Genomic DNA, 57671 nt, shown 5'->3' on the forward strand with positions numbered 1-57671 from the left:
GATAAGACTTCCCATCCAGAAATGGAGTAAGACCCCTTAGAGACTATGAGGTTGATAGGTTGGAGCTGTAAGTGTAGTAATACATGTAGGTGACCAATACTAACGGTTCGAGGGTTTGACCTAAAAATAAAAAATAATGAATAATAAAAAGTAAAGAGGATATAATAAATGAGGTACTAAAAAGTAATCAGTTGATTACTGTTAGCTTATTATTATGTTTGATACTTGATTATTAATGTATTATTAAGTGATAACGGTTAAATAGTAAAAATAGTTTGATTATGTTTAGTTTTGTGAGTACAAACAACACAAAACGTTGTTTAATAGCAAAAAACGCTATTTATAGAGTATTCATATTCCTTGATAGCTCAGCGGCAGAGCATTCGGCTGTTAACCGAAGGGTCGTAGGTTCGAACCCTACTCGGGGAGTTTCCCTAAAAGGAAGTAATTTATACAAATCATATACATTCCTCGATAGCTCAGCGGCAGAGCATTCGGCTGTTAACCGAAGGGTCGTAGGTTCGAACCCTACTCGGGGAGTTTCCTGAAAAGGAATTGCACATAGAAACCTTAATATATAAGTTTAATATAGACTACATAATAAGTGAATCTGTGTTTTCAGTTTTAATATAGGGGTATAGTTCAGTTGGTAGAACGTCGGTCTCCAAAACCGGATGTCGTGGGTTCAAGTCCTACTGCCCCTGTTTTAAGTTTTTTACAAGGCCCAGTGGTACAGTTGGTTAGCACGCCGCCCTGTCACGGCGGAGGTCGAGGGTTCGAGTCCCTTCTGGGTCGTTTAGCTTGACTGTTTGGTTTATGGTATAATAGGCCAAGCGGTTAGCTGTAATAATTTTAATGCATGGTCGCTTAGCTCAGCTGGGAGAGCATCTGCCTTACAAGCAGAGGGTCATAGGTTCGAGCCCTATAGCGACCATTTAATATGGCGGAATAGCTCAGTTGGCTAGAGCACACGGTTCATACCCGTGGTGTCGGGGGTTCAAATCCCTTTTCCGCTACTTTAACATAAAGAACCAGATGCAAAATGCATCTGGTTCTTTATGTTAAAGCTAATAGGCAGATAGACTAGGGGTAAATGAGAAAAATAGCTTTTAAGAGGGAATGTATTCACATTCAAAAAATACAAGCGCCTTATTTGATGCTAAGTCTACCATAATCCAGCGTTCAACATAATATTTGCGGTAAGTATAGAGCAAATATTCCTCTCTGCTGATTTCTATATCATTATGATAGTAGATTGTATGTAGGAGTTCAGATGAGTCAGTAATATATTCATAAACAAATTCGAACTGACAATTATTTCTAGAAATATACGGTGCTAGTTCACTATAGTAAGAAAGATTGTGATAAATAAATTCACCAAACATATTATGAGGTGAGTCTCTAAAAAGTATCCAGTCTCGCTTTTCGATAAGCGCTAAGTAGGCGATAACTTTCATAGGTATTTGAGTTCTATATTCTTTTTCAATCACTAAATTGCCTGTGGCATCGGATCTTAGCATGATTACTTGATAAGACATATTTAACGACCTCCTTAAGTAATGTATATATCTATATATATTACTTAAAATAATTTATAGACTAAAAAAATGGACAAGAGTCTAAAAGGTAACAATAATAATAAAAAATATCTTGACATGAGTCATTACATTTGATATACTACTCATGCATTCCTCGATAGCTCAGCGGCAGAGCATTCGGCTGTTAACCGAAGGGTCGTAGGTTCGAACCCTACTCGGGGAGTTTCCTGAAAAGTAAACAATGACATATTCTATATACTTAGAAGGATCATTAGGTAATAACTATAGGGGTATAGTTCAGTTGGTAGAACGTCGGTCTCCAAAACCGGATGTCGTGGGTTCAAGTCCTACTGCCCCTGTTTTAAGTTTTTTACAAGGCCCAGTGGTACAGTTGGTTAGCACGCCGCCCTGTCACGGCGGAGGTCGAGGGTTCGAGTCCCTTCTGGGTCGTTTAGCTTGACTGTTTGGTTTATGGTATAATAGGCCAAGCGGTTAGCTGTAATAATTTTAATGCATGGTCGCTTAGCTCAGCTGGGAGAGCATCTGCCTTACAAGCAGAGGGTCATAGGTTCGAGCCCTATAGCGACCATTTAATATGGCGGAATAGCTCAGTTGGCTAGAGCACACGGTTCATACCCGTGGTGTCGGGGGTTCAAATCCCTTTTCCGCTATTACAAAAAAGCAGATGCGCTATGCATCTGTTTTTTTTTGTACGATACTTTTGCTTACGCAAAAACTATGTATATGAGTTAATTAAAACAGAAGAATATTTTATAAATTAGTATTAATTAACTAAAATATTATAATTAGCAATTGAAAATATAAAACATATGTGAGTATAATAGAAAGTATTAAGTGCTAAAATGTAAATAAGTACATACATTTAGTCCGAGGAGGAAGACGATTATGGTTAAAAAGTACATAAAATTTTTAGCGATAGTAGCTGTATTAGGAGTAATAAGTCTATTTGTTTATAATATATTATTTGATTTATGGAAAGATACAATTGCTCATGAAAAAGTGGTGAATAAAACTAAGACAAGCTCTAAAACAGATAACTTTTATAATATAGAGGTTCCGGAGAGTTTTGATTGGAAAAAATATAGCGGGACAACTTTAAATTTTATTGTAGAAAACAATATCAATGCTGATATACTCACGAAGCATGCAGCAAGCTTTACTGATTTAACCGGCATTAATATTAATATTGTTGCACTTGATTTTGACAGCATGATACAAAAAATTAATCTTGACTTTATATCTAAGACTGGAAAATTTACACTCATTTATGTAGATCCTTATCAAACATTAAATAGATTTAGTAACGACCTATGTAATCTTAATAAATACAATAATAGTTCTCTATTACCAAATATTCAAGGTGGATTAGATGACTTTTTTGAAGAGCAAGTTATGATAGAATCATACTTTATCAATCAAAATAGACTTTGCAGTATACCCTTTGATACAACAACAATGATTTTTTTCTATAGAAAAGATATCTTTAATAAATATAGAGATCAATTTATGAAAGAGAATGGGTTTGATTGGACACCAGGAACGCCTGAATTTACTTGGGAACGCTTTGTACAGGTCTCAGAATGGATTTCTAATAATGTGCCTAAAAGTGAAGTGAAATATGGAAGCGGGTATATGGGACAAAAACATAATTCACTTTATTGTCTCTTTTCCACTATCCTCGCATCTTACGGGGGAGATTATTTTGAAGATGAAAATATTAGTACAATTGGTACCCACAAGCCTAATAATATAGTCATTAACAGCAAAGCATTTATAGAAGCATTAAAGACCTATAAAAAGATTAACAGTGTATCATCTCCTGAAAGTCGAGATTGGAATTGGTATGATACGGCAGAGGCTTTTAAAAATGGAGAGGTAGCTATGATGCTTAATTGGGATGAAAATATTTCTGCTATAGAGAATGCAGCAATTTCTAAAGTTGCGGGTAATGTAGGTTATAGTATCCTGCCCTATGGCAGCGCTAGAAGTGCAAATATTTATGGAGGTTCAGGTATTGGCATTAATAACTATGCGACTGATGTAGAAAAAGAAGCGGCATGGCTATTTATTGTATGGGCGACATCGCCCCAAGTTCAATCCCTTATTCTGGAAGAATCTGGCGGTGGCAGCCTACCGCCTAGAAAATCAATTTCCAGCGAAGAAAATATAGGGATACCCAATGTCTATACTAGTAGCAAAGGAATAAGTAAAACTGCAATCAAACAATCTCACGTTGTATTAGAAGCGTGGAAAAAAGAAAATGTATACTATAGGCCTAAGGTAGAAAATTTCTATCATATAGAAAGAATAATAATAGATGAGGTCTATAATATGATGCGGTATGATTTAGAACCGGAGCTTACAGCTCAAAAAATTTATACTAGAATCAATAATTTAACATGAAAGACAGAGTAGATATCATGGACAAAGTAAAATTAGTTAATAGTTTTCGTTTTAAAATAGTTATTATTATATTAGTATGTATTCTTATTCCTATTACCTTTCTTTATACAAGTTATTATTATAAAGTTAAAGAAATCATCACTAAAAAATATAGTGATTCAGCGGTACAGTCTGTTTATGAAGGTGCAGAAAATATAGATTTTATTTTAAAAGATCTTAGAGAATTTTCTAATATAGTATTTATTAATAATGAAATAAATGAGGCACTTAACAACTCAAGCAATGTAAGTCAAGTAGAATTTTTAAATATTATCAGAGGATTATTTACGTCGAGACAGGATATAGAAGCGATATCTTTATTAGTGGATGATAAGCTCTATTCTGTAGGCGCTATTAAGTTGGATAAAGATCCAGAAGTATTTGATATGCTTGAGACGACAAAGGGAGAATGTGTGTGGGTTAATACAAGCATAGAAAGAACTCAAATCTTATCCAGTCAATTTACAAAGTACTTCTTTTCTTTAGGAAGAACAATTGTTGATCTTAATACACTAGAGTCATTAGGTGTCCTTAAAATAGACATCAATGAATCAATATTAGAAAAATCCTATAAAAGTTTAATGGCAGAGGAAGGCAGTGAAGTATTTATTTGCTCTAACTTAGGAGATGTAATAAGTCATCCAAACAAGGAAATGATAGGTCTTAATATTAAGCATAAATTATATATGCAAAGTATTTTAACTTCCAATGAGAAACAAGGCTATATCTCTTATCAGGAAGATGGCGTGGAGAAAGTAGCTATCTATTCTACTTGTGATGTATCTGACTGGAAACTTGTTAAGGCTATACCTACAGCGTACTTGTATAAAGAGATTATGCAAATTCAAGGCTATATTATTATATTAGGGATCCTGTACTTTATAACAACAATAACTCTAGGCCTTTTTTTAGCTGCTATGATCACAAGCCCCATAGAGAGACTTATGAAACTTATGAAAAAGGTAGAGAAGGGGAATCTTGACATCCATGCAGAAATAACGAGTAAGGATGAAATAGGACAGCTGAGTAAGAGTTTTAACAATATGATTGATAATATGAATCTGATGATGAATAAAAACATAGAAGAAGAACGTCAGAAGAAAGAAATGGAGATTGAAGTGTTAAGAGCACAAATTAATCCTCACTTCTTATACAATACGCTTAATACTATTAAGTGGATGGCTAAAATACAAGGCAGCACCAGTATCAGTAATGCTGTCAATGCTTTAACTAAACTGCTTCGGGTAAGTATCAGTATAGGTAAAGAGAAGATATTGCTAAATGATGAGATTAGCTATGTACAAAATTACTTAGTGATTCAGCGTCTAAGATTTAGTGAAAAGTTTAATATCGAATATATGATAGAAGAATCGTGCTTTAAGTGTCTTGTTCCGAAGTTGATTTTACAGCCTATTGTGGAAAACTCACTCATTTATGGTACAGATGAAGATAGCTTAGAGACACTGAGCATTATTATAAGGGCCTACGAAGAAGAAAATGTGCTTCATATCAGTGTAGAGGATAATGGACCAGGTATCTGCAAAGATGTTTTAGATAATATACTTACCCATAGGCAAGGCATAGATAAGTTTAGTACAGTGGGCCTTAATAATATTAATCAACGTATCAAACTGCACTATGGCGATGAATATGGCATAGAGATTCAATCGAAAGTTGATGAAGGGACACGGGTATTAATCAGACTGCCGATTCATAAGGAATAACTTACAGGCGTCAATCGAATAGGGGGAAGGTCAGTGTATAAAGTATTAATTATAGATGATGAAGTATTAGTGAGAGTAGGCTTAAAATCAACCATTAATTGGGAATCCATAGGTTTTTCAATAGTGGGAGAAGCCTCAAATGGCGAGAAGGGATATGAGCAGTATAAGCTTCATAAACCAGATGTGATTATTACAGATATAAAAATGCCTCATAAAGACGGTATGTGGCTTATTAAAAAAATACGTGAAACCAATAAACAGGTAAAGATCCTCATCTTAACCTGTTATGATGAATTTGAATATGTAAGAGAAGCACTGAAATTAGGAGCAGATGACTATATTCTTAAATCAGAAATTGAAGATGAAGAGCTGATTGATTCTATGAGTAAGTTTAAAGCACAGCTAAAGTTAATCCCGGATAAAGATAAGGAGCTTAGAGTCTTAAAAGAGCAGTTTGAAAGTAATGCTGTTGTATTAAAAGCGAAGCTTTTGGAAGATTTGGTAAATAAAAACAAACTTAATGAAATAGCACTGCAAAATGAATATTTAAAAATCCAGTTTCCTACCCATAGCTGCCACTTTTCTTTTGTAACACTTATAAGAGAAGATGAAAAGAAGAAAAATGAAGCATTGCAGCAAAATAATGACAGCATGAATGATGCTATTATTAATCTAATCTATGATATATGTCAAAATGAAAAAATGAATATACTGGCCAATAGAGAGGGCGAAAGATTTCAATTTCTTTTAGCAAGAGAGAATTTGCATCAAAACAATGTAGAGCAGACTATTATTTATGTTCAAGAAAAAGTTATGCAGTATTTTAATATAACTTTAAGCGGTGTATACAGTGCCATATTTAATAATCTCACATATTTAGGGGAAGTGGTGGTAGCTTGTAAAATAAAAGAAGAGGAATTTTTTTATACAAGTGGGCCGAAACTGCTTTTTACTAAGGTGCAAGAAGCTCAGATAGAGGATAATAAAAGAAATATGCCAAATAGCAGCATATTTAATTTAGATACAGATTTTAAAAAACTTATTATTAAATACATTGATGAAGAAAACATTGAAAAGTGTAAAGAGCACTTAGAAGAGTTGGCACAGTTATTTGGAAAATATCATTTAAATTCATTGGAGGTTAAACTATTTTATTCTAATCTTGTAAATACTTTATTTGAAAAGTATGGTCAGTGTTTTAGAGAGACAAACTATATTAAAGACTATCATTACTACTATAATCTTATTATTAACTTAAATAAAATGAAGGAACTTGCGTCATTGCTGGACTTATTTATTACTGATGCGGTAAGAAGTATAAAAGAATACCGTGTAAGTAATTCTAAATATGTTATGAAAAGGGCTATGGAATATATAGATGCGCATTATTATAATAAGATATCCTTAGAAGATATAGCAAACTATATTAATTTGTCTAAACACTATGTTTCATATTTATTTAAAAAAGAAACAGGCATTAATATTTCAGCCTATATTAATGATATTAGGATTGAAAAAGCCAAACAAATGATTGTGCAAAGAGAGTATAAGATAAAAGAGATCTTCGAAAAAGTTGGATTTTCAGATCAACAATATTTTTCAAAGGCTTTCAAAAAGGCTACGGGAATGACTGTTACTCAGTATAAAGAATCAATAGAACATCAAAAATAGAAAAATACACTACAAAAAGCACTAATGCGAAAGAAGCGTTAGTGCTTTTTGTATATTAGAATTTATTGAAAAGGCATTCTGGTGAGAAAAATGCTTAGATATAGTAATATTTTTAAAATAAATTGTAACATATTACAAATAATTATTAAGGCGTACTAAGAGAGAAATAAAGTACAAAACAATAGAAACAAAATACATTACTTAATTTTATATAAAAAGATAGAATGAATTCAGAAGTTGTAAGTCTAATAGCTTTATTACATAGAAGGGAGGGAGCGTATGGATTTGGCAATACCCAAACTTGAACTTAAGAATATAGAAAAATCATTTCCAGGGGTAAAAGCGCTTGGTAATGTTAACTTTTCGGTCAAGAAAGGTACAGTTCATGTGCTTTGTGGTGAAAATGGTGCAGGCAAGTCTACTTTAATGAAAATTATTAACGGTATTTATCAGCCTGATCAAGGACAAATGCTCATAGACGGTAAGGAGGTAAAGGTAAATAACCCTATAGAAGCAAGGAAAAATGGTATCTCTATGATTTTCCAAGAGCTTAATTACATACCAGAGATTACCATAGAACAAAGTATGTTCTTAGGAAATGAACCAACTAATAAGTTTGGCAAGATAGATTGGAAAAAAATAAGAAACGAAACACTTAGACTGCTGCAGCAAGAAAAACTTAATTATAAACCTACGACTCAGTTAAAAGATTTAACTATTTCAGATATTCAAATGTTAGAAATACTTAAAGCAGTCTCTTATGGATCAGACATTATTATTATGGATGAGCCGACATCTGCCATTACACGTAATGAGGTTGAAATATTATTTGGCAAAATTGCTGAACTAAAAGCAAAGGGTGTAAGTATTATTTATATTTCTCATAAGATGGAAGAGATATTTAGAATAGCAGATGAAATAACAGTTTTAAGAGATGGGATTATGATAGATACAAAGCCAACGCATGAGCTTACCATTGATAAAGTTATTGCGCTTATGGTAGGCCGAGAAATGAGTAATATCTATCCCAAAGAAGCCATACCTATTGGTGAGACAATATTAGAAGTTAAGCATCTAACAAATAGCCCGATATTCAGTGATGTAAGCTTTAATATTAAAAAAGGCGAAATAGTTGGATTTGCAGGACTGATGGGAGCTGGAAGAAGTGAGGTTGCAAGAGCAATTTTTGGACTTGATTATTTTGAAAGCGGACAGGTCATTATTAAAGGGAAAGAAGTAAAAATTAACAAAGTAATAGACAGTATTAATCACGGTATGGTTATGTTATCAGAAGATAGAAAACGTTATGGTATTATCGGCGTTCGGGGAGTCAGAGAAAATGTTGCCTTATCAAAACTTGAGAAATTTATTTATAAGGGAAGATTACATACTAAGGATGAGAACACCACAGTTTCCGAGATCTGTAAACGCATGAATGTTAAGACGCCATCGCTAGAAACATCTATTGATTCATTAAGCGGCGGTAATCAGCAAAAAGTAATGTTAGCCAGATGGATGCTTTGTGATCCGGAAATTCTTATACTGGATGAACCTACAAGAGGTATAGACGTAGGGGCGAAATATGAAATATATAAACTGATGAGCGAACTTGTAAAAGAAGAAAGAAGCATTATTATGATTTCATCAGAACTGCCTGAGCTTATAGGTATGTGTGATCGTATTTATGTGATGGCAGGCGGGAAGATAACGGGTGAACTTGAAATGAGAGAGTTTACTCAAGAAAACATTATGAAGTTAGCTACAAAGGGGTGATGAGAGGATGAATAGTAAAGAATTAAATAAGTGGTGGTCTAAAGCAACGAGTAAGTACAGCATTTATATTATTTTAGTTGCCATGTTTATAGTATGTTCAGTAATAAGCCCGGTATTTTTATCCACAAAAAACATTACGAATATCTCCAGGCAGATTTCTATTACAACGATCATAGCATTTGGAGAAACACTGCTTATTATATGTGGACTTATTGATTTATCAGCAGGATCAGTACTTGCACTATCGGGGGTGCTGTCAGTTGCAGCATACAAACTTACAGGATCAATGCAAATTGCTATGTTAGTGGGGATCAGTGTCGGGATATTCTGTAATGCCATTAATGGGATGCTGGTTACAAAATTTAAGACACCGCCGTTTATTGCGACACTCGCTATGCAGACAGCAGCAAGAGGAGCAGCACTTCTATATACCAATGGTCAAAACATTTACCAAATAGGTGAGTATAAGGCACTTGGTCAGAATTCAATAGGAATTATTCCAATACCGGTTATTTTTATGATTGGAACGACAGCTATGACGTGGTACATATTAAATCACACAAGATTTGGAAGACATTTATATGCAGTAGGAGGCAGTGAAGAAGCAGCGCGTGCTTCCGGGGTTAATAATAATAGAACAAAAATGATAGCTTATCTTATCAATGGTTTATTTGTAGGTATTGCTGGGGTACTCTTTATGTCAAGGGTTAACGCCGGACTGCCTAATGGAGGTATTGGTGCTGAGTTTGAAGCGATGACTTCAGCGATCATAGGAGGTACTAGTTTTTCAGGTGGTATTGGTACAGCCATGGGAACTTTAGCGGGGGCATTTATTATGGGATTTGTAAATAATATTATGAACCTTCTAGGCGTTCAATCTTATATGCAGCAGATTGTAAAAGGGATTATCATTGCACTGGCAGTAGTTTATGATATTCGTTCTAAAACCAAAAGAGACAAGAAAAAACAAGGCAATATCAATGAAAAAGTAATGGATAAGGATGGTAAGCGTAAGACGTGAGGTACTTTATAATGCGAATTTATATAAATTCTATATAAATTTTAAAACAAAACTAAGGGGGAATTTTTTATGAAGAGTATGAAAAAATTAATGGCTGTTATGATGAGTTCAATGCTTGCGTTATCACTTTCTGTAGGATGTGCTGCTACATCTGAAACTAGCGGTACAACTGAAGCACCAAAGGCAGCTGCGTCAAATGATGCAAAACCAGCAGAAGAAGCTCAAAAAACATACAGAATTGCTTATATTGCAAGAGCACAAAGTGACTCTTTTGCAGCGTGGCTAGCGAATGCTGTAAAAGACGAAGTTGCAGCAAATTATAAAGATGTTACTGTAGATATATTTGATGGAGAAAGTAAGAATGAAGTTATTGCAAGTCATATAGAAAATGCAGTAACTAACCAATATGATGCTATTCTCTTACAACCATATGATTCAGAAGCACAAGTAGCTCCTGCTATGGAAGCTATGAATGCAGGTGTTCAGCTTGTAACTGTTAATAATCGTATTAATGATAATGACAGAGCAGGCGCAATAGATGCTGATCCAGTTGAACAAGCGGCAAAAAATGCAGAACTGGCATTAGCTCAGATCCCACAAAATGGTAAAGTTGTTGTACTTATGGGACCAGCGGGAAACATGCATTCGGATATGAGAAGAATAGGCTGGCAGAAAGCATTTTTTGACAAACGCCCAGATGTTAAAATTTTAGACGAACAAATTGCAAACTGGAATAAAGATGAAGCAATGCGTTTTATGGAAGACTGGATTCAAACTTATGGAGAAATAGATGCGATTGTTTCTATGAATGATAATATGGCAGTAGGTGCGCTTGAGGCAGCAAAAGCCGCTGGTATGAATGATATTTTATCTTATGGTGTTGATGGTACTGCAGAAGCTTGTCTTGCGATTGCAGCTGGCGAAATGACATCTACTACACTTCAAAGTGCCTATACGCTTGCAGAAGAAGCGGTAAAATTAACTTATAAACTTATGACAGGAACAGGAGATCGTGAAACAATTCTTGTAGATTGTCCGCTTATTACAAAAGAAAATGCACAAGAATATATCGAGCTTCACAAAAAAGCAGGTAACCTTAATTAATAAGATAATTATAAGTAATAAAAAACATAGTTTACTAAAAGCAAAGGAGACCTAAATAATGCGTAATCAAGCTGTATATATGACAGGTACTTATAATATGGAAACCAGGGATATTAATATCCCTGTTCCAAAAGCAAAAGAAGTTTTAATTAAACTCGAGTATGTTGGGATATGTGGTTCAGATGTTCATTATTATGAGCATGGCAGAATTGGCGACTTCGTAGTTAATGGTGATTTTATACTAGGACACGAATGTGCTGGAGAAGTTGTGCAAATAGGAGAAGAAGTCACCACATTAAAAGTAGGGGATAGAGTCGCTCTTGAACCAGGTATTACTTGCGGACAATGTGAATTTTGCAAAAGTGGTAAATATAATTTGTGTCCAGATGTAGAGTTTTTAGCAACACCACCTTATCATGGATCACTTATGAACTATATTGCCTATCCAGAAAATATGGCTTTCAAATTGCCTGAGAATGTAAGTACATTAGAAGGGGCACTTGTAGAACCATTGGCAGTGGGTATGCACGCTGCAGCTCAGGGAAATGTTAAAGTAGGAGACACAGTGGTTGTATTAGGGGCTGGGTGCATAGGTATAGTGACCCTGCTTGCATGCAAAGCCTATGGGGCTACAAATATTATCGTAACTGATATTATCGATAAAAGACTTGAAGTTGCTAAAAAGCTAGGTGCAACAGCTGTAATTAATCCTAAAAATGAAAATTTAAGAGAAAAACTGGCGGAGCTCACAAATGGGCAAGGTGCTGATGTTGTTATTGAAACAGCTGGTGCCGAAGTCACCATTAAAGAAAGTGCTTATTTAGTAAAAAGAGGAGGTGCCATCGTTCTTGTTGGTTTAGCACCTAAAGATATTATTGAGTTTGACTTCATGCAGATTATGGCAAAAGAAGCAGAAATTAAATCGGTGTTCCGTTACCGTAATATTTATCCCGCAGCGATTGGTGCCATTGCAGATGGTAAGATTGATGTAAAAGGTATAGTCACTCATGAATTTGATTTTTCAGATGCTAAAAAAGCTTTTGATGATGTGATTCAAAATAAAAATGATGTGGTTAAAGCTGTTATCAAGTTATAAATACAGGAGGTCTAAAGCATGGCATATTTACTTGGAATTGACATAGGCACATCCGGTACAAAAACAGTTTTATTTGACAATGCGGGAAATGCAGTTGCTTCTTCAACTAAAGAGTACCCCTTGTATCAACCACAAATAGGATGGGCAGAACAAGATCCTTTAGACTGGTGGCACGCTGTATGTGAGACGATTAAGGAAGTTATTTATAAAAAAAACATTATGCCGCAGGATATTAAAGGTATAGGGCTCTCAGGACAAATGCATGGGCTTGTTATGCTAGATAAAGAAGGGAATGTCATTCGAAAATCTATTATTTGGTGTGATCAGCGTACGGAAAAAGAATGTACTGAGATTACACAGAGAGTCGGAGCTGAGAGATTAATGCAGATTACTGCGAATCCAGCACTGACAGGTTTTACAGCTTCAAAAATATTATGGGTAAGAAATAATGAGCCAGACAACTACGAAAAGTGCAGAAAGATTTTACTGCCAAAAGATTACATCAGATATATGTTAACGGGAGAATTTGCAACAGAAGTATCTGATGCATCGGGGATGCAGCTGTTAGATATCAGCGAGAGAAAATGGTCATCAGAGGTTTTAGAGAAGCTTGAAATTCCAAGAGAATATTTAGCAGATGTCTATGAGTCTGTAGTGGTAACTGGTAAAGTAAATAAAAAAGCTGCCCAAGCAACAGGGTTGATGATTGATACCCCTGTAGTAGGCGGAGCAGGAGATCAGGCTGCAGGCGGCATCGGAAACGGTATAATAAAAGAAGGACTTGTATCTACAATGATAGGGACATCAGGCGTAGTATTTGCACATCTAGACAGACCAATGATAGATAGTGCTGGAAGAGTACATACTTTTTGCCACGCTGTGCCAGGCGCTTGGCATGTTATGGGTGTTACACAAGGGGCTGGGTTGTCTTTAAAGTGGTTTAGAGACAACTTCTGCATAGGCGAAATGGGTGTAGCAAAGTTTATGAATATTGACCCTTATGTACTGATGACTAAACAAGCAGAGTGTTCGCCAGCTGGATCAAGGGGAATTATCTACTTACCTTATTTAATGGGAGAACGATCACCCCATTTAAATCCTAAAGCTAAAGGGGTATTCTTTGGCATCACTGCATCACATACAAAAAATGATATGTTAAGAGCTGTACTTGAAGGTGTGTCATATTCACTTGCTGACTGTATGGACATTATTAAAGGGATGGGCATTACTCCAAATCAAGTTATGGCTTCTGGCGGAGGCGGAAAAAGTAAGCTCTGGAGACAAATTCAAGCAGATATGTTTAATAGTACTATTTGTACAAACAAATCATCAGAAGGCGGAGCACTGGGTGTAGCACTGCTGGCTGGTGTAGGGGCCGGAATTTATAAAAATATTAATGAGGCATGTGAAATAGCTATAAATGTAGAAGCGGAGCAAAATCCTATTGAAATGAATGTACAAACATATAGTAAGTACCATAAACTATATCAAAAGTTATATATTGATTTAAAGGATAGTTTTGAGCTTTTTGAACAATAACACCTATTTACTTACTCCCACTATTAAAAATAAAAAACAGGTTATATTTTGCAAGCAAGCTTGCTATAATATATAATCTGTTTTTTTTATTTTTAATAGTGTTTCTCAGAGTGATTTCACATTAAATAACATTGTGAATAAGCTAAACTTTAAAATGTGCAATCTATATAATAAGATACTAAGCTTACATACAAAGTTCTTTAAGATGCGGGGAATAGATTTTAGGAAAAAAGTATGATAATATTAAGAAAAAGCAGAGGTTATAGATACAGCTAATGAGTGGACAAGTATCTAAGCTAAGCACTAGTAGATAAAGTGTCATTAAAGGAGCAGATAAATAGATGTTAAGAATAGGTATGGGATATGATGTTCATAAACTGGTAGAAGGTAGAAAACTTATTTTAGGTGGGGTAGAGATTCCCTATGAAAAAGGACTTTTAGGACATTCAGATGCAGATGTAGTTGTCCATGCCATTATGGACGCGCTGCTTGGTGCTATAGCAGAAGGCGATATAGGCAAACATTTTCCAGATACGGATTCTAAATATAAAAACATATCAAGTATTAAACTACTTAAATACGTAGGAGGTCTTCTAAAAGAGAAACAGGGTGTTATTCATAATATTGATGCTACTATTATTGCACAGCAGCCTAAAATGGCCCCTCATATTGAGAAGATGCGCGAAAATATAGCAAATGCGCTACAGTTACAGCTTAATCAGATTAATATTAAAGCAACTACAGAGGAAGGTTTAGGTTTTACCGGGGAAAAACTTGGGATTTCTAGTCAAGCCATTACTCTAATACAATGGTAGTATACACTAATTAGAAGATTAGTTTTATAAAATAAGAAATAGCTAAAGGGGGTATAAAATGGTTAAAGCTCATGAATCCATTAATATACAATTACTCAAGTTTTTATCTAAACAATATCCAACATCAGACACAGCAATTACTGAAATTATTAACTTGCAGGCCATACTTAACCTTCCAAAGGCTACAGAACACTTCGTGTCGGATATTCATGGGGAATATGAAGCGTTTTCTCATGTATTAAGAAATGCCTCTGGTGTACTAAAACCTAAAATAGATGCCTTGTTTATGAGTGAGCTTTCAGAAAGAGACAGAAGAAGCCTAGCGATGCTCATTTATTATCCGGAGAAGAAGTTAGAACAAGTTATCAAAAAAGAAGAAGATATGAATGATTGGTATCGTATTAACCTTTTTAGAATTATTAAACTATGTAAAGTTATCTCATCTAAATACACCCGTTCTAAAGTAAGAAAGGCACTTCCTACAGAGTTTGCTTATGTCATGGAAGAACTTCTAAGTGAGCAGATTGATGCCCATAACAAAGAACAGTACTATAACGAGATTATAGAAAGAATAGTGAGCCTCAATAAAGCGAATGAATTTATGTGTGCTTTTTGTTATCTTATTCAGCGCCTAGCAGTAGATAGGCTGCACGTGCTTGGTGATATCTTTGATCGGGGACCAAGAGCCGATATTGTTATGGATATTATGCAAAAATATCATTCAATCGATATTCAGTGGGGAAATCATGATATTTTATGGATGGGCGCAGCAGCAGGGAGTGCAGCATGTATTGCCAATGTGATAAGAATAGCTTGCAGCTACTCAAATTTACAGACATTAGAAGAGGGATATGGCATTAACTTACTGCCACTGGCGACTTTTGCTATGAATTGTTATAAAAGCACAGACTGTAGCCTTTTTATTCCTAAAGTAGATGAGGAAATAGATATTAAAAAAGATGATACAGAACTCATTGCACTTATGCATAAAGCTATAACAATTATTCAGTTTAAGCTTGAGCACACCCTAAACCAGCGCTGTTTTGATCCTACAATGAAAGAACGAGATTTGCTTCATCAAATAGATATTCAAAGTAAGAGCATTACACTAGAAGGAAAAACATACGAGTTAGAAGATGTAGATTTTATAACAGTAGATCCAAAAGATCCGTATAAACTTACAAAAGAAGAAGAACAAGTAGTAGACAGGCTTGTATACTCATTTATACATAGTGCTAAATTACAAGAACATATCAAATTTATGTTTTCAAAAGGCAGTATGTATAAGGTGTATAATAATAATCTTCTTTATCATGGCTGTCTATTAATGAGCGAAGACGGGAATTTTCAAACGATTAATCTAGAAGGCAGAGCCTATTATGGTAAGAGTTATCTTGATAAACTCGAAGAAATTGTAAGAGATGGTTATTTTAATCATAATGATCCTGTTACACGCCAAAAAGGTCAAGATATGATGTGGTATCTATGGTGCGGCAGATATTCCCCTTTATTTGGAAAAAGCAAGATGGCTACCTTTGAAAAATATTTTATTCAAGATAAAGCTTGCAGTATAGAACATAGAAATCCTTACTATAGTCAACTAGAGACAGTAGAGCTTGCCAAAAAAATTCTTAAAGAATTTGAAATTACCCATGAACAGTCCCATATTATTAATGGACATGTACCTGTTCAGGTTAAACTCGGAGAGACGCCTATTAAGGCTAATGGTAAAATCATTGTTATTGACGGTGGGTTTACAAAAGCTTATCAGAAGGTCACAGGAATAGCTGGTTATACACTTATTTATAATTCTTATGGGCTGCAGTTAGCTTCTCATCAGCCTTTTGAAGGGATACAAAAAGCTATTACTTCGGAGAAGGACATTGTTACTACAATGAATGTTATAGAAGTTGTTTATAGTAGAAAAAGAGTAAAAGATACGGATATCGGAAAAGATATCATGAGCCAGATACAGGCACTTCTTACACTAGTTGAATACTATCGTCTTGGATTATTAAAAGAAAAAGAAATATAGGAGTAAACGATGGAAAAAAAGTATTACTGTCCGACCTGTAAAGAAGAAGTAGAAGTTATAGAAGCATGTGGTGCAAGCAGCTATTTTTGTAATAAGTGCAAGAAACTGATTTCAAGTAAGGCTGCTTTAGAAGAAAAAGATTTAGAAGGTAAAGAATAAGCAATAAAAAAGCGTAGCTTAGATTACCTAGCTACACTTTTTTATTGCTTATTTTCATGATCTATATCCATTTCAAAATCTTCGAGCTGTATATTTAATGCATTAATAGATATTTGAACTTCCATCACCAAAAAGCCTAATGAGATAAGCAGTAACAAAAGGCTTAGGCCAAAAACAATATTAGCAAAAAACAAATAATTAGCATAAATGAGGAACATACTCATTACACAAAAGAAAAAGCTTAGAGCACCGAATATCTGCATATTTCTAATAATTTTCAATCTTATTCTTAAATTTCTTATCTGTTCTTTTAAAACGATATCAGGCTCTTGTTTATATTTAGTATAGAGATCCCGTACTAACTGCGCTAGTACAATAAATCTATTAGTATATGCCAGCATCAAAAGGGATATTGCAGGAAAAAGTAATGCAGGGGTTGTTAAAGACAGTTCCATATAATCAGCTCCTTTTCATTTGCTTAGAATTCATTGATACGCATAGCAAACTGTTTGGGGGTTTCACCATAGTAATTTTTAAAAAGTTTTATAAAGTAAGAAACATTTTCAAATCCGAGATCATAGCAGACTTCGGTAACATTTTTATATTTAAGGGCTTCTTTTGAAGTTTTCAACTTAAGAAGATTTTGATATTCTTTGGGGGTCATATTCATTCTTTTTTTAAAGCAAGCTATAAGATTTGAAGTAGACATATTAAGATGTTCTGCAATTTCCTTGATCGTTATATTTTGATAAATATTTTCTTTGAGAAATTTTATAGTATAATTCACAGGATCTAAATGATTACTTGAAGGATTTAATGAGATATAATAATCTTTCATAAGATTATAAATCAGTTCTTGCGAACATAGATCTACAAGAAACGTCTTATTAGGATCGTTGCCCATACAATAGTTATTAATTCTTTCAATAGGGGCTTTAATTTTTTCACTAAAGGATTCTTTAATAATGGTATTTTTAGGCATCATAAAATCATCCTGAAATTGAAGCTGAATACGACTTTTAGTATCTTCAATAAGTTTGTCACTCATTTCATAAACAATCGCGATAGTATCTTCTTTAATTTCAAGTTCAACACTGGAGTCCGGCGGCAGAAGAATAAACTCAGATTGGTTATAATCAAACTCTTCACCATTATTAATCTTAACATGTTTGGTACCGCTTACAATAGTGCATAATCTATTATACTGATAAGATCTATACATTTCCTTATAGTCTTTTGACAGGTCATAGTAGAGTACCTTGAGATACTCTGTTTCATAGTTATGATGTTTTTCAAAATGCCGATCGAAGTTTTGAATCATAATGAAACATCCTTTCTTTAAAAGGCTAATTTGGTGATATAGTAATTATATACTATCATAGGATTTGTACTATATCAACGTTGTAGCGTTTTTAACAAACAATATATTATATTTAGGCGTATTATTTTAAATTTTGAGTTAGTTTTAAGTCTTAGAATTTAGTATAATTAAATTAATGTTATCCGAACTTATTTATCTAAGGAAAAGTCTATGATGGTAAGTCAGGGTTCCGCGGGAAACTGCGCAGCCTCCCTTGTTGGAAAGGATAAAGACGCATTATTCGTTCTGTCCTTTGTGGCAGATTTTTTTGTTTAATTATAATATTTTTAAAATCTTAATTATTTAAATATGTGAAATCTATATTAAAAATAAAATGGAGGCGTTATATGTATTCAGTTGGAATTATTACAGCCAGTGATAAAGGTTCAAAAGGAGAGCGAGAAGATTTAAGCGGCAAGTTAATACAGAAGGTTATGGAGGAGAAAGGGTACCTGGTAGAAAAACTCGTTATACTGCCAGATGATGAAGAGCTGTTAGCGCAGGAAATGATTGATATGGCAGATAAGCTGCAACTTAATTTAATTTTGACAACTGGGGGGACAGGATTTAGTCAAAGAGATGTTACGCCAGAAGCAACTTTAAAAGTTATTAGGAGACAAGCGCCGGGGATCTCAGAAGCCATAAGATACAATAGTCTCCAAATTACACCTAAAGCTATGTTATCAAGAGGTGTTTCAGGTATTAGAGGCAAAACGCTCATTATTAATTTACCCGGAAGTCCTAAAGCGGTTAAAGAATCTTTAGGTTTTATTGTTGATACTTTGCATCATGGTATACAAATATTGATTGGAGATACGTCTGAGTGTGGTCAAAAATAAGTTCTGAAATAAAGATAATAATTAAAAGTAGGAAGGAGGGATGCAGAGTGAAAAAGAAAAGATTTATATTTTTAATAGGGGTTATTACCATTTTTGCAGTGAGTTTGGGGATTGTGTTAAGACAATTTAGTACAGAGAAAAAGTCTTCGATATTAATAGGTTCCACAACGAGCCTGCAGGATAGTGGATTATTAGATGAATTATTACCTATATTTTATGAAGAGACAGGGATAGAGGCTAAAGTTATTGCAGTAGGCACAGGTCAGGCCATAAAGCTTGGACAAGATGGAGAGGTGGATTTACTCTTAGTCCACGATAAGCTGTCAGAAATAACCTTTGTAGAAGAAGGTCATGGTACAAAAAGATGGGATGTTATGTATAATGAATTTATTTTAGTAGGGCCCGCCGAAGATCCTCTTGGGTTAAAAGAGAAAGGCGTTTTAGAAGCATTTACCCAGATGGCAGCTGAAGAGGCGCTATTTGTTTCAAGAGGAGACCAATCCGGGACACATAAAAAGGAGCTTAGCATCTGGAAGGAGCTAGGCATGGAACCTACATACAGTAATTATGTATCAGCAGGAAAAGGCATGGGAGATGTTTTGAAAATGGCGGATGAACTAAGGGGTTATACGCTATCAGACATGGCAACTTATTTAAAGCTTTCTAAAGATTTGGAACTTGATATTATGGTTGAGAATGATGAATACCTTATGAATATGTATGGTGTAATTGCTATTAATCCTAATAAAAACACTAAAATTAACAGCAAAGGGGCTCAAAGCTTTATTAAATGGCTTTTATCACCTGAGATTCAGAAAAAAATTGAGGAGTATGGGGTAGAGACTTATGGAAGATCCCTTTTTATCCCCTGTGATGAAAGTTACTGATGGGTGAAATTAAAAATGGTTTTATAAGAGCCTTTCAGCTGATTGTTTCATTTGACCCTGAGCTTTATGAAATTATTATAAGATCACTATTTGTTTCGCTATCGGCGGTTATTATCTCCGCTTTATTTTGTATTCCGTTTGCTATTTGGCTGGGACTAAAAAGGTTTAAAGGCAAGCAAATTGTTTCAAGGCTGTTATATGCCTCGATGAGTACGCCTTCTGTGGTCATTGGTCTTATAATATTACTACTCCTTTCTCGCAAGGGGCCTTTAGGCTTTGCGGGGCTTTTATATACTACGATGGCCATGATTATTGCTCAGACGGTACTTGTTTCACCTCTTGTTTTGGGACTTACCTATCATACGGTTAAGTTAAGAGGACGTCAAATACAACATGAAGGATTACTCCTTGGCGCTAATTCATTTCAAATTATAGTATTGATTATCCGTGAACTGAAGATGGATTTTTTAGTACATTTAATCGCTGGTTTTTCAAGGGCCATTTCAGAAGTTGGTGCCGTGATGATTGTAGGGGGGAATATTAGAGGTGTAACAAGGGTGATGACAACGACAATAGCCCTAATGAACTCTATGGGAGAATATGATATGGCCATTGCCCTTGGAGTTGTACTTCTTCTTATTTCCTTAATTGTTAACAGTATTGTTTATAAGGAGACGGAGCCATGGAAATAGTGATTAAGCATCTTCTAAAAAAATATAATCAAAAGACAGTACTGGATATCCCTCATTTACATGTTAGAAAAGGACAGATTACAGGTCTTTTAGGAGATAATGGTTGTGGTAAAAGCACACTTCTCAAGATTATTGGCGGGCTTGACTTTGATTATGAGGGAGAAGTGCTCTATGATAGCTTGCATTTTAAAAAAGAAAACAGACAGATAATCGGAATGGTAAGCCAAAATCCTTATCTTTTTAAGCGCAGTGTTTATGAAAATATTGAGTATCCTCTTAAAGTGAGAGGTATTGAAAAAGATAAAAGAAAAGAGATAGTTAATCAATTCTTGCAAAATATGTATATAGAGGGGATTAGCTCTCAAAGAGCAGACACCTTATCAGGTGGAGAAGCTCAAAAAGTGGCTTTAGCCCGGGTACTTGCAGCAGCGCCTAAAATACTTTTACTAGACGAAACAACTTCCAATATTCATGAGGAAGCTGTACTTATTATTGAGAAGGAGCTTAAAGCTTATCATCAATCAACTGGCTGTACAATTATATTTGTTACCCATAATCAGGCCCAGGCTAAGCGTTTTTGCGGTGCGTGTATTCACCTTGATCTGCCTAGAAAGTAGACTATGAAAAATTATTAGATGAATATGAGGTGAGGGGATGGAATTTTTTAATGTGTTAACTGCAAAAGAAGTTCATGACATAATTAAAGAACTGGCAAGAGACTATTTTATACAGTCTGAAACGATAGACTTAATTTCGGCAGCAGGACGCATAGCAAGCGAAGAAATTTTGGCACCTGTAAATTTGCCGGAATTTAATCGTTCAACAGTAGATGGTTATGCTGTAATCAGTCAAGAAGTCATGGGAGCATCAGAATCCATGCCAAGCTTTTTAGACTGTGTGAGTGAAGTTGCTATGGGGGAAACAACTGATTTTGTTCTTCAGAAAGGGCAAGCTGTTTATGTTCCGACCGGAGGCATGGTTCCGGAGGGGGCAGATGGAGTTGTTATGATCGAATATGTTGAAAAGCTGGATGAAAAAACTATCCTTATTCATAGGCCTATTGCTCCTCTTGGAAACATGACATTGATAGGAGATGACCTTAAAGCGGGAGAATTAATTATTTCTAAAGGCAAAAAATTAACCCCTTATGATATTGGTCTTCTTGCTGGACAAGGTATTCATAAGATTGAGGTTTATCAAAAACTCCGTTTTGCCGTTATATCAACAGGAGATGAAATTATTGATCTAGAGGAGCCCAAAAAGCTTGGACAAATAAGAGACATCAATGGCTATGCCTTAAGTAGTCTTATTACGCAGCTTGGTGGAGAAGTGATCAATAAGTCAATTGTTAGAGATAACTTTGAAAAATTGAAGGAAACACTTGGAGAAGTCTTAAATCAGGCAGACATTGTACTTCTTTCAGGGGGAAGTTCTGTAGGGACAAGAGACTATACAAAAGCAATCATTGAATCCTTTGCAGAGGGAGAAGTTTTGGTTCATGGAATCTCTATAAAGCCAGGCAAGCCTACTATTTTGGGACACATTGGTAAAAAAGTCGTTTTTGGACTTCCGGGACATCCAGCTTCCGCTCTCATTATTTTTAATCAGTTTGTAAAAGCTTATATGCAGCAATTGCTAAAAAGGCCAGAGACTGATTTTGGCATTATGGCAACTTTAGCAGCCAATGTACATGCTTCACCAGGAAAGGAAACCTATCAAATGGTTCAGCTTGTTCAAAGTGATGAAGGCTGGAATGCACATCCTTTTTATGCAAAGTCCGGCATGATGAGTCTGCTTGCTAAGGCTTCGGGATATTTGCGTATACCAGGCAGCATAGAAGGGCTCATGAAAGGCGAAAAAGTGAAGGTGTATCTGCTACAGGAGGTGGAACTGTAAGATGGAGAAATATAAAGACAATAGAAATATTTACATATCAAATATACCAGTTGAAGAAGCTATTGAACGTTATAAGAATGCTTTAGCATCTCATATAAAAACTGAAACACTTCCAGTAGAAGATGCTTTGTTTCGAACAACCTGTGAGGCTGTTTTTGCAAATATTTCATCGCCACATTATCATGGAGCTGCCATGGATGGGATTGCTGTTACAGCTACAGATACTTATGGTGCATGCGAAAAGGCACCTAAAGTGCTTATTCAGGGAGAACATTTTGAATATGTTAATACAGGTAATCCCATACCTGTAAATCGTGATGCAGTTATTATGATTGAGGATTTAACCGAGATGTCCCCAGGGCATGTACAAATAATAGCGCCGGCTTACCCATGGCAGCATATCAGGACAGTAGGAGAAGATATTGTTCAAGGAGAAATGATCATTCCTTCATTCCACACGATTAGACCCATGGATATGGGTGCGCTTTTAAATGGTGGCGTGGAACAGGTTCAGGTATTTGCAAAAACATCTGTCGGCATACTTCCTACCGGAACAGAGATTGTCCAAAATGTAAAGGAACTTAAATATGGCAAAATCATCGATTCTAATTCAAAAGTATTTCAGGGGTTGATTTTAGAAGCGGGGGGGATTCCCAAAATATATGCTCCCCTTAGAGACGATAAAGAGGTTCTAAAAGCAGCGATAAAAAAAGGCATAGCAGAAAATGATATATTAATCATAAATGCGGGATCTTCAGCAGGATCCAAAGACTTTACTGTCGATCTGATTCGTGAGCTTGGAGAGGTTATTATACATGGTGTGGCTTTAAAACCAGGAAAACCTACAATATTGGGGATAATTGATGGTAAACCAGTGATTGGTATTCCAGGCTATCCTGTTTCCGCATACTTTGCTTTTGAGACTTTTGCAAAGCCAATTATAGCATGGTACTTAGGTAAAAAAGATCAGGCTAAGAGTATTAAAGCAGTTTTATCACAAAGAGTAGTTTCTTCACTCAAACATCAGGAGCTTGTAAGAGTAACCTTAGGAGAAGTAGATAACCGGCTCGTTGCAACGCCTTTAAATCGAGGGGCAGGAGCTACGATGAGCCTCGTCCGCGCAGATGGTGTTTTAACTATACCTCGTATGTCAGAAGGCATCGAAAGCGGACAGATGGTTGATATCTCACTCATTAAACCTATAGAAAAAATCATAAAAAGAGTTGTTTTAATTGGCAGCCATGATTTGATTTTAGATTTGATTGCAGACAGAATGCCCCTGACCTCAGGGCATGTAGGGAGTTTAGGCGGCATTATGTCTATGAAACGCAGAGAGTGTCATATAGCGCCTATTCATCTATTAGATGAACATACCGGTGAGTACAATATTTCTTATGTGAAAAAGTATTTTTCAGCAGGCTCTATGGCAATTATTAAGGGCGTTAAAAGACTCCAAGGACTGATGATTCAAAAAGGAAATCCTAAACAAATCAAAGGATTTTCAGATTTGATAAGAGACGACATACACTTTGTTAATCGTCAGCGCGGAGCGGGTACAAGACAGCTCTTAGATTATGAACTCAAAAAACAACAGTTAGATCCGGGGGATATTATAGGGTATAATAGAGAAATGACGACACATATGACAGTCGCAGTAACGATAGCCTCAGGAACAGCTGATGCAGGACTTGGGATCTTTGCAGCAGCGGAGGCCATGAAGCTTGATTTTATACCTGCTTGCTATGAGGCTTATGATTTTTTAGTACCTATAGCCTATTTAGAGGATCACCGCGTTCAAAACTTTATAGAGATTTTAAAGTCCAAAACATTTAAAGAAAAGCTGAGTTTAATTGGAGGATATGAGCTTGAAAATCCAGGTGAAGTTTTGAAAGTAGGTGAATAATATGAAAGATGCATATGGAAGAACAATTAATTACTTACGCTTATCTATTACAGACTTATGCAACCTCAGATGCCAGTATTGTATGCCGATAGAGGGCATTCAGAAAATAGCCCATGAGGATATCTTAACACTTGAAGAGTTGGATGAAATCGTCTATGCTTTTGCAAAACTTGGGATTACTAAGGTGCGTATTACAGGTGGAGAACCTCTTGCAAGAAAAGGCATTGTCACACTCATAGAGAAAATAAAGAGACATCAAGGTATCAAAGATTTGGCTTTAACTACAAATGGGATACTTCTTGATACTATGGCACAAACTCTTAAAGATGCAGGACTTAACAGAGTTAATATTAGTTTAGACTCTTTAGATGATAAAAAGTATACAATGATGACACGAGGCGGAAAACTAAAGGATGTCCTTAAAGGGATAGAAAAGGCAAGAAAAGTAGGTTTAACACCAATAAAGCTTAATGTCGTACTAATCGGTGGATTTAATGATAATGAGGTTGAAAGATTTGTTAGACTTACACAGGAGGAAGCAATCGACGTACGTTTTATTGAACTGATGCCTATTGGAGAAGTGGCTAAGTGGTCCAAGCATCATTTTCTTTCAAATGAATATATATTAAAAGTAGTACCAGAACTTGTAAAAAGTAATGCGTTAGAAGAGAATTCACCGGCTTTATACTATCAGCTTCCAGGTGCAAAAGGTAGAGTGGGACTTATTAGTCCTATTTCTTGTAAATTCTGCGGAACGTGCAATAGAGTGCGCTTAACATCTGAAGGAAAGCTCAAGCACTGCCTGCATTCTAATGAAGAGTTTGATCTAAAAGCAGCACTAAGAGAAGAAAGGTCCCTGACAGATTTTATTCAATATGCAATGTTGCATAAACCTTTTGAACATCTTATTGAAGAGGGCAGTCTGACAGAAAGAAATATGATCCAAGTCGGTGGATAACTATAGGAGGAGAATAAATGTCATTTACACACTTTAATGATTCAGGCAGAGCTTATATGGTAGAGGTAACCGAAAAAGACGATACATCAAGAACTGCAGTTGCCTCAGGTATAATCACTATGAAACCAGAAACGATACAAGCCATCCAAAATGAACGCATTAAAAAAGGCGATGTTTTATCAGTTGCACAGATTGCAGGCATTATGGGAGCAAAAAAAACAAGTGAGCTTATCCCAATGTGTCATCAGCTGATGTTAACAGGCGTAGACCTTCGTTTTAAAATAGAAACGCATTGTATTTTGATTGAAGCAGAAGTTAAAACGGTAGGCAAAACAGGGGTTGAAATGGAAGCTTTAACAGCAGTATCGACTGCTGCATTAACGATTTATGATATGTGTAAGGCCATTGATAAAGAAATGGTTATTGGTCAAATAACGCTGTTAAAAAAGAGCGGAGGCAAATCAGGGGACTATTTAAAGGAGGGACTAAAATGAACAAGATTATTGGCAAGGTCATTTCAGTTAATATAAGTAAAGAAAAGGGTGTTATCAAAGATGCGGTTTCAGAAGGTTATTTCCAAGAGGCCCATGGATTAGTAGGGGATGCGCATGCAGGAAAATGGCATAGACAGGTCAGTTTACTAGCCCAAGAAAGTATTGATAAGATGACAAAGGTAGGGATTGAGGGGCTATGCAGTGGAAAATTTGCTGAAAACATTACTACGGAAGGGATTGAACTCCACACACTTAAGGTAGGTACGTTATTAAAAATAGGCGAAACAATCCAAGAAATATCTCAGATTGGTAAAGAATGTCATACGGGATGTGCGATCAAAGTACAAGTAGGCCAATGTATTATGCCTAAAGAAGGGGTTTTTACTAAGGTCATTCAAAGCGGTACGATTAGAGCAAATGACAGTATCGAAATACTTGAATAATTTGGATAAATATGATAAAGTAAAATTAATTATAAGTGTAATTGTAGTAAAATTACACAATTATAGAGCGGACTTTAACCAGTAAGCCAACGTCCGAGTTAATTGTTCTAAAGTTTAATACCATGAACCATTAACCTATGGGTAGAACAGGAAACTGCACTGCCTCCCGTGTTTGGAAAGGATTTGGAAATCATTTAAACCAAAAGGGGGTCGTTTTATGTACGGTTATCAAGGTAAGGTTTTAAGAGTTAATCTCACAACAAGTACTTATGCAGTAGAGGCTTTGGATGAGACAGTTGCAAAGAAATTTATAGGGGGAAGAGGACTTGGGACTAAATTGTATGCAGACGAAGTATCACCGGCTGTTGATGCATTAAGTCCAGAAAACAAGATTTTATTTGTGACAGGGCCTTTAACAGGGACACCAACTCCAACCGGTGGGAGATATATGGTTGTCACTAAATCACCGCTTACAGGCACAATTGCTTCATCTAATTCAGGGGGATACTGGGGGCCAGAACTTAAGTTTGCAGGCTATGATGTTATTATTGTAGAAGGTAAAGCCGAAGAGCCAGTTTATATGATGATTGAGGATGATAAGATTGAATTTAGACCTGCGGCGCACTTATGGGGTAAAATTGTTTCAGAGACAACTAAAGCACTTGAAGCAGAAACACCTGAAAAGTCTAAAATATTAACGATTGGACCTGCAGGAGAAAAATTATCACACATAGCAGCGATTATGAATGATTACTCAAGAGCAGCGGGACGTTCAGGAGTAGGGGCAGTAATGGGTTCTAAAAACCTTAAAGCTATAGTTGTTAAGGGCAGCAAAAAAGTAGATCTTGCAGATGCAGATGCACTTAAAGTAGTTGTTAAACAATGTATGCAGCAAATTAAAGATAATGGTGTTACAGGTCAAGGGCTACCTGCATATGGTACAGCTGTTCTTGTTAACATCATTAATGAGAATGGTGTTTTCCCTACAAATAACTTCCAAACTTCTCAGTTTGATAAAGCAGAAGAAATCAGTGGTGAAACACTTGCAGAAAAGTACTTAGTTAAAAAAGATCCTTGCTACAGATGTCCAATTGCCTGTGGCCGTTACTGTAAAGTTGACGATATTGAAGGTGGTGGACCAGAGTATGAAACCATTTGGGCGTTTGGCGGAGATTGCGGTGTATCAGATATGGGAGCTGTTATTAAAGCAAACTTCTGGTGTAATGAAATGGGCTTAGACACGATATCAGCTGGGGCAACTATTGCAGCTGCTATGGAGCTTTATCAAAAAGGCTATATTAAAGATGAAGAATTAGATGGGCTTTCACTGGAGTTTGGCAATGCTGAGGCAGTTGTAGAATGGACTAAACGCATGGGTATGAGAGAGGGCCTTGGAAGCAAGATGGCTGAAGGATCTTATAGATTAACAGATGCTTATGGGGTACCAGAGTTATCTATGTCTGTGAAAAAACAAGAGCTGCCAGCATATGATCCAAGAGCTATCCAAGGTCAAGGCTTACAGTATGCAACATCTAACCGTGGAGGCTGTCATGTAAGAGGATACCTTATTTCACCTGAAATTCTTGGTTTACCAGAAAAATTAGACCGTTTTTCACTTGAAGGCAAAGCAACTTGGGTAAAAGTATTCCAAGATCTTACAGCTTTTATTGATGCATCAGGACTATGTCTCTTTACTTCGTTTGCAATGGGCGCCGGAGATTATGCAAATATGATCAATGCCGTAATTGGTACTGATTGGACAGCTGAGGATGTACTTACGGCAGGAGAAAGAATTTGGAATATTGAAAGACTCTATAACTTAGAAGCGGGTATTGATCCATCACAAGATACACTTCCTAAGAGATTATTAGAAGATGGCATAGCAGATGGACCTTCTAAAGGAAATGTAGCAAGGCTCTCTGAACTATTGCCAGAGTACTATGCTGAACGTGGCTGGAGTGCAGAAGGTATTCCAACAGAGGATAGAAAAGCACTGCTTGGACTATAATTTCAAAAGTAAAGAGCTTCTTAGGAGGCTCTTTCTTTTGAAATAGGAAAGTTCGGCCTAAGAGCGCATCGCAATGCTTTAGGAGGTGAAAAATGTCAGTAGAAAAAGTTCATCAATTAAAAAAAGTTTACCTGGAGCTTACCAATCGCTGCAATTTAAATTGTACAATGTGTTATCGTAAAACATGGCATCAGCAGGAGATGGATATGGCAGAGGCGATATTAGAAAAGTGCATCCAGCAAATTAAAAGTATGCCCACTATTAAAGAAATCGTACTCGGAGGTATTGGAGAACCCACTTTTTCAGAAGAAGTACAAAAAGTAATGCATGCATTAAAAGACTATCATTTAACCCTTACGACAAATGGTACAATCATGCATGAGTCTATGCGGGAAACAATTGCAGATACAGTTAATCATATGATTATATCTGTTGATGGCACACCAGATGTTTTTTATAGTATTCGCAAGTTTTCGCTGGAACAGATTATTGAAAATCTAAAAGCCTTAAACGAGTTCAAGCAAAAAAGAAAATATAAAACACCAACTGTGTCTTTTCAAATGGTACTTTCGGATATGAATAAAGACAGTGTTTTTCAAATTATCGATTTAGCAGCAGTCCACGAAGTATCTGGAGTCATTATATCTAATGTTTTACCAATGACTATAGAAGATCAAAAGTTGGCGCTTTATACACGTTATGAAAATAAAGAAATTCAGGCACTTTTTAAGAAAATTCAAAACCATGCTTTTGCAAAAACTGTAGCATTACAGTTACCAGCGTACCAGTTAAAAACAGAAAGAAGATGCAGATTTATAGAAGATCAAGCAACTATGATTACAGTTTCAGGGGATGTGGTGCCCTGTTACCGATTTGCTCATGATGGTACAGAAGTCGTATTTGAACGTCATAAAAGTGTTTGTGCCTATTCTTTTGGCAATCTATCTGAAAAGCCTTTAAATGAAATTTGGGGAAGTGGTAGGTATGCAGATTTTCGTATGACAGTTTTTAATAATCATTATCCTTCTTGTATTGACTGTGATTTAGCAGATGGATGTGATATGGTAAGGAATTCTGAGATAGATTGCTATGGCAACATGCCGTCTTGCGGCGATTGTTTGTGGGCAAGAAAACTTATTTATTGCGTATAGCGTATCATAATGCATCGTTCATTTAACAAATATAAATTTCAGATAGGAGGAGAGGGAAATGCAAATAAAAGTAAGATTATTTGCTACACTGCGTCAAGACCGTGGTAAGGAAGTCATTTTGGATATGAAAGATGAGATGAGCCCACAGGATATTATTGATTTGTTAAAAATTCCGAAAGAAGATGTAGCTATATTATTAATTAATGGAAGAGATGGCGCTCTAAATGCCAAGCTCAGCGCATACGATATTGTATCCATTTTTCCACCGGTTGGAGGCGGATGATATGAAAAGATATGCGCGTAACCAAATAACACTTAGTGAAGAAGAAAATCAGATGTTACATGATGCAAAAGTATGTGTTGTAGGATGTGGGGGACTCGGAGGCTATAGCATTGAAATGCTTGCAAGACTTGGGGTAGGCACAATTACTGCCATTGATGGTGATGTATTTGATGAAAGTAATCTTAACAGACAAATTTTATCAGATACACAAAACCTAGGAGAAAGTAAAGCGCTTACAGCCCAAAAGAGAATCCTGTCAGTTAATCCAGAAACTAATCTATACCCTGTTACAGCATTTTTGACCCCTCAAAATGCAAAGCAATTATTAAAGGATCATGATGTGATTGTTGACGCACTAGATAGTATTGAGGCAAGATTTTTGATTCAAGAAACTGCCAAGGCGCTGCAAATACCCTTTGTACATGGTGCAATAGCTGGGTGGTACGGGCAGGTATCAACTATTTTTCCAGGAGAAGACACACTAAATAAAATTTATAAAAATAGAAACTCTACTGGTAAAGAAAAGATAGTGGGAAACCCTGCCTTTACACCAGCACTTATAAGTGCCCAGCAGGTGAGTGAAGTTGTTAAGATACTCATTCACCGGGGGGACTTATTAAGAAAAAAAATGCTCTTTATGAATGTATTAGATCATGAATATGAAGTATTAGAACTCGAGTAGTTTTTAAAAATAAGGTACTGCGCTTTTTTATAAAGCACAGTACCTTATTGACGACGTCGTTTGTTATATAACTTCGGTGTGATCGGGATGGTCGAGAGTGTATTTTTCATATTGTCCTGTGAAGTACTCTATTTTGTGAGCTACCTTTCGCAAATGATCCTGCATTTCTTCAATTTGTGTTTCAACACTTTTCTTGTGTGCAATCAACATATCACATCGCTTTTTTAAGGTTTCGTTGCCCTTAATACTGAGTTCAACAAAATCTTTGATTTGTTTTATAGACATTCCAGTATTTTTAAGGCAGCAGATTAATCCAATCCATTCCAAATCACCTTCTGAATAACGGCGGATTCCGCTTTTACTTCGGCTTACAAAAGGCAGTAAACCTTCTTTTTCATAGTAACGCAAAACATGGGTTTTTAAATTTGTTTTTTCGGATACTTGCTTAATAGAATAATCCATAAATCTTTCCTTTCATTTTTTAGTTTATCTATTGACTTAAAGTTAACGTTAAGGTTTAGAATTTTATTATACTTCATATTTGAGGGCATCATCAAGTTAAATATATTGATACGGCTGCTGGATATGGCAATGAGCATCCAAGCGGCGGGCTCAAAAAGTTGTAGGGACAGGATGTACTTAGAATTTATAAAAGTGCTAGATAAAGACAGATAAAAACCTCCGCTTGGATGAAATCGCTGCGGAGGTTTTTAAAATTATTTATCGTAGGCTGAGCACATTGGTTTTTCTTCTGAGGGTATTTTTGAAAGATTTCGGCCGATATAATTGTTGGTAATTCTAATGACTACACCAGATAAGAGAAGAACGCCAATTAAGTTAGGGATCGCCATAAGTGCATTGAGTGTATCAGATATATCCCAAACGAGGTCAAGGCTGACTGTTGCACCTACAACAATCATTAGAATAAAAGCAATTTTATAAAAGATAATAGATTTTAAGCCAAGGAGATATTCCATAGCTCTTTCACCGTAATAGGACCAGCCAAGTATAGTTGAGAAAGCAAAGAGTAAAATGGCAATGGTCACAAAATGTCCTGCAAAAGTACTAAATCCATCAGAAAATGCGATGATTGCCAGCTCAGAACCCTGAGCCCCTGAATTTAAGGCACCCGTTGAAATAATGACAAAAGCAGTTAAAGAGCAAACAATAATTGTATCAAAAAATACTTCGAAAATTCCCCATAAACCTTGTTTAACAGGCTCTTTAATATCAGAAGCAGAGTGTACCATTACTGAACTGCCGAGACCTGCTTCATTTGAGAAAACACCTCTTTTAAAGCCCCATTTAATTGCAGAAGCCATCACTGTACCAGCAGCCCCGCCGCCAACAGCTTTTAAACTAAAGGCTTTTGTAAAAATACTGTTAAAGACTGCTGGAACAAGATTAATATGTAAAATAAGAATAATAAGGGATCCAATAATATAGGCCATTGCCATAAAAGGAACTATTTTCTCAGTGACCTTCCCAATACGGCGAATACCACCAACAATAACAAGTGCAACCATTGCTGCAATGAAAAGGCCGGTAATAATAGTTGGAATGTTATAGGTTGCATTTAGTGAAGAAGAAATAGAGTTGACTTGAGTCATATTACCAATACCAAAAGATGCACCGACGCAAAAAACAGAAAAGATTACAGCCAGCCATTTTTGACCCAGACCTTTTTCAATATAAACCATAGGTCCGCCCATCCACTCATCTTTGGCATTTTTATAACGGTAAAAGATGCCAAGCACATTTTCAGCATAATTGGTCATCATACCAAAAATAGCAGAAACCCACATCCAGAAGATAGCACCTTCACCTCCAGCTGTCAGCGCTGTAGCAACCCCAACGATATTTCCAGTGCCTATAGTTGCAGCTAGTGCAGTTGACAAAGCTTGAAATTGTGTAATAGATTTTTTGTCTTTAGTCGTTGTAACATTCTTGTTTTTAAAGATGGCAAAAAAAGTTTCATTTAGAACATGACCAAATCTTCTGATCTGAAAAAAGTTGGTTCTGATTGTGAAGTAGATGCCTGTTCCAATAATAAGTATCAGCATAGGCCAACCCCAAACAACATTATTGACTGCACCATTGATTTTTTCGACTAACTCAATAAATTTTTCCATAAGTACCTCCTTAAAATGTTTAGAATATGGGTTTATAGAATATATATGTATAGACATATATCTATAGATATCATACAGAGTATTGAAATTAACTAGTTTTTTGTAGAAGATTGAAAATTTTAGAATAATTCTATCACGATATGATTACCTGTTCAAGTGTTACTGCAAGAAAATTAAAAAACATTGAAACCAATAGGGAGATATGCTATACTGAGAAAAATTGAATATTGGGGAGCTTGTGCATACAGGCTGAGAGGAAGTAAATTGCAGCTTCGACCCATATACCTGATTTGGATAATGCCAACGTAGGAATTTTACATTAATAAATTTAATGGGACATACCTGTATTGGTATGTCCCATATTTTAGTTGTATAGAAAAGGGGTTTAGATTATGAACAGCAAAGTAAAGAAAATTTGTTTGGCAGGTATTTTAATTGCATTGGCAGTAACAAGCTCTACCTTTTATATTCCTATTGGTGCAGCGAAATGTTTTCCGATTCAACATCTTATTAATGTTTTAACAGCGGTTTTATTAGGACCTTGGTACGGGGTAGGTGTTGCATTTTGTACTTCAATTATTAGAGTTATGTTAGGAACAGGAACGCTGCTCGCTTTTCCAGGCAGTATGTTTGGGGCACTGCTTGCGGGATTATTATTTCTTAAAAGTAAAAAATTAGTTTTTGCCTTTGTTGGAGAACTTGTAGGTACTGGTATTATTGGGGCACTTGCGGCATATCCAATAGCCGTGTTATTAATGGGAAGACAGGCAGCCTTATTTGGGTTTATTATACCTTTTGGAATAAGCTCAGCAGTAGGAGGCGTAGTTGCAATTATCATAATAAGTATCATGGATCGCACAAAGGTTATTAAGGTACTCCGCAAAGAAAATGGTATTTAATTTGAACTTAACCTATATTTTACTCTAGTAATAATGCAAGGATCGTATTATAGTAATAGAGAAAGGGTGATCCAATGCATATTACAACTCATTTGCTAATGGCAAACGTATTATATAAAGAAATTACTTCACAAATGGCAATCAAACTAGATTATTTCCATTACGTATATGGCAATATTAAGCCTGATGTTAATCCAGGTGTTATAGATTGGCCGCATTTTTCACATCAAAGTTTAGAGGATCTTGTAAAGTACTGTGAACATATTATGATTACGCCTATGTCTGTTAAATCACTTTCGGTGGCATTAGGTGTGATTTCACACTTTATATGTGACTATCATTGTTTATATCATACAGAGCCTTATAGAAAACAAAAAAATATAGTAAGTATAGCAAAGCATACAGCTTATGAACATTTTTTAGAACTTAGTTTTATTAAAAAATGTATCATGGGAGATATTAAAGTGATTGATCAAGTGTGTGGTGAAACTATTGAGGACACAATAAATGGGCGCCTGGCCTTATATAATGATGGAGCGCATAGTATTGATAAAGATATACATTATGCTGTTAATACAGCGATTTGTATCGTAAAGCAACTTGCAGCATTTATACAAGTGCCAAAAATAGAAGTACCGACTATTGGCGTAGCTTATGATTTTTTACAAACTGAGATTATCTAACTAAATGGGATGTTCCGTAAAAGCAGTCTTTATATGCTTTTTACAGAACATCCCATTTTTATTGTGAAACTTTTTTTAAAATTATTTTATCAATAAGTTCGCCATAGATTTCATTTATAATACTAAAATCTGTGGCCTCTGTATAATACTTCTCCAGCGCATCATGTAAAGTCTTAGCTTGGGCTAAATAGTTAATGCCTGTTTGAATACAATCTTTATAACGTGCTTTAATAGCATCTATGTCAGCCTTATATTTTTCATCTGTTCCAGGTGTAATAATTTCGTGGTACATATCTATTATCTCATCACTCATATGTTCAGGATAATATTCATGGGGCGCAGTACTGTCAAATAGACATAAATCTAACTCTGGCAGAAGGATCATATCTAAACTGTTAGGGTCAAAGCCACAATGATAAACTTCTGCGTCAAGACCACAACTTTCGGCTTTTAATAATATTTTTTTTAACATAGTGGATTTCCCAGAACCAGGCCTGCCTTTTATAAAATATCTTTTAGAAAGGTCTTGAGTAATAAGTGGCACAAAATCAACGGGTCCCTTTGGCGTAGAAGCACCAAAAAAACGATGGCGTATAACACTCTTCTTAGAATAGCTTATTTCACCTATAATCCTAGCTATAACCAGCTGTGTCAGTTCATCAGCTTTTTTAAAATCCATATTATCTATATAGATTTTTTCCCATTCATCATGAATTAGAAGAGCTTGTTTAAATTGATCATAAGCCATAGGATAACAGGCATTTATTCGTGTCTTTAAGTCAACGAGTTCCGCCTTATCTAGAGCTAACTTATCGCAGTCACAAGCAGCATTAAGATTAATATATTCTTCTATAGCACCTGGTGCTTGTGGTTCCATTGGATAAATAGCTGCGCCATCTACAATACCCACCCCAAGTGTACGAATAATAACCCCATCTATAGCACCATTATCAGAAGGACAATGCAGATACTCAATAGCATAGTCTTTTTTTAACATAGTGTTACCCACTTTTTTCATAAGAGAAGACTTGCCGATACCAGGCCCCCCTTGTAAAATAAACAACTTATCTAGATCTTTAATATTACTTTCAAAAAGCTTTTGACAGCCTTTTGCAGTATTTGCAGCAGCATAATAGTTTTTAACCTGACCAGACATAAATGTACTCCTTAAGTAATGTTAGGTATAAATATAGTATGTTGATACAACTTTATTTAGTGCTACTGCAATAGGGAAAATTATTGAAATTGATCTATGCTGCGGAATAAAACTATATTGTACAGCCAACCTAAACCCATGCCAAGAGAAAGACATCAATTGTTGAATGATAATAGCACTATTTTCTATGCTAGAGGACTATTATAAGGACAAGGAGAATATACTTTTATAAACAAGCTTGAGGAGGTAAAAAATGGCAGAGGATACAAAAATAAGAACGATTCAAGAATATGTTCCAGGAAAACAGATTACCCTTATGCATATTATTGCTAAGCCAGACCAAGTCATTTATAAAAAATTAGGACTACCTGATGAATATAATGAAGCCATTGGTATACTTACAATTACCCCTTCAGAAGCAGCCATTATAGCAGGAGATTTATGTACAAAGGCCGCAGGTGTAAAAATTGGCTTTATCGATAGATTCTCAGGGTCTGTTGTTATTGTAGGAGAAAATTCAAGTGTAGCAGCATCCTTAGAGGCTGTCATGAGTATGTTTAAAGGCAGAATGCATTTTGATACAGTAGAGATCACGAGGTCCTAAGATGAAAAAGGTGATGCTAATAGGAAAAAGTGGAAGCGGCAAAACCACATTGATACAAGCTATTAAAAATTTACCGCAGCAATATATAAAAACACAAACGATCCATTACATAGATGAATTTATTGATATGCCTGGCGAGTATTTAGAAAACAGAAGTTTATATCGGGCCCTTATTGTAACAGCCATACAAGCAGATATTATTTGTCTGATAGTAGATGCTGCAAGTTGTGATAATTGGTTTCCGGAAGGATTTGCGAGTATGTTTACAAAACCTGTCCTAGGTATAGTAACTAAGGCTGATCAAAAGAATGCAGATACAAATAGAGCTTTAGAGTACCTTAAACAAGCGGGTGCACAAAAGGTAGTTATTACAAGCTCTTACTACAAACAAGGAATTAAAGAGATAGCGGCACTGTTAGAGTAGGCTTAGGAGGCATAAAATGACTGATTTTATTTTTAGTGTAGGTATTGATATAGGGACATCTACCACTCAGCTTGTATTTAGCAAATTTAAAATAGAGAATATGGCGAGTGCTTATGCTGTACCACGTATCGCGATTACAGAAAAAGAAATAGTTTATAGCGGTGCTGTCTATATGACACCGCTTACCTCAGAGACTATAATCGATGAAAAAGCCATAGCCAACATGATTAAACATGAATATAGCCTAGCAGGGTTTAGAACAGAAGATATAACTACTGGTGCAGTGATTATTACAGGAGAAACAGCTAGAAAAGAAAATGCGAAAGCTGTTGTAGAGATTATGAGTGGAATGGCTGGAGATTTTGTCGTGGCAACAGCAGGAACTGAATTAGAAGGCGTTATAGCAGGTAAAGGGGCGGGGGCAGCCTTATACTCTATGCAAAGACATCAGGCAGTTGCCAATGTAGATATAGGCGGCGGTACGACCAACATAGCTGTATTTAAAGAAGGCCAGGCTGTAGACACAGCTTGTTTAGATATAGGGGGAAGGCTCATAAGATTCAAGCCCCATACAACAGAAATAAGTTATATTGCTCCCAAAGTTCAAAAACTTTGTGCGCAAGAATCCATTCCTCTTAAAATAGGTGAAAAGGCTGATCCTCATGATTTAAATAAAGTATGTAAGTGCATGGCAGAAACTATCGCTCAAACTTTACACAGTATATGGCATGACCAAGATGCTAGGCATTTTATGATTACAGACCATGGTTTAAGTCATAGCATGCCTATTAACGCTATTACTTTTTCGGGTGGTGTTGGGTATTGTTTTTATCACCAGACAGACGACAATGAAAGGTTTAATGACATAGGGGTACTGCTGTCTCAAGTCTTAAGAGAGGTGTTTTCAAACAGTACCTATCAAATATTAGAGCCAATAGAGACGATTCGTGCTACCGTTATTGGAGCTGGTATGTATTCTACTGAGATTTCAGGAAGTACCATCACTTATTCAAAAGATATTTTTCCAATCAAAATGATCCCTATTGTTAAGCTAAATCCAGAAGATGAAAAGTTATCCTGCATACTTTTTAAAAAAGCGGTAAAAAAAATGCTTAGTTGGTACGGTGCCGAAGAGGGAGAGCATTTGGCTGCTCTTGCTATTAAGGGTATACATAATATTACTTTTGATGAGGTACAGCAATATGCAGATAAAATAACACAGGCGATGGAGGGAATTATCGACTCCAAGCAGCCACTTATTATTATTATTGAGCAAGATATGGCCAAGGTCTTAGGTCAAGCACTGCAAGTAAGGCTTGGAAAAGAAAAAGATATTGTCTGTATTGATGCTATAGATGTATCGGGAGGAGACTACATAGATATAGGGATGCCTGTTATGAATGGCAGAGTACTTCCGGTTGTTGTTAAAACACTTATCTTTAGCTAAAGAAAAAAGAATGCAATGCATAATAATCATTAATTTTAAGAATGGGGGAGTGAAACAGATGCGGCTTAAGAGTAGACTTTTTGGTAAGTGTTATGAATTTGCATCTATCACCGAGGTGTTGGCAAAGGCAAATGAAGAAAAATCAGGGGACCGGTTAGCTGGGGTAGCAGCGCAGTCAACAACTGAGAGAGTAGCAGCAAAAGAAGTGTTGGCTCATTTAACAATTGGAGACCTTAGAAATAATCCTGTTGTACCTTATGAGCATGACGAAGTGACAAGAGTGATTCAAGATCAAGTTAACGAGAAAATATACAGTGAAATCAAAAACATGACTATTGCAGATTTAAGAGAATTTATTCTGGATGACCAAACAACCTCTAATCAAATTACAAGAATAACTAGAGGCCTTACCTCAGAAGTTGTTGCAGGTGTAGCAAAACTCATGAGTAATTTAGATTTAATTTACGGGGCTTCAAAGATTAGAATAGAAGCTGAGTGTAACACAAGAATAGGGCGAGTTGGTACATTATCAGCAAGACTTCAGCCCAATCATACAACGGACGACTTAGATGGGGTGCTGCTTTCTGTTATGGAGGGACTTACTTATGGGGTTGGTGATGCAGTTATAGGTCTTAATCCTGTAGATGATACACCTGCAAATGTAGGACGTATTTTAAAAATGTTTTATGAATTTAAAGAAAAATGGCACATTCCTACGCAGTGCTGTGTACTTGGACATGTAACAACACAAATGGAAGCTATAAGAGCCGGCGCACCATCAGACCTTTGTTTTCAAAGTATAGCAGGTTCTCAGAAGGGTAATGAAGCTTTTGGGGTAACGGTTAAAATGTTAGATGAAGCAAAGGATCTTTTATTAAGAGAAGGGACTGGTATAGGTCCTAATGTTATGTATTTCGAAACAGGGCAAGGTTCGGAGTTGTCCAGTGAAGCACATTTTGGAGCAGACCAAGTCGTAATGGAAGCGAGATGTTATGGACTTGCAAAACGCTATAATCCTTTTCTTGTTAATACTGTAGTAGGTTTTATTGGACCGGAATACCTTTATGATTCTAAACAGGTTATAAGAGCAGGCCTTGAAGATCATTTTATGGGAAAATTAACGGGTATTTCAATGGGATGTGATGCTTGCTATACCAATCATATGAAAGCTGATCAAAATGATATTGAGAATCTAGCTGTTTTACTTTCAACAGCAGGATGCAACTATTTTATGGGAGTTCCTTGCGGGGATGATATTATGCTTAACTACCAATGCACAGGGTTCCATGAAACACCTACACTTAGACAGCTTTTAGGCTTACGTCCTATTCCAGAATTTGAAGCATGGTGTATTGAGATGGGCTTTTTATTACCAAATGGAAAGCTTGGACCAAGGGCTGGGGATGCCTCTGTATTTATGAAGTAATTAAATAGCAGGTTAAAATAAAAGAATTAAAGAATGGGGGAAAGTCAATGGCACTCTCAGAGGACAAATTAAAGGAAATTGTTGCTCGGATTGTAGGTGAGATGATAGAAAAAAATCAAGCAGAAAACAGTAATGTATGTCCTAGTATAGAAGTAACAGACAAACTGGAGGAAGAAGATATTCCAGATATTACTGAGGTTAATCTAAAGACATATCTTGCAGTACCTGAAGCTGAAAATAAAGAGGAATACCTTAGACTTAAAGCTAAGACATCAGCAAGACTAGGTGTGTATAGAGCTGGTACTAGATATAAAACAGAAACAATGCTCCGTTTTAGAGCAGACCATGCCGTAGCAATGGATGCAGTTTTTACAGATGTCCCGGAAGAAGTTATAAAGTCCAATGGATTATTTGAAGTACAAACAATGTGCGAAAGCCGGGATCAATACCTTACAAGACCAGATCTTGGCCGAAAATTTGACGAAGAAAATTTGAAGCTTATTAAGTCGCAGTGTAAAAAGAGCCCAAAGGTACAAATCTATGCTTCAGATGGACTTTCAAGTACAGCACTAATAGCCAATTTAAAAACTGTGATGCCTTCTATTATGCAAGGGCTTAAGACATATGGCTATGACGTAGGAACACCTTTTTTTGTAAAATACGGAAGAGTAGGTGCGATGGATGTTATTACAGAAGCACTCGATGCAGAGGTAACAGTTGTCTTAATAGGAGAAAGACCAGGTCTTGCCACCGGAGAATCAATGAGCGCTTATATGACTTATAAAGGGCAGGTAGGTATGTCAGAGTCAGGCAGAACTGTTGTTTCCAATATTCATTCAGGTGGAACGCCAGCAGCTGAAGCGGGAGCTCATATTGCAGATATTATTCATGAGATGATTAAACAGAAGGCATCTGGCTTAGATTTAAAAATTTAGAGAGAATTAAAGGGGGTAAATCGCGTGAAACATGATCAAGTAAGAGGAAGCGTATTAGCAGTAAAAGTTATACCCAATGTGAGTGCATCACTTGCAGAAGAATGGAAACTGCCAGAGGGGCATAGAAGCATAGGCTTTTTAACAACAGATAGTGATGATGTAGGTTACACTGCGCTGGATGAAGCAACTAAAAAAGCAGATGTAAAAGTAGTTCTTGCAAAATCTTTTTATGCTGGGGCTGCAAATGCAAGTCAAAAATTTTCCGGAGAGTTTATTGGCATGTTATCAGGCTCTAATCCGGCTGAAGTAAAAAGCGGTCTTAATGCAGCTATTGAATTTATTAATAATGACGCTTGTTTTTATAGTGCTAATGATGATGATTCTGTTGTTTATTATGCACAGTGTATATCCCGTACAGGGTCTTATTTATCAGAAGCAGCAGGAATACCAGAAGGCCAGCCTATTGCTTATCTTATTGCACCGCCCCTAGAAGCGACTTATGCATTAGATGCAGCTCTTAAAGCTGCCGATGTTAAGTTAGTTAAATACTTTGAACCACCATCAGAAACAAACTTCTCGGGCGGATTTATGACAGGGTCACAGTCAGCTTGTAAAGCAGCTTGTGAAGCATTTGCTGATGCAGTTATTTACTGCGCAGAAAATGCGACGAAGTTCTAAGTTAACTAAAAGATAGTCATCAAATACATAAGCTAGGCTGGAAAGGGTGTAAATTATGCTCTATGATCAAGACTTGTTATCGATACAAGAAGTACGCCAGATGATAAAAAAAGCTAAAGTAGCTGCCAAGAAGATGAGTCAGTTTTCACAGATGCAAATAGATACCATAGTAGAACAAATGGTAAAAGCCGCGGTGGCCCATGCTGAGGAACTTGCCAAACTCGCAGTAGAAGAAACAGGCTTTGGTGTTTATAAAGATAAAGTTACCAAGAATTACTTTGCTTCAAAAATTCTTCATGACTATATTAAGGATATGAAGACTGTAGGTGTTATACATGAAGATAAAGAGAAAAAGCTTTTAGAAATCGCTGTGCCAGTAGGTGTAGTTGCTGGACTTATTCCATCAACTAATCCCACCTCCACTGCCATCTATAAGTGCATAATTGCTATGAAATCGGCTAACAGCATTATTCTTAGCCCTCATCCATCAGCAAGAGGCGTTATCTCAAAAACCTGTGAGATATTAACTCGGGCGGCAAAAGAAGCAGGAGCACCGGATGATGTGTTTCAGTGCATGAGCATGCCAACGCTGCAAGGAACGCGTGAACTTATGAAAAACGTAGATCTTATTCTTGCAACAGGAGGAAAGGACATGGTGAAAGCAGCCTATTCATCAGGGGTACCAGCTCTAGGTGTAGGTCCAGGAAATGTACCTGCCTTTATTGAAAAAAGCGCAGACATTAAAAAAGCTGTAGAGAGAATACTCGTAAGTAAAACCTTTGATAATGGGGTTATCTGCGCCTCAGAACAGGCGGTTGTAACAGAAGACTGTATTAAGGATACCGTAAGGACTGAACTTATTGCACAAGGAGCCTATTTTTTAGATGAAGAAGAAGCACAAAAAGTAGGTAAAGTGATTATGAAGACTGGTGGTAAGCTTAATGCAGCTATTGTAGGAAAAAGTGCCAATGCCATCGCTAAGATCGCGGGGCTTAGCTTAAGCCAAGAGGTGAGAGTACTTATTTATGAGGAAAAAGGGGTAGGAATAAACTATCCATTTTCTATTGAAAAACTTTCCCCAGTTTTAGCTTTCTATGTAGAGAAAGACTGGGTATCAGCCTGTGAGAGATGCATAGAGATCCTTGAGTTTGGGGGGATTGGCCATAGTTTGGTTATTCACTCACAAGATGAAAGTATTATCCGGGAGTTTGCACTGAAAAAACCAGCTTCCAGAATATTAGTAAACACACCAAGTACCCATGGCGCCATTGGAGCAACTACCCATTTAGCACCGGCATTAACACTTGGCTGCGGGGCCATAGGGGGGTCAGCAACAAGTGATAATGTGACGCCGCTTCATCTTATTAATATTAAACATACAGCTTATGGTGTAAAAGAGGCCTATGAGGTAGAGGGTATACCTAAAAAGTCAGAGGAAATAGATCTAGAGGCATTAACGGAGAAAGTCATGGAAATTTTAAAAAATTTAAAATAAAAACAGGGGGAATTGATAATGAGTAATCAACAAGCATTAGGAATGATTGAAACAAAAGGCTTAGTAGGTGCAATTGAAGCCGCAGATGCAATGGTTAAAGCAGCAAACGTGACGCTTATTGGTAAAGAACACGTAGGGGGCGGACTTGTAACTGTTTTTGTAAGAGGCGATGTAGGCGCTGTTAAAGCAGCTACGGATGCAGGGGCAGCAGCGGCAGACCGCGTAGGCGAACTGAAATCGGTTCATGTTATTCCAAGACCTCATAATGAAGTAGAGTTTATATTGCCTGTTTTAGATGGTGCGAAATAAAGGTTATGTGAAAATAAACAAGGAGAGGAGATGGTATAGTGAGGGTAATTACTGAGATATCTTTAAGAGATGAATTAAAAGGGAAAGTACCTGAGGTATACTATGTACCAGCTCAGAAAATATTGTCTCCTGCAGCAAAGGAATATCTAAGTCAAAAGAAAATTAAAGTTGTTTATAAAGATAAAGAAGAAGTGCCGCGCATAGAAGAACAAAATAAGGCAGTGCAAAAAGAAATGTCCAGAAAAACTTATGAGGATTATGAGACGGGGGCTGTTTATAATGAAAAGCCAGAAGCTATGACACAGATTGCAGATAATAAGCTGGTGACTAAAAACCATCCACGCATAGTTTTTAGAGGAAAGATGGATAGTTTGCAGGCACTTATTATAGTGACACAGGCAGAAATTTATAGTAAGGATAGTTTAAGTCCGATATTAAATGATTTGGATGAGGTGCTTAGTGTCAGTCGGAGTATTCTAAGAGCGGAAGTATTAGAAGAACAGCTTCCCGATGTGAGGGTGCTTGGGCTTACAGCAAATGAGATAAGGGATAGATCTCATTATCCAGAAAATTTTTTTCAGATTAAACAAATGACCTTGCCCCATTATAAGATGGGACTTATTTATACGAGACTGAATCAAATAAGAACTATGATAAGGGAAGCTGAGTTATTAGCCATTTGGGCAATTGATATGAAAAGAGATAGTTGGGGGCCGAGTATTGTACTTACGTTAAACAGACTCTCAAGTGTTATGCATATTATGATGTGTATGGTTTTAGCGAATCATTACAATAAGTAGGTGGACGATGAATATCCAAGAAGTTGCAGGTTATGTAAAAGAGGCATTAACAGCAGAAAGATTGGTGCAAATAGAAATCTCAGCCAGGCATATCCATTTAAGTCAGAAGGATGTGGAAAAACTGTTTGGCCAAGATTATCAGCTTCAGGCGGTAAAGCCACTTTCCCAGCCTGGTCAATATTTATGTAAGGAGCGCGTAAGTATTGTATCACAAAAGGGGAGATTTGAAAAAGTAGCTGTACTAGGACCTATAAGAGATAAAACGCAAATAGAAATTTCAAAAACAGATACCTTTGTATTGGGGATCAATCCCCCCATAAGAGAGTCTGGAGATCTAAGCGGTACGCCGGGGATACAGATAATAGGCCCTTGTGGTACAACCGAAATATCAGAAGGTGTGATTATTGCTAAGAGGCATATACATATCACGCCTAAAGAAGCAAAACAACTATTACTTGATGATAAGCAGTGTGTCTGGGTGGAGTTGCTGTCTAAAAGACCTGTTGTTTTCAAAGATGTAGTTGTAAGAATAAGTGAAAACTACTCATTTAGAATGCACATAGATGCAGATGAAGCCAATGCGGGGGACGTAGGGAGCTTTACATTGGGAAAAATAATAGGATAAGGGGCTAAATTATGTATGATGCACATCGCGTAAAAGCATTGATAGATAAAGTAGAAGAAACTTTAACAACAACTTATTATGTTAAAGGAAAGCAATTAAAAGTAGGTGTAGATCTGGGAACAGCGTATATTGTCATGGTGGTATTAGATGAAGATAACAAGCCAGTGGCAGCTGAGCTTAGATTTGCGAGTGTTTTAAGAGATGGTGTTGTTGTAGATTATACAGGGGCACTTACCATTGTAAAAGAACTTAAGGCTAAACTCGAAAAGCGGCTAGGTGTAGAACTCATACATGCAGCTATTGCTATGCCGCCAGGGACAGAAAGCAGTACAAGGACCCATAGTTATGTTGTAGAGGGAGCAGGAATGGAAGTTACATACGTACTGGATGAACCTACAGCTGCTAATAATGTACTGAATATAAGGGATGGGGTTGTTGTAGATATAGGTGGAGGGACTACTGGTCTTGCTATATTTGAAGATTCAAAAGTAACCTATGTAGCCGATGAGCCTACAGGAGGAACCCACCTATCTTTAGTGTTAGCTGGAAATTACAAGATAAGCCTGGAAGAGGCAGAAAAAATTAAAACAGATTCTAAAAGACACCGGGAGATCTTACCTGTCGTCAAACCGGTTGTTGAGAAAATGGCACAGATTGTTAAGACACACACGAAGGGTTATACCATTGATACCATTTATATGTGTGGCGGAACCTGTTGTTTAAGCGGCATCGAAGGTGTTTTTGAAAAAGCAGCAGGCCTTACAACTGTAAAACCCGAAAATCCATTTTTAGTAACACCTACTGGCATTGCCATGAGTTGTATACCTTTTATGCCAGTATCGCTATATCAATGAAGTTGAAAATAAGTAGGTGGTAGGATGGCGTTTAATGATATTGTTGATCAGGTAACTAGAGAAGTAATACGGTATATGGAACAGATAGAAAAAAAGTCAGAAGTACTTTTATTAACTCAAAGTCACAGCACAAGATGTCAGCAGTTAGTGAAAAAGTATGATGAATTTGGTGCTGCTTGTGGACCTGTGGCAGAAAAAGAAGATCAATTAGAAGGGATAAAAACAGTTATTCTTTTTGACCTAACGAATGATGTACTTTATAAACTTGCAAATGGATGTAATGATACTTCTTATCTAAAACTGGCAAGTGAAGCACTGTTACAAGGAAAACAAGTTATAGGTGTAAAAGAAGAAATAGAAATTTTCAAGTATCAAAAGAGCGCACCAAGTCTTTATTTTAATAAGATTATGGAGCACCTAGAATTTCTTAAAAAGTGCGGGGTAGTAGTAGCTTGTGAAAAGAACATAGCGCTTCATTTAGCCGCTCAGAAATTAAATAGAGAAATCGAAAAAGAAGGCGAAAATGAACAGAAAGTTATATCTTTGCAAAATGCTAAAATGCCTGAAATTAAGTGCAGCACATTTAAAATAAATAAAAGATTAATAACGGAGAGAGAAATTCAAGAGGCAGTACGAAATGGCGTAAAGGCAATTGAAGTTATACCAAAAGCTATTATTACGCAGTTAGCAAAAGACTCTATCCAGAGCCATAACATCCTCATACTTGAGCAAAGTGGATGAGTTATAAAAGGAGGCATCACCTTGATTGTTGGAAGAGTAATAGGCAACGTATGGGCAACCAGAAAAGATGAAAGGCTGACAGGGATTAAATTACTTATTGTTATGCCAATTAATTATAATGATAAAAATGAAAAACAAATGCCGCTGATTGCAGCGGATCAGATTGGTGCTGGAATAGGAGAAAAAGTTATTATGGTAACAGGAAGTTCAGCAAGGCACGCTGCCGGAGACAGTCAAACGCCTATCGATGTATCAGTTGTAGGCATCATTGATGGAGAAGAGATTATGGATATATTCTAAGGGGGAAATAGCATGCAATTTACAGAGATCATAAAGGCATCTGGGATAGTAGGCAGTGGTGGTGCCGGATTTCCAACCCATGTAAAGCTGAGTGTAAAGGCAGAATATTTTATAGTAAACGCTGCAGAATGCGAACCTCTTCTGGAAGTAGACAAATATCTTATAAGAGAAAGAGCAAAAGAGCTGATTCGAGGAATAGACTGGATTGCAAGAAATATTCGAGCAGCCAAAAAGTATATTGCCATAAAGAAAAAGTATGAAACAGAAATAAGATGTCTAAAGCAAGCTATTGAAGAAGCTAAGTCCACGGTTAAAATTTTTGAAATGGAGAGCTTTTATCCTGCTGGGGATGAACAAGTTATTGTCTATGAGATAACAGGCCGAGTGGTGCCAGAAAGAAATATTCCGCTTCAAGTAGGGGCAGTAGTTAATAATGTGGGAACTGTACTTGCAGTTTATGATGCAAAAAGACAAGGAGTAAGTGTCACCCATAAGTATCTCTCAGTAGTTGGGGCAGTGAAAAATAGAGTGATTCTTAGGGTACCAATAGGAACATCGGTGAGCGCATGTATTGAGGAGGCAGCCCCTCTCGAAAAGGATTATGGGATAATTATGGGCGGACCGATGATGGGCAAAATCTACAGTTCTAAAGAAGAAGCAAGTGAAGCTGTTGTCACAAAAACAGATGGCAATATACTTATAGTACCTAAAGATCATCATCTCATTACAAAAGGGATACAGTCTATAAGAAGGATAAAGAATATCAGCAAAAGTGCCTGTATTCAGTGTCGCATGTGTACCGATTTATGTCCAAGAGAAGTCCTAGGCCATAGTGTAAAACCACATTTAATCATGCGGAATATCTATAGGGAAGAGCAGATGGCAAATGATGACGAGTATATCAAAACTTTTGGAAGTGCCGTGAACTGCACGGAATGCGGGCTATGTGAACTCTATAGCTGTCCAATGATGCTCTCGCCAAGACGGGCAAATAGTTACATAAAATCACGTTTAACGCAGATGAAACTAACGATACCCCAAAATCCTTTAAAACCAGTGGATTCTGAAAGAGCTTATAAGAAGGTTCCGACATCTAAACTCATGTTAAGGTTAGGGCTTCAGACTTACTATAGCCATGAAAGCTTAGAGCATGTGGTTACATTTACACCACAACGTGTAAAAATTCCTATGAAACAGCATATAGGGGTTTCAAGTCAGCCTATTGTACAAGTGGGGGATAGGGTTGAAGAAGGTCAGCTCATTGCACAGATACCAGAGGCGGCATTAGGCGCAAATAGTCATGCAAGTATAAATGGCTGTATTGCAGAAGTTGGTGATTATATCGTTATTGAGGCACAAGAATAGAGGGGGGAAAGATATGCTGCGTTCGATAGGACTTATAGAATTTACAAGTATTGCCAAAGGTATAGAATGCTGTGATGAAATGATAAAGGCTGCAAGTGTTAACCTTATTAGAGCCTCTGCTCTATGTCCAGGGAAGTATATGGTACTCATTGCTGGAGATACAGGAAGTGTTAAGGCTTCTATAGAAGATGGAATTAAAAAAGGTGCTGAGTATGTAGTGAATGAACTTAGAATACCCCATGTACATCCACAGCTTATTCCTGCTTTAAATGGTACGAATGAAGTACAATTACAGGATGCTGTAGGGGTTATAGAGTTTTATAGTATCGCTTCAGCAATAAAGGCAGCTGATGAAATGGTAAAAGCAGCTGAAGTTCAACTGGCAGAACTTAAGATAGGCTATGCTATAGGAGGAAAAGGCGTTGTAATTGTAACGGGAGAGGTAGGCGCTATACGGGCTGCGATAGAAGCAGGTGAGAAGCTTGGCAAAGAGGATGGCTATATGGTTACAAGTACAGTTATTCCAAGACCAGCCAAAGAACTCATGGCGTCACTCATTTGAAACTTATAAGAGTAGGGGGAGTGCGATATGTTTAATGAATTAATTCAAAATATCACTAATTGGGGTGTGTTTACAACATCATTTCAAGAGTTTCTAAGCAATATGTCTGTTAATATGGTTATTATGGTCATGATGATGATCTTCATGGTAGTAGGTGCCATTGATAAAGTTAGAGGGAATAAAAGAGGTTATGGCGAAAAGTTTGATGATGGTTTTAATGCTATGGGTCCACTGGCTATTGCAATGATAGGCGTCGTTGCATTAGCACCGGTTTTAAGGATTTTACTACAGCCTATTATTGCACCGGTTTATCAGATGCTTGGCGCAAATCCAGCTATGTTTGCAACAACGCTTTTAGCAAATGATATGGGGGGATACCCTCTTGCTATGCAGCTTGCTGGGGATAATGAAGTTATAGGTAACTTTGCAGGACTCATTTTAGGCGCTATGATGGGACCAACCATTGTATTTACTATCCCTGTAGCTTTATCAATTATCAAAAAAGAAGACAGACCTTATTTGGCATGTGGTATTCTAGTCGGTCTCATTACAATCCCAATTGGATGTATAGTGGGCGGACTTACTATGAACATGACACAATATAAGATAAGTATGGGTGAAATTCTTATTAACCTTGTACCTGTTATGATTATTGCAGGCCTTATTGCCATTGGACTATGGTTTAGACCTACAAAGATGATGAATGGTTTTATGAAGTTTGGTAATGCGATTACCATTATTATTACAATTGGTACAGCAATCGCTGTATTTCAATATCAAACAGGCATTAGATTTCCACTTTTTGACGTGATGGTAGATGCTGATAAAAATGGGGGGAGCGTGCCTCTTGAAGAAGGTATTATGATAGTAGGCGCTATTGCAATCGTATTAATCGGTGCATTCCCAATGGTACACTTTATTACAAAAAACTTTGCAAAACCACTTATGAAATTTGGAAAAATGCTTGGTGTTGGAGAAAAGGCTTCAGCGGGATTTGTAGCCACACTTGCTAATAATATTCCTATGTTTAACATCATGCATGAAATGGATCCAAAAGGCAAAATCCTAAACGTTGCGTTTGCCGTAGCAGCAGCTTTTGTATTTGGTGATCATCTTGGATTTACAGCTGGGGTTAATCCAGATATGATTTTTGCAGTCGTTTTAGGTAAGCTTACAGCAGGTATTACAGCGGTTATCCTTGCAGCCATTCTTGCGCCTAAATTATTATCTAAAGTACAGGCATCTCAAGAGGTGACAGAATAAAACGAAGTCCTCTTGTTAGGTTCGCTTGGCAGGCCTGAGATATTTTTTGTCTTTCCCGCCTACCCACCAGACTGTCCAAAAACTACAATTTTAGGCTTTTAAGGCGGTCCGCATGAGAATTTTAGGGTACTCCAGCTGCTCACTTACGCATTTCTAAAAATCTAGGCGCTTTTTTCAAATGAACGCCGCAAACTCGCATACGCTCAAACAGTGCGAGCTAAGTACCATTTGAAAAAACCACCAAGATTTTCTTAACGAACTGCTCCAGAGGCAGCTTCCGCACCCTAAAATCCCCATGCTAATCTTCGGAAAAAGCCAAGTGATTATAGTTTTCGGACAGTCTGCCACTGCCATACCCGAGACTAGCTAGAAAACATCTCAGGCCTACCTCGCTATGCTCTACTATAGATATGCTTATGATTATGAAAAAATTTAATCTAATATCAGTTGATTTTATTAGGTCTTTAATCTGTAAGTTTAGTATACTAGCAAGGCAAGCTGGGGCACCTTACGGATTGACTCGGGTTTGGCTGTGGGAGGCGGGAAAGACGTAAGGTGTCCCAGCTTGCCTTGCGAACCTTCTATAGATACTTAGTTTATAAAGATTGTCGTCGGTAGTTTCGGACAGTCTGGTGGGGAGGCGTGAGAACTGAAAGAGTTCACTGACTCCTCTTAGGAACATGAGAGAAAGTTATTAAACAAGTAAAAATGAATGGGGGAGATAAATTGGAAATAAGTGAACAGCTGTTAAAAGAAATCATTACTAAAGTAGTAGTAGAACTTAAAGTCCACGAAGAACCAATCGTTAAACATAAAGATGAGAGTGGTGTTATAGCCGTTCAGGCACGTACTGTTTGCCCAGAACCCTTTGATACTGGCAAAAAGGGAGATAAGGTTTTTCTAACAGATCTATTAACACTAGAAGAAAGCCCAAGGATTGGATGCGGCATTATGGAGATGGATCAAAGTCATTTTGAGTGGACACTTAATTATGATGAAATAGATTATATTATTGAGGGAGAACTAGAAATAATTATTAATGGTAACACCATAAGAGGTGAAAAGGGAGATGTGATTTTTATCCCTAAAAACAGTGATATTATTTTTAGTTCACCTGGCTTCGCAAGATTTTTATATGTAGTTTATCCAGCAAATTGGCAGCAACAATAGAATTAAGTAGTTGAAGGGTGGCTTTTTATAGAAGCCATCCTTTTAAGTGAAACTGATCATATTTCTATTAAATAAGTACATATGATGATAAAGTATATATTAGACTTATATTTAAGTATATTTTATAATAAATAGAAATATATCAGAGAGGATACGGCGATGATCGGAATTACTAAACTTTTATGTGGAAGCGAGCATTTTGGTGATAGTCTGCGTTATACCCATGGGGCAAAAGATGCACAATGGGGTGTAAGTCGGGAACTGGGACCCGTAGTAGTCTGGAATTGTACCAATACATGCAATTTGAAATGCAAACATTGTTATGCAGACTCAAAACCTGAGCAGTTTAAAGAGGAATTAGATACAGAGGAAGCTAAAGCACTTATTGATGATCTGGCAAGTCTTAAAGTGCCTGTCCTTCTTATTTCTGGGGGAGAGCCACTACTTCGAAAGGATTTATTTGAGTTATTAGAATATACAAGAGAAAAAAATATACGTACCACGGTTTCAACGAATGGAACATTAATAGATAAAGAAACAGCTAAGCATTTAAAACAAAGGGGTGTCAGTTATGTAGGGATTAGTTTAGATGGTTTAGGTGTAAATAATGATATCTTTAGAGGTGTGCAGGGAAGCTTTGATAAAGCGGCAGACGGTATAAGAAATTGTTTGGATATTGGGCAGAAAGTAGGGCTTAGATTTACGATTAATCGGAGTAACTATGATCAGTTAGAGGATATTTTTTATTTTATAAAAGAAGAGGGCATCCCTAGAGTATGTTTTTATCATTTAGCTTACTCCGGAAGAGGAAGCAAGATGATAGAAGAAGATATTACCCCAGAAGAAAAGCGTTTGGCTATGGATTTGATTATGAAAAAGGCACTTAAACTCAGAGATAAGGTTGAGATTTTAACAGTAGATAATCATGCAGATGCAGCTTATTTATATCTGCAGGTTAAAAAAAATCATCCAGAACTTGCCCATAAGGTTTCAAAATTGCTGACTATGAATGGCGGCAACAGATCAGGAATGGCTTTTGCAAATATTGATTACAAGGGCAGTGTACATCCAGATCAGTTTACCCAGCATCATCATTTTGGTAATGTAAGAGAGCGAAAGTTTAGTGAAATATGGCATAGCCCAGAAAATGCTCTGGCTATGAGTCTAAGAGACCGAAAAAAGCTGCTTAGGGGCAGATGTAGTCAGTGTAAGTGGCTTGATATTTGTAATGGGAACTTACGCGTAAGAGCAGAGGCTGTCACTGGGGACTTTTGGGCATCGGATCCAGCATGTTATTTAACTGATGAAGAAATAAGGCGGTGATAAAATGATAATATCTTGGAATACAACTAATAAGTGTAATATGAGCTGCAAGCATTGTTATAGAGATGCTAAAGAAGCCCACCCAGAAGAATTAAATACCGATGAAGCCAAAATGCTTATTGAAGAAATAGCTAAAGCTGGCTTTAAGATCATGATATTTTCTGGAGGTGAGCCGCTCTTAAGACCTGACATTTTTGAGCTCATACAGCATGCTGTAAAATTTAAACTAAGACCGGTACTTGGGAGCAATGGTACGCTTATCTCAAAAGAAATAGCGTATAAGCTTAAAAGTTCGGGCGCTATGGGTATAGGGATCAGCTTAGACAGTATGAACCCTATCAAGCATAATGATTTTAGAGGACTGCAATATGCTTGGGAATGGGCAGTACGTGGTATGGAATACTGCAAACAAGCAGGCCTTGGATTTCAAATACATACAACAGTCATGGAGTGGAATTATAAAGAGGTACTTGAAATAACTGATTTTGCAGTTAAGATGGGTGCAGTGGCACATCACATTTTTTTCTTAGTACCTACAGGCCGCGGAGCCAACATTGAAGAAGAATTTCTAAATGCCGAGCAGTATGAGACCTTACTTACAAACATTGTACAAAAGCAAAAGCAAATTAAAATAGAAGTCAAACCTACCTGTGCCCCACAATTTATGCGCATTGCAAAGGAGCAAGGGGTTTCATTTAGGTTTTCAAAAGGCTGTTTAGCAGGCATCAGCTACTGTATTATTAATCCTAAAGGGGATGTTCAGCCTTGTGCCTATCTGGATATCCCTGTTGATAATATAAGACTGAATCCGTTTAGTGAAATTTGGAAGACTAATAGTATTCTCCAGAAACTGCGTACGCTAGAGTATGAAGGAAAATGTGGCAGCTGTATTTATAAAAGCTTGTGCGGCGGATGCCGTGCTAGAGCTGCGTATTATAATGAAGGAGACTATATGGGTGAAGAAACATTATGTATGTTTGATGGAGGAAGGTGAAAAATGGAAGATAAAGCTATAAGGCTGATCAATGTAATTCAAACAGATTTTCCAATAGAAACAAGACCCTATTTAGCTATAGCGAATGTGCTTGGGATGACAGAAGACGAGGTAATCAGCCTTATTAAACAGCTTAAAGAAACAGGCTATATCCGAAGGCTTGGTGGTATTTTTGACTCTAGAAGTTTAGGGTACACCAGCAGGTTATGTGCGATGCAGGTAGAAGAAAGCCGGGTTGAAGAAACAGCAAGTATTATTAACAGTTATCAGGGTGTCACACATAATTACTTAAGAAATCATCAATATAATATATGGTTTACTTTAATAACACCTTCTGAAATAGATATGGAGCGTATACTTAGTGAAATTAAACATTTATCTGGAATCAGTGATATTATGGTGTTAGATGCTCTTAAAACATTTAAAATCCGCGTCAATTTTAACTTAGGGGGATCATAGTCCATGGATAAACTCGAAAAAGCCATTATCAGAAAACTCCAAGAGGACTTACCTCTAGTTAAAGAACCTTATAAACAGCTAGCAAGTGAACTAGGCATTTTGGAACAAGTATTATTAGATAAAATTAAGGTATTAAAGGAACAGCAAAAGTTACGAAGGATGGGCGCTATTTTGCACCATAGAGCAGCAGGCGTTAAGGCAAATGCTATGGTTGTGTGGCAGGTGCCAGAAGACCAGATAGCTCAGGTTACAGCATTTATGGTCTCCTTTGAAGAAGTAAGCCACTGTTACCAAAGAGCCCCTTTACCAGATTGGCCTTATAATATTTATACGATGATTCATTCAACAGAATTTAAAGCTTGCGAAGCGATTATTAAACACATTGCAGAATTAGTACACCTTAATCATTATGAAATATTATACAGTACAAAAGAGCTCAAAAAGAGCAGTATGAAATATTTTCATGAATAATCTAGTAAGTAAAAGGGGATGTATTATTATGAGTAAGAATTCTAAAAACTATATATTGCAGGCAGCAATGATTCTAGCCTATATTATGATGATTGTAGTAAATTTGCTAGCTTCACTGCTGCCATTAAACGGCGTTACCACTCAGGAAGTCGCCGAGAGGTATCCTAATCTTTTTGTACCTGCAGGCATTACATTTGCTATATGGGGCGTTATCTATACGCTATTATTATTATTTGTTATCTATACCGTTTGTAAGCTTAATCAGCCTAAGGAAGTAGAAAAGCTTGGACTTGTCAAAATAGGGTGGCTCTTTGTAGGAACATGTTTTGCCAATAGTGCTTGGCTTTTTGCCTGGCATTATGATTATATTTTTATTTCTGTTTTGGTCATGATTCTTTTACTCATTTTATTAATTAAGATTTATTCTAGTATACCTTCAGATCTTACCCGATCACAGTATATATTTTTAAAATTACCATTCAGCGTTTATCTTGGTTGGATTACAGTTGCTACAGTAGCCAATATAACAGCTTTTTTAGTTTCTATAGGCTGGAATGGATTTGGACTTCCTGAAGTATTTTGGACAGTTATTATGATGATGGTAGCTTTGGGGCTTGCGCTCGTTTTTATATGGAAATATCATGATCCAGTCTATGCACTTGTCATCGCTTGGGCTTTGCTTGGAATTCTTATTAATCATAGAACAGTATATGAAGGGCAGTATGCCGTAGTTCAAATCGCTGCTTATTTTGGGATAGGAATTATTTTAGCAAATAGTATTTATATGTTGTGGTTAGAAGCAAAAAATGATAAGTAATAAGCTGAAAATTACATAGTGTTAATATAAATAGGGGATTCAATGATTAGTTCATTGAATCCCCTATTTATATTGACTCGTAATTGGTATTATAATATAATACCAATATAAGATTTAATTATTTGGGGAAAAGGGGGACGCAGGTGAAAATAAAAGTTTTTCAGAAAGGATTTAACTATTCTCAGGACGGCGCTGGCAATCGTTTGGTATATCATCTGCAGGGATGTAATATGCATTGTCCCTGGTGTGCCAATCCAGAGGGGATAGCACCTAATGGTACATTGATGGTTGATGAGCCTTATCTTATTGATACCATATGTCCTTTAAAGGCTATCTATCAAAAAAAGATTAACCGAAGTATTTGTAATGTATGTGAGTTAAAGGAATGTATTACGCTGCATAGGACCCGAGGAATACGTCTTTCTTATAAGTTTTATGAAGCAGATGAAATAATTGAAGAAGCGAAACGAAGTACCCCTCTTTTTTATGACGGTGGAGGCGTTACATTTAGTGGTGGGGAGGCAACCCTTCAGTTTGAGGCCCTTAAGTTAATACTAAAAAGTTTAAAGGCATCAGGGATACATACTGCCATTGAGACGAATGCGACACACCCAAATCTTGAGAGCCTTTTTCCTTTTATAGATCAGCTGATTATGGATTTTAAACATTATAACGAGGCGAAACATAGACAGGTAACAGGCCTGTCTAATCACATGATCAAAGAAAATATTAAAAAAGCCCTAAGCCTTCATCCGAGTGTACTGATACGAATACCTCTTATAAAAGATTTTAATGACGCCAAAAAGGATGCGGAAAACTTCGCGTCATTTTTTAAGCAATATCAAACACAACGTGTCTCCTTTGAATGTCTGCCTTATCATGAATACGGCAAAGTAAAATGGCAACAGTGTGGCATGGCGTATACGATGCAGGATGCTTATATAGATACTAAAACCAGAATTTTATATGAAGAAGTATTTAAAAATAATGATCTTTTAATGATCCAAACCTAGGGAGGGGAAATAATGAGTATTGAAATGCTTTATACAAAAAATGAATTGCATGAAATGGCAGTCAATCTTTTTGAAGAAGAAAGAAAGCGTAAGAGACTGGATGGATGGTTTATAGCTAAAGAAACAGCTAAGAAGTGTGATGAGAAATACAGCAGTCTAAGTCCTGCACTTAAAGCTGCTTATACACTTAGGGAGATCATCCGTGAGATGCCAATTACTATCAGTGAACATGCTATTTTTGCTGGCACTCAAAACGATGCCTTTGCAAGATCTTATGCCCTTATTAATCCTACATTTAAAGTAGATTCTTTTACTGGATATTGTGATCCAACCAGTGTATTTAATGATATTGAGCCCAGTGAAACGATCCAAAAGGAACGTATTGAATCTCTAAGAAATTATACAAAAACCACACCGTATGTTAAAAGGCTAAAAGAAACTTATGAAAAAGTAGAAGAAAGCACATCTGAGGCTATCTTTTTTATCGAGCAAGTGACAGGACACTTGATACCTGATTTTCAAACAGCTCTTTCAAAAGGTGTGGAAGGACTTAAGGCGCATATTGATAATCAGCTTGTTAGTGGGTGTGAAGCATCAAAAAAAGAGTATTACCAGGCAATGACGGTTACTTTAGATGCGGTTTTATTACTGGCTGAGCGTTATGCTAAATGTGCAAAAGAGCTGCAAAAGGAAGCAGACGGAAAAAGAAAAATAGCACTTATTCTTATAGAAGAAACACTTCTAAGGGTGCCTTATAAAGGTGCGCGTAACCTTTATGAGGCCATACAGTCTTTTATATTATTATGGGAAGTCATGTGTCTTGAGCAGGCTCCCAATCCTTTTGCTTTTTCGGTAGGCAATGCGGATCGTATTTTTGAACCTTATCGTATGACAGAGCATTTAAACCGTAATATGAGTTCAGCGCTATTTAAACACTTTCTTGTGTTTTTTAATGTAGGAGACAGAAGCTGGGCCATTTCACAAAACATTATGGTTGGCGGCAAATCAAGTAAAGGCGGAGATCTTACAAGCGAATCAACCTACGCCCTTTTAGAGGCCTTCTATGAACTTAATCTGCCCCAGCCTATTTTATCCGTTAAGCTTCACCGGAAAACACCAGATGCCTTGTACAGAGCGCTTGGAAAATTTTTCTTTACAGAAGGGGTGCTTACACCGTCACTGTTTAACGATGATTCACTCTTTGAAGTGCTTTTTGGGAGCGGCATTGAAAAAGATGACTTGGAAAATTATGCCATAGCTGGCTGCCAAGAACCTCTGATTATGGGTAAAGATAATGGGAATACAACAAATAGCTGGCTGAATTTAGCTAAGGTACTGGAACTTACTCTTAATAATGGAGAATCTTTAATAACAGGGAAGTCTATTGGCCTTAAATATGAAGAGCTGGGATTAGAGTCTAAAGATCCACTGCATGTTCTAAGAAATATAAGATCGGCTTTTTATAAACATTTAGAAGTCTTTATAAATAAGATGACAAAAGCGGCTAATGAGGCCTCAGAGGCAGTGGCGCTGCTGCCAGTTCCTTTTTTATCAGCCTTTATGGGAGGTCTTGATTCTGGAGTTGATCTAAGAGATACAAAGGCCCAAGGGACCAAATACAATGGCAGTGGCTGTCTTATTCATGGGCTTTCAGTTGTAGCAGATTCTTTTGTAGCTATAGATGTACTTTTAGAAGAAAGACCAGAAGATGCGGGCAGACTCATACAAGCCCTTAAGACGAATTTTGAACAGGATGAAGAACTTCAGCAGTATTTGCAAACCGCCCCAAAGTATGGGAATAATACTTTGAATGTTGATCAGGAGGCGAGAGAAATCGCAGTTAAGGTAAGTGATATGATCAAAGGCAAAAAGAATTATCTTGGCAATGCGTATCGCCCGGATTTTAGTACCCCATCTACCCATCTGCTTTATGGACATTGGGTAGGAGCTACGCCAGATGGCAGAAGGTCAAGAGAGATGCTTGGCTATGGTATCGACCCACTATATGGAGAGGCCGAGTCTGGGATGGGTTTTAGGATTTTATCAGCTATGCATCTGCCCTTTGAAAAAATGAACGGCGGATATGCATCACACTTTGGGATTGATCCAGGTTACTTTAAGTCTGAAAGTTTTGAGGAAAAAGGATTGGAGTTCCGTAATAAAGTGATTGCACCACTTTTTTTCAATACAGA

At 36.7% G+C, this 57671-nt stretch carries 56 protein-coding genes, 11 tRNA genes, 1 rRNA gene and 3 riboswitches (1 of these 71 running past the window's edge); of the genes, 62 read left to right on the forward strand and 6 right to left on the reverse strand.

Features of this window, described 5'->3' with window-relative positions; all coding sequences use genetic code 11:
- From BN3326_RS17540 to BN3326_RS17570, 7 genes are all read left to right on the forward strand, one after another.
- Positions 1 to 123 (forward strand): 23S ribosomal RNA (locus BN3326_RS17540); the annotation flags it as partial.
- A gap of 234 nt (positions 124 to 357) precedes the next feature.
- A tRNA-Asn gene (locus BN3326_RS17545) sits at positions 358 to 429 on the forward strand.
- Between the two features lie 39 nt (positions 430 to 468).
- Positions 469 to 540 (forward strand) — tRNA-Asn (locus tag BN3326_RS17550).
- A gap of 91 nt (positions 541 to 631) precedes the next feature.
- Positions 632 to 704, forward strand: a tRNA-Trp gene (locus BN3326_RS17555).
- Between the two features lie 17 nt (positions 705 to 721).
- Positions 722 to 795: transfer RNA gene (locus tag BN3326_RS17560), tRNA-Asp, on the forward strand.
- A 66-nt stretch (positions 796 to 861) separates the two neighbouring features.
- Positions 862 to 934, forward strand: a tRNA-Val gene (locus tag BN3326_RS17565).
- A gap of 8 nt (positions 935 to 942) precedes the next feature.
- Positions 943 to 1016 (forward strand) — tRNA-Met (locus BN3326_RS17570).
- Between the two features lie 93 nt (positions 1017 to 1109).
- On the opposite strand, the gene BN3326_RS17575 is transcribed toward BN3326_RS17570, so the two are convergent.
- Complete coding sequence (locus BN3326_RS17575; RefSeq protein WP_070000565.1) at positions 1110 to 1538, reverse strand: hypothetical protein; 429 nt, start codon at positions 1536 to 1538, stop codon at positions 1110 to 1112.
- Between the two features lie 151 nt (positions 1539 to 1689).
- Between BN3326_RS17575 and BN3326_RS17580 the strand changes: the two genes are divergently transcribed.
- The 16 genes from BN3326_RS17580 (at position 1690) to BN3326_RS21280 (ending at position 16938) form a co-directional block, all read left to right on the forward strand.
- Positions 1690 to 1761 (forward strand) — tRNA-Asn (locus BN3326_RS17580).
- A gap of 63 nt (positions 1762 to 1824) precedes the next feature.
- Positions 1825 to 1897, forward strand: a tRNA-Trp gene (locus BN3326_RS17585).
- A 17-nt stretch (positions 1898 to 1914) separates the two neighbouring features.
- A tRNA-Asp gene (locus tag BN3326_RS17590) sits at positions 1915 to 1988 on the forward strand.
- A gap of 66 nt (positions 1989 to 2054) precedes the next feature.
- Positions 2055 to 2127 (forward strand) — tRNA-Val (locus BN3326_RS17595).
- Positions 2128 to 2135: 8 nt separating this feature from the next.
- Positions 2136 to 2209 (forward strand) — tRNA-Met (locus tag BN3326_RS17600).
- Positions 2210 to 2444: 235 nt separating this feature from the next.
- Positions 2445 to 3962, forward strand: coding sequence for an ABC transporter substrate-binding protein (locus BN3326_RS17605; RefSeq protein WP_070000566.1), 1518 nt, complete (start codon positions 2445 to 2447; stop codon positions 3960 to 3962).
- 17 nt (positions 3963 to 3979) lie between these two features.
- Positions 3980 to 5725 (forward strand): sensor histidine kinase, encoded by a 1746-nt coding sequence (locus tag BN3326_RS17610; RefSeq protein WP_070000567.1) that lies wholly within the window; start codon positions 3980 to 3982, stop codon positions 5723 to 5725.
- Between the two features lie 33 nt (positions 5726 to 5758).
- A complete protein-coding gene (locus BN3326_RS17615; RefSeq protein ID WP_070000568.1) occupies positions 5759 to 7396 on the forward strand; it encodes a response regulator transcription factor in 1638 nt (545 codons plus the stop codon).
- A 279-nt stretch (positions 7397 to 7675) separates the two neighbouring features.
- Complete coding sequence (locus BN3326_RS17620; RefSeq protein WP_070000569.1) at positions 7676 to 9169, forward strand: sugar ABC transporter ATP-binding protein; 1494 nt, start codon at positions 7676 to 7678, stop codon at positions 9167 to 9169.
- Between the two features lie 7 nt (positions 9170 to 9176).
- Positions 9177 to 10190 (forward strand): ABC transporter permease, encoded by a 1014-nt coding sequence (locus BN3326_RS17625; protein ID WP_070000570.1) that lies wholly within the window; start codon positions 9177 to 9179, stop codon positions 10188 to 10190.
- A 69-nt stretch (positions 10191 to 10259) separates the two neighbouring features.
- Positions 10260 to 11294, forward strand: a complete 1035-nt coding sequence (locus tag BN3326_RS17630; protein ID WP_330389765.1) for a sugar ABC transporter substrate-binding protein — start codon at positions 10260 to 10262, stop codon at positions 11292 to 11294.
- Positions 11295 to 11352: 58 nt separating this feature from the next.
- A complete protein-coding gene (locus BN3326_RS17635) occupies positions 11353 to 12390 on the forward strand; it encodes an NAD(P)-dependent alcohol dehydrogenase (protein ID WP_070000571.1) in 1038 nt (345 codons plus the stop codon).
- Between the two features lie 18 nt (positions 12391 to 12408).
- Positions 12409 to 13929: a xylulokinase gene (gene xylB / locus BN3326_RS17640; RefSeq protein ID WP_070000572.1), complete on the forward strand. Its 1521-nt coding sequence runs from the start codon at positions 12409 to 12411 to the stop codon at positions 13927 to 13929.
- Between the two features lie 341 nt (positions 13930 to 14270).
- A complete protein-coding gene (ispF, locus tag BN3326_RS17645; RefSeq protein ID WP_070000573.1) occupies positions 14271 to 14744 on the forward strand; it encodes a 2-C-methyl-D-erythritol 2,4-cyclodiphosphate synthase in 474 nt (157 codons plus the stop codon).
- Between the two features lie 58 nt (positions 14745 to 14802).
- Positions 14803 to 16779, forward strand: a complete 1977-nt coding sequence (locus BN3326_RS17650) for a fructose-bisphosphatase class III (RefSeq protein WP_070000574.1) — start codon at positions 14803 to 14805, stop codon at positions 16777 to 16779.
- 9 nt (positions 16780 to 16788) lie between these two features.
- Positions 16789 to 16938, forward strand: coding sequence for a YfgJ family double zinc ribbon protein (locus BN3326_RS21280; RefSeq protein WP_074463624.1), 150 nt, complete (start codon positions 16789 to 16791; stop codon positions 16936 to 16938).
- Between the two features lie 41 nt (positions 16939 to 16979).
- Here the strand turns inward: BN3326_RS21280 and BN3326_RS17655 are convergent, their stop codons facing one another.
- Both BN3326_RS17655 and BN3326_RS17660 read right to left on the reverse strand, forming a co-directional pair.
- Positions 16980 to 17393 (reverse strand): DUF2721 domain-containing protein, encoded by a 414-nt coding sequence (locus tag BN3326_RS17655; RefSeq protein ID WP_242876029.1) that lies wholly within the window; start codon positions 17391 to 17393, stop codon positions 16980 to 16982.
- 23 nt (positions 17394 to 17416) lie between these two features.
- Entirely contained in the window at positions 17417 to 18259 is an 843-nt protein-coding gene (locus tag BN3326_RS17660; protein ID WP_070000575.1) for an AraC family transcriptional regulator, read from the reverse strand.
- Positions 18260 to 18427: 168 nt separating this feature from the next.
- A riboswitch (molybdenum cofactor riboswitch) is annotated at positions 18428 to 18542 on the forward strand.
- 103 nt (positions 18543 to 18645) lie between these two features.
- Here BN3326_RS17660 and BN3326_RS17665 point away from each other — a divergent pair.
- From BN3326_RS17665 to BN3326_RS17725, 13 genes are all read left to right on the forward strand, one after another.
- Complete coding sequence (locus tag BN3326_RS17665) at positions 18646 to 19137, forward strand: MogA/MoaB family molybdenum cofactor biosynthesis protein (RefSeq protein WP_070000576.1); 492 nt, start codon at positions 18646 to 18648, stop codon at positions 19135 to 19137.
- A 47-nt stretch (positions 19138 to 19184) separates the two neighbouring features.
- Positions 19185 to 20024: an ABC transporter substrate-binding protein gene (locus tag BN3326_RS17670; RefSeq protein ID WP_070000577.1), complete on the forward strand. Its 840-nt coding sequence runs from the start codon at positions 19185 to 19187 to the stop codon at positions 20022 to 20024.
- Positions 20024 to 20716, forward strand: a complete 693-nt coding sequence (locus BN3326_RS17675; protein WP_070000578.1) for an ABC transporter permease — start codon at positions 20024 to 20026, stop codon at positions 20714 to 20716. The genes BN3326_RS17670 and BN3326_RS17675 overlap by 1 nt, the downstream gene beginning before the upstream one ends.
- On the forward strand, positions 20707 to 21333 hold the full coding sequence (locus BN3326_RS17680) for an ATP-binding cassette domain-containing protein (RefSeq protein WP_070000579.1): 627 nt from the start codon (positions 20707 to 20709) through the stop codon (positions 21331 to 21333). The genes BN3326_RS17675 and BN3326_RS17680 overlap by 10 nt, the downstream gene beginning before the upstream one ends.
- A 37-nt stretch (positions 21334 to 21370) precedes the next feature.
- Positions 21371 to 22612: a molybdopterin molybdotransferase MoeA gene (locus tag BN3326_RS17685; RefSeq protein ID WP_070000580.1), complete on the forward strand. Its 1242-nt coding sequence runs from the start codon at positions 21371 to 21373 to the stop codon at positions 22610 to 22612.
- Between the two features lies 1 nt (position 22613).
- Complete coding sequence (locus tag BN3326_RS17690; RefSeq protein ID WP_070000581.1) at positions 22614 to 24515, forward strand: molybdopterin biosynthesis protein; 1902 nt, start codon at positions 22614 to 22616, stop codon at positions 24513 to 24515.
- A gap of 1 nt (position 24516) precedes the next feature.
- Positions 24517 to 25473 (forward strand): GTP 3',8-cyclase MoaA, encoded by a 957-nt coding sequence (moaA, locus tag BN3326_RS17695; RefSeq protein WP_070000582.1) that lies wholly within the window; start codon positions 24517 to 24519, stop codon positions 25471 to 25473.
- A 17-nt stretch (positions 25474 to 25490) separates the two neighbouring features.
- Positions 25491 to 25967, forward strand: a complete 477-nt coding sequence (gene moaC, locus BN3326_RS17700) for a cyclic pyranopterin monophosphate synthase MoaC (RefSeq protein WP_070000583.1) — start codon at positions 25491 to 25493, stop codon at positions 25965 to 25967.
- Complete coding sequence (locus BN3326_RS17705; protein ID WP_330389768.1) at positions 25964 to 26410, forward strand: MOSC domain-containing protein; 447 nt, start codon at positions 25964 to 25966, stop codon at positions 26408 to 26410. The genes moaC and BN3326_RS17705 overlap by 4 nt, the downstream gene beginning before the upstream one ends.
- Positions 26411 to 26489: 79 nt before the next feature.
- A riboswitch (molybdenum cofactor riboswitch) is annotated at positions 26490 to 26610 on the forward strand.
- Positions 26611 to 26627: 17 nt separating this feature from the next.
- On the forward strand, positions 26628 to 28418 hold the full coding sequence (locus tag BN3326_RS17710; protein ID WP_070000584.1) for an aldehyde ferredoxin oxidoreductase family protein: 1791 nt from the start codon (positions 26628 to 26630) through the stop codon (positions 28416 to 28418).
- 92 nt (positions 28419 to 28510) lie between these two features.
- Positions 28511 to 29569, forward strand: coding sequence for a tungsten cofactor oxidoreductase radical SAM maturase (locus BN3326_RS17715; protein WP_070000585.1), 1059 nt, complete (start codon positions 28511 to 28513; stop codon positions 29567 to 29569).
- Between the two features lie 58 nt (positions 29570 to 29627).
- Positions 29628 to 29852, forward strand: coding sequence for a MoaD/ThiS family protein (locus tag BN3326_RS17720; RefSeq protein WP_070000586.1), 225 nt, complete (start codon positions 29628 to 29630; stop codon positions 29850 to 29852).
- Position 29853: 1 nt separating this feature from the next.
- Complete coding sequence (locus tag BN3326_RS17725; RefSeq protein ID WP_070000587.1) at positions 29854 to 30534, forward strand: HesA/MoeB/ThiF family protein; 681 nt, start codon at positions 29854 to 29856, stop codon at positions 30532 to 30534.
- 63 nt (positions 30535 to 30597) lie between these two features.
- Here the strand turns inward: BN3326_RS17725 and BN3326_RS17730 are convergent, their stop codons facing one another.
- Together BN3326_RS17730 and BN3326_RS17735 are read right to left on the reverse strand one after the other, a co-directional pair.
- Positions 30598 to 30996 (reverse strand): MerR family transcriptional regulator, encoded by a 399-nt coding sequence (locus BN3326_RS17730; protein ID WP_070000588.1) that lies wholly within the window; start codon positions 30994 to 30996, stop codon positions 30598 to 30600.
- 254 nt (positions 30997 to 31250) lie between these two features.
- On the reverse strand, positions 31251 to 32666 hold the full coding sequence (locus tag BN3326_RS17735; RefSeq protein ID WP_070000589.1) for an alanine/glycine:cation symporter family protein: 1416 nt from the start codon (positions 32664 to 32666) through the stop codon (positions 31251 to 31253).
- Positions 32667 to 32884: 218 nt separating this feature from the next.
- Positions 32885 to 32995, forward strand: a riboswitch (TPP riboswitch).
- A 63-nt stretch (positions 32996 to 33058) separates the two neighbouring features.
- Between BN3326_RS17735 and thiW the strand changes: the two genes are divergently transcribed.
- Positions 33059 to 33565 carry an energy coupling factor transporter S component ThiW gene (gene thiW / locus BN3326_RS17740; RefSeq protein ID WP_070000590.1) on the forward strand — a complete coding sequence of 169 codons (507 nt, stop codon included), beginning with the start codon at positions 33059 to 33061 and terminating at the stop codon, positions 33563 to 33565.
- A gap of 98 nt (positions 33566 to 33663) precedes the next feature.
- Positions 33664 to 34248 (forward strand): zinc dependent phospholipase C family protein, encoded by a 585-nt coding sequence (locus BN3326_RS17745; protein ID WP_207646367.1) that lies wholly within the window; start codon positions 33664 to 33666, stop codon positions 34246 to 34248.
- A gap of 58 nt (positions 34249 to 34306) precedes the next feature.
- Here BN3326_RS17745 and BN3326_RS17750 read toward each other — a convergent pair whose 3' ends face one another.
- Positions 34307 to 35404 (reverse strand): PRK06851 family protein, encoded by a 1098-nt coding sequence (locus BN3326_RS17750; RefSeq protein WP_070000592.1) that lies wholly within the window; start codon positions 35402 to 35404, stop codon positions 34307 to 34309.
- 253 nt (positions 35405 to 35657) lie between these two features.
- On the opposite strand from BN3326_RS17750, the gene BN3326_RS17755 reads away from it, so the two are divergent.
- The 24 genes from BN3326_RS17755 to BN3326_RS17870 form a co-directional block, all read left to right on the forward strand.
- Entirely contained in the window at positions 35658 to 36008 is a 351-nt protein-coding gene (locus BN3326_RS17755; protein WP_070000593.1) for a BMC domain-containing protein, read from the forward strand.
- A gap of 1 nt (position 36009) precedes the next feature.
- On the forward strand, positions 36010 to 36432 hold the full coding sequence (locus BN3326_RS17760) for a EutP/PduV family microcompartment system protein (protein WP_070000594.1): 423 nt from the start codon (positions 36010 to 36012) through the stop codon (positions 36430 to 36432).
- 16 nt (positions 36433 to 36448) lie between these two features.
- Positions 36449 to 37879 (forward strand): ethanolamine ammonia-lyase reactivating factor EutA, encoded by a 1431-nt coding sequence (gene eutA, locus BN3326_RS17765; protein ID WP_070000595.1) that lies wholly within the window; start codon positions 36449 to 36451, stop codon positions 37877 to 37879.
- 58 nt (positions 37880 to 37937) lie between these two features.
- Entirely contained in the window at positions 37938 to 39305 is a 1368-nt protein-coding gene (locus tag BN3326_RS17770; protein ID WP_070000596.1) for an ethanolamine ammonia-lyase subunit EutB, read from the forward strand.
- Positions 39306 to 39352: 47 nt separating this feature from the next.
- Positions 39353 to 40240 (forward strand): ethanolamine ammonia-lyase subunit EutC, encoded by an 888-nt coding sequence (gene eutC / locus BN3326_RS17775; RefSeq protein WP_070000597.1) that lies wholly within the window; start codon positions 39353 to 39355, stop codon positions 40238 to 40240.
- Positions 40241 to 40264: 24 nt separating this feature from the next.
- Positions 40265 to 40918, forward strand: coding sequence for an ethanolamine utilization microcompartment protein EutL (gene eutL / locus BN3326_RS17780; protein ID WP_070000598.1), 654 nt, complete (start codon positions 40265 to 40267; stop codon positions 40916 to 40918).
- 55 nt (positions 40919 to 40973) lie between these two features.
- Positions 40974 to 42413, forward strand: a complete 1440-nt coding sequence (locus tag BN3326_RS17785) for an acetaldehyde dehydrogenase (acetylating) (protein ID WP_070000599.1) — start codon at positions 40974 to 40976, stop codon at positions 42411 to 42413.
- Positions 42414 to 42431: 18 nt separating this feature from the next.
- Positions 42432 to 42722 carry a BMC domain-containing protein gene (locus tag BN3326_RS17790; protein ID WP_070000600.1) on the forward strand — a complete coding sequence of 97 codons (291 nt, stop codon included), beginning with the start codon at positions 42432 to 42434 and terminating at the stop codon, positions 42720 to 42722.
- Between the two features lie 38 nt (positions 42723 to 42760).
- A complete protein-coding gene (locus BN3326_RS17795; protein ID WP_070000601.1) occupies positions 42761 to 43522 on the forward strand; it encodes a hypothetical protein in 762 nt (253 codons plus the stop codon).
- 7 nt (positions 43523 to 43529) lie between these two features.
- The gene (gene pduL / locus BN3326_RS17800; protein WP_070000602.1) at positions 43530 to 44147 is read left to right on the forward strand and encodes a phosphate propanoyltransferase; all 618 of its coding nucleotides are present in this window, start codon (positions 43530 to 43532) and stop codon (positions 44145 to 44147) included.
- An 11-nt stretch (positions 44148 to 44158) separates the two neighbouring features.
- Positions 44159 to 45001: an ethanolamine utilization protein EutJ gene (gene eutJ, locus BN3326_RS17805; protein ID WP_070000603.1), complete on the forward strand. Its 843-nt coding sequence runs from the start codon at positions 44159 to 44161 to the stop codon at positions 44999 to 45001.
- A gap of 24 nt (positions 45002 to 45025) precedes the next feature.
- Entirely contained in the window at positions 45026 to 45742 is a 717-nt protein-coding gene (locus BN3326_RS17810) for a hypothetical protein (protein WP_070000604.1), read from the forward strand.
- A 21-nt stretch (positions 45743 to 45763) separates the two neighbouring features.
- On the forward strand, positions 45764 to 46042 hold the full coding sequence (locus BN3326_RS17815) for a EutN/CcmL family microcompartment protein (RefSeq protein WP_070000605.1): 279 nt from the start codon (positions 45764 to 45766) through the stop codon (positions 46040 to 46042).
- A 12-nt stretch (positions 46043 to 46054) separates the two neighbouring features.
- A complete protein-coding gene (locus BN3326_RS17820) occupies positions 46055 to 47407 on the forward strand; it encodes a 4Fe-4S dicluster domain-containing protein (RefSeq protein ID WP_070000606.1) in 1353 nt (450 codons plus the stop codon).
- A gap of 13 nt (positions 47408 to 47420) precedes the next feature.
- Positions 47421 to 47969 (forward strand): BMC domain-containing protein, encoded by a 549-nt coding sequence (locus tag BN3326_RS17825; protein ID WP_070000607.1) that lies wholly within the window; start codon positions 47421 to 47423, stop codon positions 47967 to 47969.
- Positions 47970 to 47996: 27 nt separating this feature from the next.
- Entirely contained in the window at positions 47997 to 49232 is a 1236-nt protein-coding gene (locus BN3326_RS17830) for an ethanolamine utilization protein EutH (protein WP_070000608.1), read from the forward strand.
- Positions 49233 to 49958: 726 nt separating this feature from the next.
- Positions 49959 to 50402 (forward strand): cupin domain-containing protein, encoded by a 444-nt coding sequence (locus BN3326_RS17835; protein ID WP_074463625.1) that lies wholly within the window; start codon positions 49959 to 49961, stop codon positions 50400 to 50402.
- Between the two features lie 159 nt (positions 50403 to 50561).
- A complete protein-coding gene (gene nirJ1 / locus BN3326_RS17840) occupies positions 50562 to 51725 on the forward strand; it encodes a putative heme d1 biosynthesis radical SAM protein NirJ1 (RefSeq protein WP_070000610.1) in 1164 nt (387 codons plus the stop codon).
- A 4-nt stretch (positions 51726 to 51729) separates the two neighbouring features.
- Positions 51730 to 52719 carry a putative heme d1 biosynthesis radical SAM protein NirJ2 gene (gene nirJ2, locus BN3326_RS17845; RefSeq protein ID WP_070000611.1) on the forward strand — a complete coding sequence of 330 codons (990 nt, stop codon included), beginning with the start codon at positions 51730 to 51732 and terminating at the stop codon, positions 52717 to 52719.
- A 3-nt stretch (positions 52720 to 52722) separates the two neighbouring features.
- Complete coding sequence (gene ahbA / locus BN3326_RS17850) at positions 52723 to 53178, forward strand: siroheme decarboxylase subunit alpha (protein ID WP_070000612.1); 456 nt, start codon at positions 52723 to 52725, stop codon at positions 53176 to 53178.
- A 3-nt stretch (positions 53179 to 53181) separates the two neighbouring features.
- Positions 53182 to 53649 (forward strand): siroheme decarboxylase subunit beta, encoded by a 468-nt coding sequence (gene ahbB / locus BN3326_RS17855; RefSeq protein WP_070000613.1) that lies wholly within the window; start codon positions 53182 to 53184, stop codon positions 53647 to 53649.
- Positions 53650 to 53677: 28 nt separating this feature from the next.
- Entirely contained in the window at positions 53678 to 54466 is a 789-nt protein-coding gene (locus BN3326_RS17860) for a hypothetical protein (RefSeq protein WP_070000614.1), read from the forward strand.
- A 143-nt stretch (positions 54467 to 54609) separates the two neighbouring features.
- A complete protein-coding gene (locus BN3326_RS17865; RefSeq protein ID WP_242876030.1) occupies positions 54610 to 55479 on the forward strand; it encodes a glycyl-radical enzyme activating protein in 870 nt (289 codons plus the stop codon).
- A gap of 12 nt (positions 55480 to 55491) precedes the next feature.
- On the forward strand, positions 55492 to 57671 hold the 5' portion of the coding sequence (locus tag BN3326_RS17870) for a pyruvate formate lyase family protein (protein ID WP_070000615.1). 208 nt of this gene lie beyond the right edge of the window; only the first 2180 of its 2388 coding nucleotides appear in the window; it begins with the start codon at positions 55492 to 55494; its stop codon lies beyond the right edge, outside the window.

Source organism: Cellulosilyticum sp. I15G10I2 (assembly GCF_900095725.1).
GTDB lineage: Bacteria > Bacillota > Clostridia > Lachnospirales > Cellulosilyticaceae > FMMP01.

What these genes read in the sequence shown, in the direction of transcription:
- BN3326_RS17575 (WP_070000565.1), bottom strand. Translation starts at nt 1,538, where the DNA reads ATGTCTTATCAAGTAATCATGCTAAGATCCGATGCCACAGGCAATTTA.
- BN3326_RS17605 (WP_070000566.1), top strand. Translation starts at nt 2,445, where the DNA reads ATGGTTAAAAAGTACATAAAATTTTTAGCGATAGTAGCTGTATTAGGA.
- BN3326_RS17610 (WP_070000567.1), top strand. Translation starts at nt 3,980, where the DNA reads ATGGACAAAGTAAAATTAGTTAATAGTTTTCGTTTTAAAATAGTTATT.
- BN3326_RS17620 (WP_070000569.1), top strand. Translation starts at nt 7,676, where the DNA reads ATGGATTTGGCAATACCCAAACTTGAACTTAAGAATATAGAAAAATCA.
- BN3326_RS17625 (WP_070000570.1), top strand. Translation starts at nt 9,177, where the DNA reads ATGAATAGTAAAGAATTAAATAAGTGGTGGTCTAAAGCAACGAGTAAG.
- BN3326_RS17630 (WP_330389765.1), top strand. Translation starts at nt 10,260, where the DNA reads ATGAAGAGTATGAAAAAATTAATGGCTGTTATGATGAGTTCAATGCTT.
- BN3326_RS17635 (WP_070000571.1), top strand. Translation starts at nt 11,353, where the DNA reads ATGCGTAATCAAGCTGTATATATGACAGGTACTTATAATATGGAAACC.
- xylB (WP_070000572.1), top strand. Translation starts at nt 12,409, where the DNA reads ATGGCATATTTACTTGGAATTGACATAGGCACATCCGGTACAAAAACA.
- ispF (WP_070000573.1), top strand. Translation starts at nt 14,271, where the DNA reads ATGTTAAGAATAGGTATGGGATATGATGTTCATAAACTGGTAGAAGGT.
- BN3326_RS17650 (WP_070000574.1), top strand. Translation starts at nt 14,803, where the DNA reads ATGGTTAAAGCTCATGAATCCATTAATATACAATTACTCAAGTTTTTA.
- BN3326_RS21280 (WP_074463624.1), top strand. Translation starts at nt 16,789, where the DNA reads ATGGAAAAAAAGTATTACTGTCCGACCTGTAAAGAAGAAGTAGAAGTT.
- BN3326_RS17655 (WP_242876029.1), bottom strand. Translation starts at nt 17,393, where the DNA reads ATGGAACTGTCTTTAACAACCCCTGCATTACTTTTTCCTGCAATATCC.
- BN3326_RS17660 (WP_070000575.1), bottom strand. Translation starts at nt 18,259, where the DNA reads ATGATTCAAAACTTCGATCGGCATTTTGAAAAACATCATAACTATGAA.
- BN3326_RS17665 (WP_070000576.1), top strand. Translation starts at nt 18,646, where the DNA reads ATGTATTCAGTTGGAATTATTACAGCCAGTGATAAAGGTTCAAAAGGA.
- BN3326_RS17675 (WP_070000578.1), top strand. Translation starts at nt 20,024, where the DNA reads ATGGGTGAAATTAAAAATGGTTTTATAAGAGCCTTTCAGCTGATTGTT.
- BN3326_RS17680 (WP_070000579.1), top strand. Translation starts at nt 20,707, where the DNA reads ATGGAAATAGTGATTAAGCATCTTCTAAAAAAATATAATCAAAAGACA.
- BN3326_RS17685 (WP_070000580.1), top strand. Translation starts at nt 21,371, where the DNA reads ATGGAATTTTTTAATGTGTTAACTGCAAAAGAAGTTCATGACATAATT.
- BN3326_RS17690 (WP_070000581.1), top strand. Translation starts at nt 22,614, where the DNA reads ATGGAGAAATATAAAGACAATAGAAATATTTACATATCAAATATACCA.
- moaA (WP_070000582.1), top strand. Translation starts at nt 24,517, where the DNA reads ATGAAAGATGCATATGGAAGAACAATTAATTACTTACGCTTATCTATT.
- moaC (WP_070000583.1), top strand. Translation starts at nt 25,491, where the DNA reads ATGTCATTTACACACTTTAATGATTCAGGCAGAGCTTATATGGTAGAG.
- BN3326_RS17705 (WP_330389768.1), top strand. Translation starts at nt 25,964, where the DNA reads ATGAACAAGATTATTGGCAAGGTCATTTCAGTTAATATAAGTAAAGAA.
- BN3326_RS17710 (WP_070000584.1), top strand. Translation starts at nt 26,628, where the DNA reads ATGTACGGTTATCAAGGTAAGGTTTTAAGAGTTAATCTCACAACAAGT.
- BN3326_RS17715 (WP_070000585.1), top strand. Translation starts at nt 28,511, where the DNA reads ATGTCAGTAGAAAAAGTTCATCAATTAAAAAAAGTTTACCTGGAGCTT.
- BN3326_RS17720 (WP_070000586.1), top strand. Translation starts at nt 29,628, where the DNA reads ATGCAAATAAAAGTAAGATTATTTGCTACACTGCGTCAAGACCGTGGT.
- BN3326_RS17725 (WP_070000587.1), top strand. Translation starts at nt 29,854, where the DNA reads ATGAAAAGATATGCGCGTAACCAAATAACACTTAGTGAAGAAGAAAAT.
- BN3326_RS17730 (WP_070000588.1), bottom strand. Translation starts at nt 30,996, where the DNA reads ATGGATTATTCTATTAAGCAAGTATCCGAAAAAACAAATTTAAAAACC.
- BN3326_RS17735 (WP_070000589.1), bottom strand. Translation starts at nt 32,666, where the DNA reads ATGGAAAAATTTATTGAGTTAGTCGAAAAAATCAATGGTGCAGTCAAT.
- thiW (WP_070000590.1), top strand. Translation starts at nt 33,059, where the DNA reads ATGAACAGCAAAGTAAAGAAAATTTGTTTGGCAGGTATTTTAATTGCA.
- BN3326_RS17745 (WP_207646367.1), top strand. Translation starts at nt 33,664, where the DNA reads ATGGCAAACGTATTATATAAAGAAATTACTTCACAAATGGCAATCAAA.
- BN3326_RS17750 (WP_070000592.1), bottom strand. Translation starts at nt 35,404, where the DNA reads ATGTCTGGTCAGGTTAAAAACTATTATGCTGCTGCAAATACTGCAAAA.
- BN3326_RS17755 (WP_070000593.1), top strand. Translation starts at nt 35,658, where the DNA reads ATGGCAGAGGATACAAAAATAAGAACGATTCAAGAATATGTTCCAGGA.
- BN3326_RS17760 (WP_070000594.1), top strand. Translation starts at nt 36,010, where the DNA reads ATGAAAAAGGTGATGCTAATAGGAAAAAGTGGAAGCGGCAAAACCACA.
- eutA (WP_070000595.1), top strand. Translation starts at nt 36,449, where the DNA reads ATGACTGATTTTATTTTTAGTGTAGGTATTGATATAGGGACATCTACC.
- BN3326_RS17770 (WP_070000596.1), top strand. Translation starts at nt 37,938, where the DNA reads ATGCGGCTTAAGAGTAGACTTTTTGGTAAGTGTTATGAATTTGCATCT.
- eutC (WP_070000597.1), top strand. Translation starts at nt 39,353, where the DNA reads ATGGCACTCTCAGAGGACAAATTAAAGGAAATTGTTGCTCGGATTGTA.
- BN3326_RS17785 (WP_070000599.1), top strand. Translation starts at nt 40,974, where the DNA reads ATGCTCTATGATCAAGACTTGTTATCGATACAAGAAGTACGCCAGATG.
- BN3326_RS17790 (WP_070000600.1), top strand. Translation starts at nt 42,432, where the DNA reads ATGAGTAATCAACAAGCATTAGGAATGATTGAAACAAAAGGCTTAGTA.
- pduL (WP_070000602.1), top strand. Translation starts at nt 43,530, where the DNA reads ATGAATATCCAAGAAGTTGCAGGTTATGTAAAAGAGGCATTAACAGCA.
- eutJ (WP_070000603.1), top strand. Translation starts at nt 44,159, where the DNA reads ATGTATGATGCACATCGCGTAAAAGCATTGATAGATAAAGTAGAAGAA.
- BN3326_RS17810 (WP_070000604.1), top strand. Translation starts at nt 45,026, where the DNA reads ATGGCGTTTAATGATATTGTTGATCAGGTAACTAGAGAAGTAATACGG.
- BN3326_RS17820 (WP_070000606.1), top strand. Translation starts at nt 46,055, where the DNA reads ATGCAATTTACAGAGATCATAAAGGCATCTGGGATAGTAGGCAGTGGT.
- BN3326_RS17825 (WP_070000607.1), top strand. Translation starts at nt 47,421, where the DNA reads ATGCTGCGTTCGATAGGACTTATAGAATTTACAAGTATTGCCAAAGGT.
- BN3326_RS17830 (WP_070000608.1), top strand. Translation starts at nt 47,997, where the DNA reads ATGTTTAATGAATTAATTCAAAATATCACTAATTGGGGTGTGTTTACA.
- nirJ1 (WP_070000610.1), top strand. Translation starts at nt 50,562, where the DNA reads ATGATCGGAATTACTAAACTTTTATGTGGAAGCGAGCATTTTGGTGAT.
- nirJ2 (WP_070000611.1), top strand. Translation starts at nt 51,730, where the DNA reads ATGATAATATCTTGGAATACAACTAATAAGTGTAATATGAGCTGCAAG.
- ahbA (WP_070000612.1), top strand. Translation starts at nt 52,723, where the DNA reads ATGGAAGATAAAGCTATAAGGCTGATCAATGTAATTCAAACAGATTTT.
- ahbB (WP_070000613.1), top strand. Translation starts at nt 53,182, where the DNA reads ATGGATAAACTCGAAAAAGCCATTATCAGAAAACTCCAAGAGGACTTA.
- BN3326_RS17860 (WP_070000614.1), top strand. Translation starts at nt 53,678, where the DNA reads ATGAGTAAGAATTCTAAAAACTATATATTGCAGGCAGCAATGATTCTA.